The sequence below is a fragment of the Streptosporangium vulgare genome, assembly GCF_042428775.1.
In the GTDB taxonomy this organism is placed as follows: Bacteria; Actinomycetota; Actinomycetes; order Streptosporangiales; family Streptosporangiaceae; genus Streptosporangium; species Streptosporangium vulgare.
This window is the reverse complement of sequence record NZ_JBHMBS010000019.1, coordinates 115,344-170,950: the sequence shown is the minus strand read 5'-3', so window position 1 is coordinate 170,950 and position 55,607 is coordinate 115,344. Positions and strand designations below refer to the sequence as shown.

Genomic DNA, 55,607 nt, shown 5'->3' with positions numbered 1-55,607 from the left:
CGGCGCGGTCCTGCCCCCCGACCTGAACAGCAGGAGCATGCCGCCCCCCGCCAACAGGGCGATGACGACGATGATCGCGATTATGCCGAGATAGGCTTCCACAAGAGCACAGTTTTCCAGACGCCCCGGGATGCTCCGACACCCCGGTGCTCCGGTTCGGCCCGTGGTCCCTCACCGGCCGCCGCCACGCGGCCCCGCGGATCCGCGCCTCCCCTGGAGAACCACTCCCCCGAAGGCCCCCGAAGCCCCTCGAAGACCCCCGAAGCTCCCTGAAGAACCGTCTCCCCGGCTCAGACGGGCTCGTGTTCCCTCAGGCGCTGGCTGATGACCTGGGTGACGCCGTCCCCGCGCATCGACACGCCGTACAGCGCGTCGGCGATCTCCATGGTGCGCTTCTGGTGGGTGATGATGATGATCTGCGAGGTCTGCCGGAGCTCCTCGAAGAGGGTGAGCAGGCGCTGGGTGTTGGTGTCGTCCAGCGCGGCCTCGACCTCGTCCATCACGTAGAACGGCGAGGGGCGCGCCTTGAAGATGGACACGAGGAACGCCACCGCGGTCAGCGACCGCTCGCCGCCCGACAGCAGCGAGAGCCGCTTGACCTTCTTGCCCGGCGGCCGGGCCTCGACCTCGACGCCTGTGGTCAGCATGTTCTCGGGATCGGTGAGCAGCAGCCTGCCCTCGCCGCCGGGGAACACCCGCGTGAAGATCGTCTCGAACTCGCGGGCCACGTCCGCGAAGGCCGCGCCGAAGACCTGTTCGACCCGGTCGTCGACCTCCTTGACCACGAGCAGCAGGTCGCGGCGGGTCTTCTTGAGGTCCTCCAGCTGCGAGGTGAGGAACGAGTGCCGCTCCTCCAGTGCCGCGAACTCCTCCAGCGCGAGCGGGTTGACCTTGCCGAGCTGGGCCATCTGGCGGTCGGCCGCCCTGGCCCGCTTGAGCTGCTCGTCACGGTCGTAGGGAACGGGATCGCCGTCGGCCGTCGGGATCGGCTCGCCGGGGCCGTACTCGGCGATGAGGGTGTCGGCCTCGACGCCGTACTCCTCCACCGCCCGGCTCTCCAGCTGCTCCAGGCGGAGCCGCTGCTCGGTGCGGGCCACCTCGCTGCCGTGCGCCCGGTTGACCAGCTTGTCCAGCTCGCCGGAGAGCTCCCGGACGCGGATCCTGACGGCCTTGAGCGAGGCGTCGATCTGCCCGCGCGCCCGGTCGGCCTCGTCGCGCTCGCCGGCGGCGGCCCCCAGGGAGGTCTCCAGCGCGCGCAGCGCCAGCTCGGCGCCCCGGACGACCGCCTGGGCCGTCCGGGCCTGCCTGCGCCGCCACTCGCGGCGCTCGGCCGCCCTGGAACGCTCCTCGCGCTCGCGCTCGGCGGCGCGCGTCAGCTCGTCGGCCCGGCCCTCGATGCCCCTGACCCGCTCCTCCGCCGTCCGTACGGCGAGGCGGACCTCCATCTCGTCCTGCCTGGCCGTCGCGCAGATCTCGGCGAGCTCGTCGCGGAGCTCGGTGGTGGGCTCGGTCTCCAGCTCCTCGGCGCCGACGGCGGCGGCGAGCCGCTCCTCCAGCTCGGCGAGACCGGCCGCGTCACGGTCGCGCGCCTCCTCGGCGGCCCGCACGCCCCCGGCCAGGCGCTCGCACTCGTCACGGGCCGCCTTGGCCGCGGCACCCAGCTGGGCGAGCCGCCTGGCCACCGCGGCGACCTTCTGGTCGGCGTCACGCTGCCTCGCCCTGACCCGGTCCAGGGCGGCCTGTGCCGCGTTCACCCCGGCCTGCGCGTTCTGTACGCCCGTCTGCGCCTCGGCGACCCGCGCCTGGGCGGTCTCGACCGCGAGCTGCGCCTCCGCCTCGGCCTCGGCGGTCTCCTCCAGCTCCGCTCCCGCCCGCTCGGCGGCGACCCTGGCCTCCGCCAGGTCCGCGGCGGCCTCGTCGAGGGCGGCCCGCATCTGGAGCGCGGAGGTGCCGCCCGCCGAGCCCCCCTTGGCGGCGTGGGTGCCCAGAAGATCGCCGGACCGGGTGACGGCCCGCAGCTCGGGACTCTGCTCGACCGCCTTCCTCGCGGTCGCGAGATCGTCCACGACCAGCACGTTCGCGAGCAGGTGGGTGGCGGCGGCCCGCAGCTCTGCGGAGACCGTGACCAGGTCGATCGCCCACTCGGCTCCGGCGAGCGGCACCCGGCCCGGTGAGCCCGGTGAGCCCGCCGAACCAGCCTCGCCCGGCCCCGCCTCGCCCGAGGCGATGACGAGGGTGGCGTGGCCGCCGTCGTGGCCCCTGAGGAACTCGATCGCGTCGGCGGCGCTCTGCAGCGACTCCACGGCGACGGCCTCCGCGGCGGCCCCGAGCACGGCCGCCACGGCCACCTCGGCGCCGGGCCGCACGGACAGCATGGTCGCCACCGGGCCGAGCACCCCGGCCAGGTCGGCGGCGAGCAGCGCGGCGGCGCCGTCGGCGCCACCGGCCAGGCCCATCTCCAGCGCCTCGAACCTGGCCTCGAGGGCGGCCACCTGGCGCTGCGCCTGCTGGTCGGTCTTGCGGGCGGCGGTGAGGGCGGCCCTGGCGGCGCCGAGCGCGGAGCTGGGGCCCGCGACGGCCGCCTTGGCCTCCTCGACCCCTGCCCTGGCCAGCTCGACGGACTCCCTGGCCTGCTCGACCGTCTCCAGGGCGATCTCCAGCTCCTCGGCGAGGGCGGGGTCGGCGGACGGCTCGGCGCGCTCCTGGCCGTCATGCGTGGCCTGGGCCTCCTCGGCGCGCTGCTCGGCCTCCTCCAGCGAACGCCGCAGCCTGCCGATCTCCTCCTCGGCGGCCCCCGCCCGGCTGCGCGCGGCCCCGACCTGGCCCCTCAGCCTGGCCAGGCCCTCGCGGCGGTCCGCGGCCGCCCTGGCCTCCGCGGCCAGCCTGCGCTCCTCGGCGGCGAGCGCGGCCTCGGTCTCGGCCCGCCTGGCCACCGCTCCGGCGAGCGACTCCCGCTCCCCTTCGAGCAGCTCGGCCAGGACCCGCTCCTGCTCGCGGACCTCCTCGGCCTCGCGCTCGAAGTCCTCGGGGTCGCGTCCGCGCCGCTCCACGGCGGTGTCGGTGGCGTTCCGGTGCCGCTCGGCGGCGAGCCCGGCCAGGCCCCTGAGGCGCTCGCGGAGGGAGGAGAGGCGGAAGAACGTCTCCTGGGCGGCGGCGAGGCGCGGCTGGGCCTCGGCCTCGGCGGCCTCCAGCTCGGACTCGGCGACCTGGCCCTGCTCCAGCTCGACCTCCACCGCGGCGCGGCGGGTGAGCACGGCCTCCTCGTCGGCCATCTCCCGTTCCAGGGTGGTCCGCAGGGTGAGCACGTCGTCGGCGAGCAGCCGGAGCCTGGCGTCACGCAGGTCGGCCTGGATGACGGCGGCCTTGCGGGCGATCTCGGCCTGGCGGCCCAGCGGCTTGAGCTGGCGGCGCAGCTCGGTGGTGAGGTCCTGGACCCGGGTCATGTTGGCCTGCATGGCGTCGAGCTTCCGTAGCGCCTTCTCCTTGCGCTTGCGGTGCTTCAGGACGCCCGCGGCCTCCTCGATGAACGCCCTGCGCTCCTCGGGCCCCGCGTGCAGCACCTGGTCGAGCTGGCCCTGCCCGACGATGACGTGCATCTCACGGCCGATGCCGGAGTCGGACAGCAGCTCCTGGATGTCGAGCAGGCGGCAGGTGTCGCCGTTGATGGCGTACTCGCTCTGGCCCGCCCGGAACATCAGGCGGCTGATCGTCACCTCGGTGTAGTCGATCGGGAGCATGCCGTCGGTGTTGTCGATGGTCAGCGTGACCTCGGCGCGTCCCAGCGGGGCCCGCGAGGAGGTGCCGGCGAAGATGACGTCCTCCATCTTGCCGCCGCGCAGCGACTTGGCGCTGTGCTCGCCCATCACCCAGGCCAGCGCGTCGACCACGTTGGACTTGCCGGAGCCGTTGGGGCCGACGACGGCGGTGATGCCCGGTTCGAACCGGAGCGTGGTGGCGGAGGCGAAGGACTTGAACCCGCGCAGGGTAAGGGTCTTGAGATACAACGAAACCCCCCATCCACGGCGCGGCCGCGCCGGCCGGCGTGTCACGCGCCGTGTCCCGGGCGCCGGTGAACGTGTCTTGCCTCGTCAGCCCACGGTCAGCCCACGGCTTCGGTCAAGCGGGAAGACTACCGTTCTTCACCCGCGCCCGCCCGCGCACCGCCTATGGTGCCCTGCATGGACTCGGAACGCGGTGGGGGCGAGGCTCCATCACACCCATCGGGCGGCGGGGGTCTCCTCAGGCGGCGCGCCTTCCTCGTGGGGGGCGGGCTGGCCGCGCTCGGCCTCGGCGGCGCCGCCCTGGCGGCCGGGCCGGAGGGCTTCAGGAACGCGTACGCCCAGATCGTCTGCGGCGCGGTCCCCGAACCTCCGGTGACCTCGCCCGGAACGCTTCAGCGCAGCCGGGTCGACCGGCGGCGCGTGATCGTCGGGCTGCCGCCGGGGGCGGGGGACGGGCTCCCCGTGGTGGTCCTGCTGCACGGCGCCGCGGGTGACGCGCGCACGCCGTTCGACGTCTACGCGATCGACCGCTATCTGGCCGCGGGCGGCGGACGCTTCGCGCTGGCCTCCATCGACGACTGGCCCTCCGCCGACATCCCGGGCACGCTGCTGCCGTACCTGACCACGAACGGGATGGACACCGCGAAGATCGGGCTGATGGGCTGGTCCGCCGGAGGCGCCGGGGCGCTGAGGCTCGCCGCGGAGCTCGGCCCCGAACAGGTGGGGGCGGTGGTCGCGGCGTCGCCCGCGGTGAGCGCGGCCCAGGCGCCGCTGCGCGAACTCGTGGACATCCCGGTCTGGCTGGGATGCGGCGAGCGCGACGCGTGGGCCCGGCAGACCCAGACCATGCTGAAGGGCCTGAAGGCACTGGGTGCCACAGCCGAGGGAGGGATTACCGAAGGGTGCCAGGACACGGCCTACCGCCGCAGGGTCTTACCCGAGCAGCTGGCCTTCCTGGCACGACATATAGGACACACGTGACGGCTGTGACGTGCGTTTCGATATGACAAGGGACGCCCCGACGAGGCGTCCCTGGACAGTGTGTTCCGCCCCGGCCCCGTTAGGTGAGGGCCGGTTCGCGATCCTGCAGACGGTTGAACTCCTCGTCGCGGGTGCCGGCCGCGAGTTCGTCGTTCTGGGCCTGGAGCCGGGTGAGCTCTCCCTCGAGATCACGGATGCGCTGCTGGAGACGACGCATTTCCGAGACCATACGAGGGTCGGGACCGCCGACGTGGCCGAGTAGAGCCTTCGCCATAGTAAAGGGTCCTCCACGCTGAGTGACCAGACTGGTTCGCGCACTTCTTTACCGCGGGAGGGGTGCGCGTGGTTCTTTATCAAGAGTCGCACCGGTGAGGGAGACGGTCAAGTTGAACGCTCCGGATGGATGCACCAGTAGGCACTCTCGACGGTCAACTATACCTTATTTTGGGCGGTTTGGGGAAGTGGTCAGCGCTCGACAAAACCCTGGAGACCACCTTTGGTCTCGCTCCAGCGCTCGACGACCCCGTCGACCCGGCCGGGGGTGTTCCCGTCCCTGAGCAGACCGAGCAGCGTGGCGCACGCCTTCTCGGGGCCCTGCGCGACCACCTCCACCCGGCCGTCGTCCGTGTTGCGCGCCCAGCCGGCCAGGCCGAGCTCCAGCGCCCTGGCCCGCGTCCACCAGCGGAAACCCACGCCCTGCACGTGTCCCCTGACCCAGGCCGTCAGCCGTACATCCGTCACGCCACTGCCCCTCTCGGCCTGGGCTGGCAGCGGGGGCAACTGTAGGAGGAACGGTTCATGAACGACTCGCGGACGATCGGGGAGCCGCACCGGGAGCAGGGTTCGTCACGCCGACCGTAAACCGCGAGGGAACGATCGAAGTAACCGCTTTCCCCATTGACATTCACGTAAAGACTGTCGAAGGATGTGCCGCCCTCGGACAGGGCCGCGGACATCACCCCTCGGGCCGCGGCCAGCAGCTCGGCCACCTTCGGCCGGGTCAGCGTCGCGGTGGGACGGGCGCCGTGCAGCCTGGCCCGCCAGAGGGCCTCGTCGGCGTAGATGTTGCCGACGCCACTGATCAGCGACTGGTCCAGGAGGGCCCGCTTGACCTCGGTCTGGCGGGCGCGCAGCCGGTGGGCGAAGCCGTCGTCGTCGAACTGTTTCTCGAACGGGTCGGCCGCGATGTGCGCGATCGGCTCGGGCACCGCCCGGCCGCCGGCCTGCGTCATGCCGGTCACCAGCACGTGACCGAAGGTCCGCTGGTCGACGAAGCGCAGCTCGGGACCGCCGTCGGTGAAGGCGATCCGGACGCGAAGGTGTTTCTCCGGCGCCGAGTCAGGCTCCACGACCAGCAGCTGGCCGCTCATCCCGAGGTGCGCCAGGATCGCGTCGGAGCCGCCCAGGGGCAACCAGAGGTATTTGCCCCTGCGCTCGGCGGGACCGACCGTGCGGCCCTCCATGCGGGCGGAGAACTCCACGGCGCCGGGGGCGTGCCGCCTGATCGCCCTCGGGTGGAGCACCTCGGCGCGGGCGACGACCCGGCCGGAGACCCATCGCTCCAGGCCGCGGCGTACCACCTCGACCTCGGGCAGCTCGGGCATGCGTCTCTCCTCGAACGAATCGGGCGACTCGAACGACCGGCCGGCCGGTCAGCTGGCCTCGCGCCGCTCGCGGTCCTCGCGGATACGGTTCCAGGCGGCCTCGGCGGCCTGCTGCTCGGCTTCCTTCTTCGAGCGCCCGGACCCCGAACCGTACGCCTCGCCGCCGACGCGGACGACCGCGGTGAAGGACTTGGCGTGGTCGGGACCGCTCTCCTCGACATGGTATTCGGGCACGCCGAGCGACTCGGACGCGGTGAGCTCCTGCAGGGAGGTCTTCCAGTCGAGCCCGGCACCGAGCGAGGCGGAGCGGGTGATGAGCGGGTCGAAGAGCAGGTGGACGACGCGGAACGCCTCGTCCAGGCCCCTGTTCACGTAGACCGCGCCGATGAGCGCCTCAAGGGTGTCGGCGAGGATCGAGGACTTGTCGCGGCCTCCCGTGCCCTCCTCGCCCCGGCCGAGCCGCAGGAAGCGGCCCAGGCCCAGCGAGCGGGCCACGTCGGCGAGGGCGCGCATGTTGACCACCGCGGCCCTGAGCTTGGCCAGCTGCCCCTCGGGCAGGTCCGGGTGGTTGCGGTAGAGGGTGTCGGTGACCACCAGGCCCAGCACCGAGTCGCCGAGGAACTCCAGGCGCTCGTTGGTCGGCAGGCCGCCGTTCTCGTAGGCGTAGGAGCGGTGCGTCAGCGCCCGCTCCAGGATGGCGACGTCAAGGCGCACCAGGAGGAGGCGCTCCAGCTCTTCCTTGACGAACTCGACTGCGATCGGCTTGACGCTCGTACCCACGGCTTCTCCTCGCACGTTCTCTCAGCGAATGCGCGATGGCGAAGGAAGGAACGAGAGATGCCCGAAGATGTGGTGGGCGCCGGGAGGGCACGCGTTCTACCGCGAACCCCGGCGTCCACCACAGCCGCGGGCGGACCGCCATCGCAGGGGGTGCAGACGGTGACGCCGACCGGGGCCCGTGGAGGACCCGGCCGGCATCCGTCGGTCAGAATGCGATCAGGCGGAGGGCTCGATCACCTGACGGCGGTTGTAAGTGCCGCAGGTCGGACACGCCACGTGCGGACGCTTCGGCGAGCGGCACTGGGGGCAGCTCACGAGCGAAACCGCGGCGGCCTTCCACTGCGACCTGCGGGAGCGAGTATTGCTCCGCGACATCTTGCGCTTGGGGACAGCCACGTCAGCTCTCCTGATCGTTGTTATGTTCCGGAATCAGACCTTGCAACTTCGCCCAGCGGGCGTCGACCACCTCGTGGCCGTGGCCAGGCTCGGCATCCGCCAGCCTGACCCCGCACTCCACGCAGAGTCCGGTGCAGTCTTCACTGCAGACCGGGCTCAACGGCAGTGTGAGCACCACCGCGTCGCGAAACACGGGCTCGAGGTCGAGAAGCTCACCGTCGAGAAGCGAGTCACTCTCGGCAGCATCCTCTGCCGAGTAGAAGAACAGCTCCTGGAAGTCCACCTCGGTTAGTGAGATGACCGGTTCCAGGCAGCGTGCGCACTCCCCCCGCAGTGGGGCCTGCGCAGTGCCCGTGACGAGCACACCCTCCATGACCGCCTCAAGCCGGATGTCCAGCTCGACGTCGGCGTCCTTGGGGACGCCGATCATGTCGACGCCGATGTCCGCCGGTGCCGGGAGAGCGAGATTCATCCGGCGCATCGACCCCGGTCGCCGCCCCAGGTCATGGGTCGAGATCACCCATGGGGCTCGGGGGTCAAGGTGCTGAGTCATTCCGCTCTCATTAGGCATGGCGCATCATCGCCGTCGTGCAAGGCCGAAATAAGAGAATAGCAGGGCCTAGCCCCTGAGCCGTTCGACCAGGAGTTCCTGCACAAGATCAGGGACGAGCCCGGCCACGCTCCCGCCGTACTTGACGATCTCCTTGATACGGCTGGACGACAGGAAGGAGACCTCGGGGCCGGTGGCCATGAACAGGGTCTCCACCCCGGACATCCGGTAGTTGAGCTGCGCCATCTGGAGTTCGTAGTCGAAGTCGCTGACCGCGCGCAGGCCCTTCACGATGGCGGGGATCTCCTGCTGTTTGCAGTAGTCGACCAGGAGGCCGTGGAACTTGTCCACGCGGACGTTCCCGTACTCCTTGGTGACCGTCTGGAGCGTCTGGATGCGCTCCTCCACCGTGAACAGGCTCTTCTTCTCGATATTGATCAGTACGGCCACGACGACCTCGTCGTACTGCCGGGAAGCCCGGCCGATGATGTCCAGATGACCGTTCGTGACGGGATCGAACGATCCCGGACAGACAACGCGACGCAAGGCGGACCCCCTGCTCTAAGGATTCCCGGCGGCGCGACCGTACCAAACGGACGCTTCGCCGTAACGACGGACCCTCTCCTCTTCGTACCCCGGGGGCCAGACCAGATCCTTCCCCCTGCTCTCCCGCTCCACGGCGACCAGCGCGTCCTCGGCCAGCCAGCCCCGGTCGCGCAGCAGCCCGAGCACCGCCTCCACCTCCTCGGCGCCCAGCGCGTACGGCGGGTCGGCGAGGACGAGGTCGTACGGCCTTTCCGCGTCCTGGGCGGCTGGGGGGTTCCCGGCGCCTCCCGGGCCCCTGGCCAGCAGCCGCTCCACCTTGTCGGCGGCGACCTCGGCCCCCGGAAGTCCCAGCGAGGTGACGTTCTGCCTGATCGTCCGGATCGCCCTGGGGTCGGACTCCACGAGAAGCGCGTGATCCGCCCCCCGGGAGAGCGCCTCCAGCCCGAGTGCCCCGGAACCCGCGTAGAGGTCCAGCACCCGGCACCCCTCCAGCGGGCCGATCAGCGACCCCACGGTGGAGAAGATCCCCTCCCTGGCCCGGTCGCTGGTGGGGCGTGTCCCCCGTCCCGGCGGCACGGCCAGCCGCCGTCCCCCTGCGCTTCCCGCGATGACTCGGCTCACCCGGCCATCCTCTCAGTGCCGTTCCCGCCGCCGTTCACGCTCCCGCCCCGAGGGGGCCGTACACACCACCGGCGTGTCGCGACGCATCACATAACCGCAGGTCAAAAGGGTCCTGGTAGGTGATCTAGGTCAAGAGTGGGCAAGGAGTGGCGACGAAAGCGTAAGGGTCGTTCCGTCCGGTGCCGGTCCCTTGCATGATGATTCCTGCGGCCTCCAAGTGACCCAGGGGGAGGCCGACCGGCGTGATCGTGAGCCCTTCCGCACGCCGGTGCTCTCGGCACCTGACCCGGGAGTGGGCCCAAGCGGGGACGGCATTCGGGGGGAGGCCGTCCCCGCAGTTGGGCACCGGGACCGACCTCCCGTCCGAGCCTCCCCGTTCGAGCCGGCCAGGCACCGCGGGGGGACCGCAGGGCATCTCCACCGGGCACCGCGGCCGGACGTCGTGAACCGGCCTCGCCGCCGGGCGTCCCGCGACCGGTGGGCGAACCCGCGCCGCGGACACCCCGGACACCCCGTGGTCTCCGGCCGTCAGGTCTTCTCCAGGTATTCGGCGCGCTCGTCCGCGAGAAGCCTGTCGATCTCCGCGCGGAGCACGGGATGCCCCGCCAGCTCGGGGTCCGCCTCCAGCATCGCCTCGGCGTCCAGGCGCGCGGCGTGGATGACGTCCTCGTCACGGAGGAGCCTGAGCATCTTCAGCGACGATCTGCGCCCCGACTGGGCCACCCCGAGCACATCACCCTCCCTGCGCTGCTCCAGGTCGACACGGGACAGCTCGAAGCCGTCCAGGGTGGCCGCCACGGCGTCGAGCCGCGCCCTCGCCGGCGTACCGCCCGGGGAGTCGGTCACCAGCAGGCACAGGCCGGGCAGCCCGCCGCGCCCGACCCGCCCGCGAAGCTGGTGGAGCTGGGAGACGCCGAACCGGTCGGCGTCCATGATGACCATGACCGAGGAGTTGGGGACGTCGACGCCGACCTCGATGACCGTGGTCGCCACCAGCACGTCGATCTCCCCCCTGGTGAAGGCCTTCATCACCGCCTCCTTCTCCTCCGGCGGGAGCTTGCCGTGGAGCACCTCCGTGCGGAGGCCGTGCAGCGGCCCCTGCGCGAGCGTCTCGGCCACGTCGAGCACCGCCAGCGGCGGCCTGCGCTCGTCGTCGGCCTTCGACATGTCGCCCTCGTCGCCCTCCAGGTCGCCGATGCGCGGGCACACGACGTAGGCCTGGCGGCCCAGCTCGATCTCCTCGCGCAATCGCGTCCAGGCCCGGTCGAGGAAGTGCGGCTTCTCCGCGGCGGGGACCACGTGCGTGGTGATCGGGGCACGGCCCGAGGGCAGCTGGGAGAGCGTGGAGACCGTGAGGTCGCCGAAGACCGTCATGGCGACGGTGCGGGGGATGGGCGTGGCGGTCATGACGAGCACGTGCGGGCGGCCGCCCCCGGCCTTCTCGCGGAGCGCGTCACGCTGCTCGACGCCGAACCGGTGCTGCTCGTCGACCACGACCAGGCCGAGGTCGGCGAACTGGACACGCTCCTGCAGGACCGCGTGGGTGCCGACGACGATGCCCGCCGCGCCCGAGGCCGCGTCGAGCATCGCCGAGCGGCGGGCCGCGGCGCCCAGCGAGCCGGTCAGCAGGGCGACCGCGGTGCCGCCGAACATGCCGCCGGTGGCCAGGTCTCCAAGCATGGCCGAGATCGACCGGTGGTGCTGCTGGGCGAGCACCTCGGTGGGGGCGAGCAGCACGGCCTGTCCCCCGGCGTCGACCACCTGGAGCATCGCCCGCAGCGCGACGATGGTCTTGCCCGCGCCGACCTCGCCCTGGAGCAGCCGGTGCATGGGGTGGGGCAGCGCCAGGTCCGCCGCGATCTCCTCGCCCACGTCGCGCTGCCCCTCGGTGAGCTCGAACGGCAGCCGCCCGTCGAAGTCGGTGAGCAGCCCGCCGGAGGTCGCCGGCCTGGGCGTGGCGGGCCAGGAGGCCGCGGCCATCCGGCGCTGCAGCAGCACCGCCTGGAGCAGGAACGCCTCGTCGAACCTGAGCCGCTTGCGCGCCCTGGCCACGTCGGCGTGGTCGCGGGGGCGGTGGATCGCCAGCAGCGCGTCGGAGAGGCCGGGGAGCCGGTGGCGGGCGCGCAGCTCCGCGGGGAGCGGGTCGTCGAGCTCGCCCATCGTGTCGAGGACGACGCCCAGCGCCCTGCGGATGGCCCAGGGCGTCACGTCCTTGCCCGCGGGGTAGATCGGCACGAGCGCGGCGGCGAACTCCTCGGCGCCCGTCTCGCTCTCCTCGATCATCTCGAACTCGGGGTGGGAGAGCTGCCACTTGCGTTTCTCGCCCTGGCCGAAGGCGCCGACCTTCCCGGCGAACATGCCGCGCCTGCCCGGCTTCAGCCGCGTCTCGGCGATGTGGGACGTCTTCCCGAAGAACGACAGGTAGATCTTGCTGCCCCGGGCGTCGACGACCTCGACCTCCAGCCAGGTGCCGCCCTTGTTGCGCATCGGCCTGCGCATCGCCCTCGTGACCTCGCCGACCACGGTGACGTGGTCGTCGACCCGCAGGTCGTCGAGGTCGGTCAGCTCGCCCCGCTCGGCGTAGCGCCGCGGGTAGTGCCGCAGCAGGTCGCCGACGGTGCGCAGGTCGAGAACGCTCTCCAGCAGCTTGGCCGTCTTGGGGTCAAGCGCCTTCGCCAGCGGCTCGTCGAAGCTCGTCACCCCCGTTTTCTACCGTGCCCGGGCGACAGATTTCACCAGCCACGGCGTACCCGGCGCCCGGCACCGGCTCACTCCACCCCGATCAGCAGCGGGTAGCCGCCCTGGCCGCCCTCGTACCTGACCACCTCGACGTCCGGCCTGGTCCCGGCCAGATGGTCCTGTACGGCGCGGGCGAGCCCCTCGGGGGCGTCCGCGCCCTCCAGGAGGGTCACCAGCTCGCTGCTGGAGGAGACCATGCGGCGTACGACCTCCAGCGCGGTCGCCGCCAGGTCCGTGCCGATCAGCGCGGCGTCGCCGTCGACGACCCCCAGGACGTCACCGGGGGCGGTCAGGCCCGCGCTCGTCATGACCTCGCGGTCGGCCACCCACACGTGGCCGTGGCGGGTGTGCGCGGCGGCCTCGGTCATGGCGACCACGTCGTCGTCGAAGCGGCGCAGCGGGTCGTGGACGGCCAGCGCCGACAGGCCCTGCACCGAGGCCCTGGTCGGGATGACGCCGACCACCAGGCCCTCCTCCCGCGCGATCTCCGCGGCGGCGGCCGCGACCTCGCGCGTGTCGCTGTCGTTGGGCAGGACCACGACCTCTGACCCGGCCTCGCGGACGGCGGCGAGCACCGCCGCCAGCGGAGGGCTGGAGCCGGGCTCGCGCCGGACGACCACGGCTCCCGCCTCCTCGAACACCGCCGCCAGCGCGGGCCCCGCGGCCACGGCCACCACCCCCCGCCCCCGCGCCACCGGGTGGGTCCTGCCCGAGCCGACCAGGTACGTCACCCTGATCCGGTGAGGGCGGCCCCGCCTCATCGCCGCCTCGATCGCCGCGCCCGCGTCGTCCACGTGGACGTGGACGTTCCACAGGCCGTCCCCGCCCACGACCACCAGCGAGTCGCCGAGCGCGTCGAGCTCCCCGCGCAGCGCGGCGACCTCCTCCTCCCCGGCGTCCAGCAGGTACATGACCTCGTAGCCGGGTCCCTCCCCGCTCTCCCGGGCCTCCCCGGGGGGCTCCGGGACGATCCGGTGTGCCGGGGCGGGGATGTCCACCCGGCCGGTGTAGGAGTCGGTGACGACGGCGGCGAGGCTCTCCAGGATGATCGTCAGGCCCGCCCCGCCCGCGTCGACCACCCCGCCCCGGGCGAGCACGTCGAGCTGCTCCGTGGTGCGGCGGAGCGCGGAGCGCGCCTCCCCCGCCGCCCGCCTCGCGACCGAGGCGAGATCCTCCCGCCCGTCGCGCACCGCCGCGGCCACGGCCGCCAGGACGCTCAGGATCGTGCCCTCGACCGGCCTGGACACCGCGGCGCGGGCGAGCTCGGCGGCTCTGACCAGGCCCCTCCCGAGATCGGCGCCGCGTCCCTCGGCCTCCCTGAGCACCTCGGCGAGGCCGCGCAGCGCCTGGCTGACGATCACTCCCGAGTTGCCCCGGGCGCCGAGCAGCGCCCCCTGCGCGAACGCCCGCCAGGTGGCCTCGGCCCCGGCGTCGTCGGGCAGCCCGTCGAGCGCCTCGGCGGCGGAGAGCATGGTCAGGTGCAGGTTGGTGCCGGTGTCGCCGTCGGGCACGGGGAAGACGTTGAGCGCGTCGATCTCCTCGCGCGCCTTCCCCAGCGTCTCGGCGGCCAGCCGCGACCATCTGCGCACCGCGAGCGGGTCGAGAACCTGCAGCATTCCTGCCCTCCTGCTCCCCGTGCTCCCCGGCTCCTGCTCGCGCCCGCCGGACGTCCTCACCGGCCTCCGGGCACCTCCCGGTCGGCTCCCCGGTTCGCTCACCGGGGAGATCCGCCGTGACGTGTCCCGGAATGCGCTACGGTTGCCTCCGGAGATTATCCCCGTTCGGCCGTTCACGGCGGCTCGCGTTCGCGTGCAGGGCCGGACATCGGATATCCTCGTGTGGCCAGCCGGTCGTCCCGGCGTGCCCGATGACCGCCGCCAGTGCGGCGGATCGAGCCTCTCGACTGATTAAAGGAGCGAACCGTGGCTTCCGTCTGCGACGTTTGCGCTAAGAAGCCGACCTTCGGCAACAACGTCTCCCACTCGCACCGCCGCACCCGCCGCCGCTGGAACCCGAACATCCAGCCCGTGCGCGCAGTGGTGAACGGCACGCCGAAGCGGCTGAACGTGTGCACCTCCTGCATCAAGGCCGGCAAGGTCACCCGCTAGCCAGACCTCCGCGAAGCCCGCCGTCCCGGTCGATGGGGCGGCGGGCTTCGCCGTTCCCGGCGGGCCTTCGTTCCCGGCGGCCCCTCGCCCCGCCCGTTCCCTGAGGGCCCTCGCCCCTCCTTCGTCCCGCCCGTTCCCGAAAAGCCCCCTCCCCCCTTCGTCCCGTCCGGGAAAGGCGGTTCGGGAGGCCGTCCCCTTCGGGGGACCGTCGCGTCCGGGAGGCACGGCCCCGGACGCGCGGCTCAGGAGGCGCGGTTCGAAAGGCGCGGTTCAAGAAGCACGGCTCAGGAGGCGCGCAGGCGCCAGGCGTGGTCCACGGGGCCGATGCCCGCCCCCAGGGGGAAACCGTGCGCGATCGCGCCGGTGACGTACGCCTTCGCCTTCTCCACGGCGGACGGGACGTCCTCGCCGAGGGCGAGGTGGGAGGCGATCGCGGAGGCCAGGGTGCAGCCCGTGCCGTGGGTGTGCCGGTTGTCGTGGCGCTCCGCGGTGAAGCGGAACTCCCGCGTGCCGTCGGTCAGCAGGTCGACCGGGGCCCCCGGCAGGTGGCCGCCCTTGACGAGCGCCCACGCGGGCCCGAGTTCCAGGATGGCGTCCGCGGCCCGGCGCAGGTCGGGCTCGTCCTCGACCTTCACCCCGGTGAGCTGCAGGACCTCCCACAGGTTGGGGGTGACCACCGTGGCGGTGGGCAGCAGGCGCGTCTTCACCGTCTCCACCGCCTCGGGGGCGAGGAGCGCGTCGCCGTGCTTGGAGACCCCGACGGGATCGACCACGACGGGCACGTCCAGCCCCGCCAGGACCTCGGCCACCGTCTCCACCAGCACCGGTGAGGCGAGCATGCCGGTCTTGACCGCCTGGGCCCCGATGTCACCGAGCACCGAGTCGAGCTGGGCCCGTACCGCCTCCGGGGGAAGTTCCCAGTAGCCCTGCACGCCGACCGAGTTCTGCGCGGTCACCGCGGCGATCACACTCATGCCGTGCACGCCGAGGGCGAGCATGGTCTTCAGATCGGCCTGTATACCCGCCCCGCCTCCGGAGTCGGAGCCGGCGACGGTCAGCACGCGAGGGGGGGTCGAAACGGTCATGGCCCCCATCCAACCAGCCCCTCCCCGACCCGCGACGCGCTCCCCCGGCTTCCCGCCGTCCCCGGACGCCGGGTCTCCCGCCCCGCTCCCGTGGGCCGGAACGCTTTCCCTCCCGTCGACCGGAGCGGCCCCGTTCCCACCGGATCGGGACGGCCGCCTGCCCCGTTCCTCCGGATCGGAACGGCTTCGCGGCCGGTCCCCGGCCGGGACCTGACCAGGACCGGAGCGGGGCCCGAGCGGGGCCTTGAGCAGGGCTTGAGCAGGGCCTGAGCAGGGCCTGAGCGGTTCGGCCGGCTCTGTCGTGGTGATGAGGCCCCGGTCAGGCGACGGCGCACTCTCCCTGGTCGCTCTGGCAGCTCCGCGGGATCTCCGCCTCACCGCTCGCGGTGAAGGTGACGACGAGCTCCTCGTCGGCCCCCAGGCCCTCCGGTGACTCGATCAGCAGTTTGTCGCCGACCTGTTCCCAGTCGGCCCCGTTCACCGAGGTGACCTCTCCGCTGACCGGCACGCTCACCTTGAGACGCTCGACGCTCTCGCTCGCGGCGACCACGAGCTCGACGGTGTAGCTCCGCGATCTGTCCCGCACGATGTCCGCGCCGACCGTGATCGCGGCGCCCCCGGCGAGCGGGAAGGCGCTGGAGGTCGTCTCGCTGGGCACGGGATCGGGGCCGGTGCTGCTCAGGGGCTCCCCGGGGGGCGGCGTCCGGTCACCGACGACGAGAGGCTCCTGGGTGAGGCTGGGCGAGGGATCGTCGGCCGGCTCGTCGGAAGGCGACGGCTCGTCGGTGTCCACCGGCGCGCGGGTGGCCTTCCGCGTCGGGGTGGGCCGGGGCGTGGAGGTGCCCCCGCCTCCGCCGCGTGTGGAGGTGCGTTCGGGGGCCGGTGTGGATCTCGCCCTTCCGTCACCCGGCTTGGGCGTCTTGTCGCCGGCCTCCGAGGGCTCGTCCTCCGGCGGCGGTTCCTCAGAGGGCTCCTCCGAGACGGGCTCGTCGCCGGTGTCGGCCTCCGGCACCGGCTGGTTCGACGCCGCCGCGACGCAACCGGCGGGCGGGCAGTCGACGGGGCTCCCGGAGCCGGTGAGCGCCCGGACGCCGATCACGGTCCCGCCGAGCACCACGGCCACGGCGGCGACGATCAGCACCGTCTTCCTGATCCGCCCGCCGGATCGCTCCTCGTCCTCGGGCCATGGGTCGAACGTGGTGGAAGCATCGGACGAGTCGGACAGCTCGGACTTCGAGCTCCATCCCGATCCCAGGAAGCCCGTCCGGGTCTCGGTGGCCACCGACTCCTCGGGACGGAGCCGGCGCCCGATCGGCTCGTCCCTCCAACCTGGTTCCGGAGCGGACTCCGGCTCACGTTTACCCCGGTTCGGGGAAGCCTCGTCCCCGTTTCCACCGTGGCGGCCCATATGGCCCCTTTCTCGAAGGGAATCTCGACCGCCCATCTTCATACCAGTTAGATAAACGTTTGTCGCAATTTTCACAGATGTCGCAGGAAGTGGTAAGGATCACTCCCGGAAGTGGTCCCAGCCTCCGCGGTCGAGCGAAAGGCCCTTGACCTGCACACCTTCCCCCTCGATGACGTGGCCCACCACGTTCCAGCCCTCCGGGAGCCGTACGTGGACCGGGAAGGTCGCGGCGAGCGCGTGGTCGTCGCCGCCGGAGAGCACCCAGTCCAGCGGATCGACGCCGAGCAGCCGGGCGGCCTCCCGCATCGCCGGTGGGGTGGTGAACGCCTCCGGGTCGAGGACGAGCGCGACCCCGGCCGCCTCGGCCACGTGGCCGAGATCCTGGAGCAGGCCGTCGCTCACGTCGAGCATCGCCGTCGCACCGAGCCCGGCGGCCTCCGGGCCGCGCGCGTAGGGAGGGCGCGGGCAGCGGTGGGCGTCGATCAGCTCCACCGGCCCGGCCAGGCCCGCGCGAAGCAGTGCGAGCCCGGCGGCGGCGTGCCCGAGACGGCCCGCGAAGGCGACCACGTCACCGGGGCGGGCTCCCGACCGCGTGACGGGCGGCCGGCCGCCCAGGTCGCCCAGAGCGGTCACGGAGACCACGACGAGGTCGCAGCGGGTGATGTCGCCGCCCACCACGCTGGCGCCGACGAGGTCGCACTCGTCGCGGAAGCCGTCGGTGAGCTCGTCCAGCCAGCCGGTGGTGGCGTCGGCGGGCATCCCGAGACCGACCACGAGGCCGGTGGGGACGGCCCCCATCGCCATGACGTCGGAGAGGTTCTGCGCCGCGGCCTTGCGGCCGATGTCGTAGCCACTGGACCAATCGCGCCGGAAGTGCCTACCCTCAATCAACAGGTCAGTCGTCACGACGACCCGCCCGTCGGGAGCGCTCACCACCGCGGCGTCGTCCCCGGGGCCGAGCAGTACGGCCCCACCTTGCGGCAAACGTCCGGCAATACGTGCAACAACCCCGAATTCGCCGAGATCTCCGACTGTGATGACACACCTCCTGTTCATCACAGGGTACGGTGGCCCTTCGGCACTGATCCAATCGCCCGGGAGGTCGTTATGGTGCAGGCCTATATCCTCATCCAGACCGAGGTCGGCAAGGCCGCGAACGTGGCTTCGGCGATCTCCGGCATCTCGGGTGTCACGCAGGCCGAGGACGTCACCGGACCGTACGACGTGATCGTGCGCGCCGAGGCCCGCAACGTCGACGAGCTGGGGAAGCTCGTGGTGGCGCAGATCCAGGGTGTGGAGGGGATCACGCGCACGCTGACGTGTCCCATCGTGCACATCTGAGGCCACCCACGAGGCCATACGTGAGCCCGCGTGCGAGTCCGGGGCAGGACTCGCACGCGGGTCCTCGAATCCGCATCCGATCGTCTGGAACGTGACATGCCACTGCGGTTCGCCCGCCTGGCGGGGGGCGCCTGCTCCCTGCTGATCCTGGCGGGATGCGGCGGCGCCGTCCGGGTCGAGCCACCGGTCCCCGAGGGGCCCGCCGCCGCCGCGTGCCGGGTGCTCGCCGAGCGGCTCCCGGGGAAACTCGACGGCGCGGACCGTACGGAGTCCACGCCCGCCTCCCCCTACGTCGCCGTGTGGGGGGAGGCGCGCATCGCCCTGCGCTGCGGGGTGCCGCGACCGGTGACGATGTCACCGACCGACCAGGTGCCCGAGATCGACGGGGTGGCGTGGTACGCCGACCCGGCCAGGCCGACGCTGTTCACCGCGATCGGCAGGGAGGCCTACGTCGAGGTGACGATCGCGCGGGAGCACGTCCCGCAGAACGTGCTGGTCGATCTCGCGGCCCCCATCAAGAGCGCCCTGCCGCAGACCGGCTGAGCGTCCGGGCCGGGAGCACCCCGCCGCAGACCGGCTCGGCGCCCCCCTCGGGAGCGCCCTACCGCAGGCCGGGTGAGCGTCCGAGCGCGAGCTGGATCAGCCGGTCGACCAGCTCGGCGTAGGGCACCCCGGTGGCGGCCCACAGCTGCGGCGCCACCGACATCGCGGTGAAGCCCGGCATGGTGTTGATCTCGTTGACGATCAGCCGTCCGTCGGGGGTGTAGAAGAAGTCGACCCTGGACAGGCCCTCGCAGCCCAGCGCCTCGAAGGCGCGGACGGCCATCGCCCGCAGCTGCTCGACCGTCTCCTGGGGGATGTCGGCGGGCACGGACAGGGACATGTCGCTTCCGATGTACTTGGCCTCGAAGTCGAAGAACTCGTGGTCTCCGTGGACCAGCACCTCGCCGGGCAGGCTCGCCCTGGGCGCCTCGTCGCCCGGCGACTCCAGCACCGCGCACTCGATCTCGCGGCCCGTGACGGCGGCCTCGACCAGCACCTTGGGGTCGTGCTCGCGGGCGAACTCGATGGCCCGCTCCAGCTCCTCCAGGGTGGCGGCCTTGGAGATGCCCTGGCTGGACCCGGCGCGCGCGGGCTTGACGAAGACCGGCCAGCCGAGCTCCTGGACCTCCTTGAGGACCCGGCCGCGGTCGGTCCGCCAGTCGCGGTCGCGGATCGTGACGTACGGGCCGACGGGCAGGCCCGCGGCGGCGAGGACCAGCTTCATGTACGACTTGTCCATGCCGACCGAGCTGGCCAGCACTCCGGAGCCGACGTAGCGGACCCCGGCCATCTCCAGCAGTCCCTGGATCGTGCCGTCCTCGGCGAAGGGGCCGTGCATCACGGGGAAGACGACGTCGACCTGGCCGAGCTCGACGGGGATGCTGCCGGGGTCGTACGCCACCAGCGAACCGCCGCCGGACGCCAGCGCCAGCGTCGCGCCCGCCGCGTCGACGGCGGGCAGTTCACCGCTCTCGATCCCGTACCGTTGCTCCCCCGAGGCGAGCACCCATCGGCCGTCCGTGGCGATCCCGATGGGGACCACCTCGTACTTGGATCTGTCGATGGCCTCCAGCACGCTTCCCGCCCCGAGAATGGAGACGGCGTGCTCGGAATTGCGACCGCCGAAGACGACGGCGACCCTCGGTAGAGGTTCGTGCTGCTCACTCATGATGACCGAATGTACCCCCTGTTAGGGGGCAATCTGGCTGTTAGACGCGCCTATCTACCCGATGCGGGTAGTGAGTCGAGGGCCTTGGTGACGTCCATGATGAGATCCTCGGCGTCCTCCAGCCCGACGGAGAACCTCACCGCCCCCGCGTCGATCCCCGGTTCCTCACCGAGCCGCCGATGGGTGGCCGAGGCCACGTGCGCGGCCTTGGTACGGGTTCCCCCGGCGGAGGTGGCGATCGAGACGAGCTTGAGCGCGTCGGCCAGGGCCACCCCCGCGTCGTAGCCCCCGCGCGGGGTGACCGTCACGCAGGCGCCGTATCTCGTACCCTCGGGACCGGAGTCGAACAGGTGCCTGGCGAGCTGGTGGCCGGGGTGTCCCGGCAGCCCCGGGTAGTCGACCCGGCGTACGGCGGGATGCTTGGCCACGGCGGCGGCGAAGACCATCGCGGTGGAGCACATCCGGCGGACCCGCAGCGGCAGGGTCTCCAGCCCCCGGCGCAGCAGGAACGCGTCGTCGGGAGAGAGGGTGCCCCCGGTGTCGATCCTGACCTCGCGCAGCTGGGCGATCAGGTCGGGGCGGCCGACCGCCACGCCCCCGGCGCAGTCGTCGTGGCCGCCGAGGTACTTGGTCGCGGAGTGGACCACCAGGTCGGCGCCGTGTTCGAGGGGACGGCACACGATCGGGGTGGCGAAGGTGGAGTCGACCACCAGGAGCGCCCCCGCGGTGCGGGCGATCCGGTAGAGGCCCCGGATGTCGGAGACGGCCATGGTGGGGTTGGACAGCGTCTCCGCATAGATGATCTTCGTGTTGGGTTTGATCGCCGCCTGCACCCTGGACAGCTCGCCGTAGCCGACGAAGTCCGCGCCGACCCCGAACCTGGCCAGCACGTTCGTGATCAGCGAGTGGGTCCCGCCGTACAACGGCGTGGGAGCCACGATGTGCGCGCCCGCGCGCAGGAACGTCATCAGGACGGCGTTGACGGCGGCCATCCCCGAGGCGAACGCCTGCCCCGCCACGTCCTCGGGCGCCGCCGCGCCCTCCAGGGAGGCCACCGCCGCGGCGAAGGCGGCGGTGGTGGGGTTGTCGATCCGGCCGTACGCGTAGCCGGAGCTCTTCTCGTCGAACACCTCGGCATACTCGGCGGAGTCAGCGAAGCCCCACGCGGAACTGCGCCACACGGGGAGGCCGAGAGGTGGCTGCCGGGGCGTCTCGGGAGCGGGCAGGTGCACCGACCGGGTGTTCTCGCCCTTGCGCCTGCGCATCCGTCTGTTCATCGACCACGCTGTCCGTTCACAGGCCGTACCGTTCCGCCTTGGGAGTCCGCGACATCAGGAGCACCCCGGCCTCGCTGGGGGGCATCGCGTCGTGGACGACGGCCACCACCACCTCGGTGATCGGCATCTCCACGTCGTGCTTTCTGGCCAGTTCGAGCACCGACTCGCAGGATTTGACCCCCTCGGCGGTCTGTTTCGTCGCGGCGATGACCTCGTCCAGCGTCATACCTCGCCCAAGATTCTCCCCGAAAGTACGGTTCCGCGACAATGGGGACACACAGGTCGCCACCAGATCGCCCATACCCGCGAGGCCCGCGAAGGTGTGCGGGTCGGCGCCGAGCGCCGCGCCCAGCCGGGAGATCTCGGCGAGCCCGCGCGTCATCAGCATCGCCCCGACGTTGTCGCCGAGCCCCATCCCGGCCGAGATGCCGACCGCCAGGGCGATCACGTTCTTCACGGCCCCGCCGAGCTCGACCCCGATGACGTCGGGGTTGGTGTACGGGCGGAACCAGGGCGGCAGGTAGCAGGCCGCCTGCAGGCGCTCCATCGCCCGCTCGTCCGCGCAGGCGACCACGGTGGCGGCCGGCTGGCCCCGGACGATCTCACCGGCCAGGTTCGGGCCCGACACCACCGCGACCCGCTCCTGGGGCACCTCGGCGACCTCGCAGATCACCTCGCTCATCCGCTTGGTGGTGCCCAGCTCGATGCCCTTCATCAGGCTGACCAGCACCGCGTCGGGCGGCAGGTGCGGCTTCCAGCGGGTCAGGTTCTCCCTCAGGGTCTGGGAGGGCACGGCGAGCACCACGAAGTCGGCGCCGTCGAGGGCCTCGGCGGGGTCGGTGGTGGCGCGCAGCGTCTCGGGCAGCACCGCGCCCGGCAGGTAGTCGGGGTTCTCGTGCCGCCGGTCGATCGCCTCGACGATCTCCGGCTTGCGTCCCCACAGCGTCGTCCGGGTGCCCGCCCCGGCGAGGATCATGCCGAAGGTCGTCCCCCACGAACCCGTGCCGAACACGGCCGCCTTGGTCATCGGTTCTCCTCGGGCCTGGGAACCCCCGCCTCCGGGCGGGGAAGGGAACGCGGCGCGGTGCCGCGTCCGGCGGTGGCGGCGACCGGACCACCGCGGGGGTGAGCGGCGACGTCCTCTCCGCCTGGCCGGCGGAGGGGCGGGACGCCTGTGGAACTGCTGTGGAACCTCAAGGGATTTCTCCTGGCGGGCGACCGGCGGTGAATCAGGAACTCTCACGGGCGACCGTGGGAATCCCCTCCCTTCGGGGAGGGGAGGATGTCAACACCGTACGCCGAAGTCAGTTGTCGGACGGTCGCTTGAACGGCGTCTCGGGGGCCTTCTCCCCGCGGATCTCGGCCAGCTGGGCCGTGATGGCCGCCATGATGTCGGCGGTCGCCTCGCGCAGGACGTCGGCGGAGACGGGCTCTCCCTCGTGCCCCGCGTACTTCGACAGGTCGACCGGCGGCCCCGTCTGCACGTGGAAGGTCTTGCGCGGCAGCAGGCGGGGCCTCCTGGCTCCGTACGGCAGGATCTCCTGGGCTCCCCAGTGGGCGACGGGGATCACCGTCGCGCCGGTGGCCAGCGCGAGCCTCGCCGCGCCGGTCTTGCCCTCCATCGGCCAGAAGTCCGGGTCGCGGGTGCAGGTGCCCTCCGGGTAGAACATCACGCACGCCCCGGCGGCGAGCCTTCGCCGCGACTCCTCCAGCGAGCGCGCCGCGTCGGTGCTTCCCCGGTAGACCGGGATGGCCTGCAGCGCCCTCACCAGGGAGCCGACCAGCGGCACCGAGAAGAGACCCGACTTGGCGAGGATCACCGGCCAGCGGCCGTGGTTGTACAGGAAGTGCGCGACGAGAATCGGGTCCAGCCACGACAGGTGGTTGGTCACCATGATGATCCCGCCCGACCTGGGGAGACGGTCGCTGTGACGCCAGTCCTTCTTGACCAGGAGCCACGAGATCGGCTTGACGATCGCGACGGCGAAGGCCACCCAGAATCGCGAAGGCCATCCGGGGCGTCTCATGGGCTCCTCCATATGAGCGGGATGCGCCCCAAGTCTCCCGGTTGGCTCCCAGGGATGTCGAGGCGCGATGCTTAAGGCTATGTCTGCTTCGGAGAGCCCCGGCTGGACCCTCGTCGTCCCGGTCAAGACGCTGGTCGCCGCCAAGACCAGGCTGTCGGCCGCGGCGGGCCCGCACCGGGCCGCGCTGGCCGTGGCGATCGCCTGCGACACCGTCGAGGCGGCGCTGAGCTGCGCGCTCGTCGCGCGGGTGGTCGTGGTGACGGGCGACCCGGTGGCCGCGAAGGCGCTCGGCGAGGTCGGCGCGCACGTGGTCGGCGACCCGGAGGAGGGGCTGAACGCCGCCCTGCGGCACGGCGCCCGCGAGGCGGTGCGGCTGGCGCCCGAGGCACCCGTCGGCGCCCTCCAGGCCGACCTCCCCGCCCTCCGCCCGGCGGAACTGGCCCGCGTGCTGGCCGCCGCCGCGGAGTTCGGCCAGATGTTCCTGCCCGACGCCGCCGAGATCGGCACGACCTTCTACGGCGTACGGCCGGGAGTGCCGTTCACGCCGGGGTTCGGCGGCGAGTCGCGGGACCGGCACCTGCGGCGCGGCGCCAAGGAGCTCTGCGTGGAGGGGGTGGAGTCGGTCCGCCGCGACGTGGACACCCCGGACGACCTGCGCCTGGCACTGACCCTCGGCGTCGGCCCCCGCACGCTGGCGATGGCGAGAAGGATCTCGGCGTCGAGCCCGGACAGGGCGGACCTGGACGAGGTGGACCCGGGCGGGGCGGGCCTGGGCGGGGCGGGCCTGGGCGGGGGGCGAGTTCCGGAGGATCGGGACGGCGCCCGGGGGGCGGACCGCGAACGAGGCGGGGACGGCGCTCGGGGGACGGATCCCGAATGAGGCGGGCGCCGCGGGCGGGGGACGGGCGCCCGGACGGGAGTTAGGCTGGGCGGGTGCAGGCGACGGTGCGCATCTTCGACCCGGCGACCCGGTCGGGGTCGGTCTTCCTGGACGACGGGACCGAGATCCCGTTCGAGGCGGCGGCGTTCGACGCGGGGCCGCTGCGGCTGCTCAGGTCCGGCCAGCGGGTCAACATCGTCATGGACGGCGACGACGTCACCTACGTCACCCTCTCGACCTTCCCCGTTCCCGGATAGACGGCCTTCCCCGTTCGCCGGTTCCCCGCTAGACGGCCTCGCCCGTTCCCAGAGAAGTCCCTTCGGAGGTCCTCGCCGGGCCAGGGCGCCGGGAAAGCCGGACGCCCGGCCTCCCGTGGCGGGAGTCCGGGCGCCTGTGCCCGAGGCCTACTTCTTCTTGGACGCCTTCTTGCCGCCGGTGTTGACGAGTTCCTTGAAGTCGGAGCCCGGCCGGAACTTCGGCCCCCAGCTCTCGGCGACGCGAATCTCGGCCCCCGTCGAAGGGTTGCGGGCGGTGCGGGCCGGCTTGTGCACCATCTCGAAAGCACCGAACCCCGTGATCGAGACCTTGTCGCCACTCGCGACGGCGGTCTGGATGGCGTCGAGCACCGCGTTCACGGCCTCGGTGGCCGTCTTCTTGTCGCCCACCCGATCCGCGATGGCGTCGACGAGTTCCTTTTTGTTCATAAGGTTGCTCCCCCTGCTTACCGATGTCCGGGAGTGGGTCACGAGGCAGAAAACCCGTCTCACCCGATTTGTCACGGCGAGGGGTCTCATCACAGATCTCTCATCAACGATCACGATGAGAAACCCCTTGCCCGCTTGAAATTAGGGGACGGAGCCGTATGACTCAATCACCTTCCGCAATGTTTCCAGTGCTTGGCGTATCTGAAACCACGACATCAATACTGAGAAGGAACAAATCAAGACGCCCGGCGGCGTGTTCGAGGTCGCGTTTGGCCAAATCGCAGATGGCCAGAAGACGCCGGGCGAGACGTTTTCTCTCCTCGGCGGGGACGGGCAGAGACCGGACGTGGCGGTGCGCCTCGCGCAACCGCCACGCCAGCTCGTGTTCTGAACTCGTCAGACGGTCGTCGGCAGCCATGGCTGCCGACCATTCTCGTATGCCCCTATGGCGTCGGCGTTGCGCAGGGTCAGCCCGATGTCGTCCAGGCCCTCCATGAGCCGCCAGCGCGTGTAGTCGTCGATCTCGAACCCGACGACCTCGGCACCCCAGCGGACCTGGCGTTCTTCCAGGTCGACGGTGATCTCCAGGGTGGGGTCCGCCTCCACCGCGGCCTGCAGGGCGTCGACGATCTCGCCCGGCAGGACGACCGGGAGCAGACCCATCTTGGTGGAGTTATTACGGAAGATATCCCCGAAGCGGGCCGCGATCACGACGCGGAAACCGTACTGCTGCAGGGCCCAGACCGCGTGCTCGCGGGAGGAGCCGGTGCCGAAGTCAGGTCCGGCGAGCAGGATCGTGGCGCCCTCGTGGGCGGGGTTGTTCAGCACGAAGCCGGGGTCCTCGCGCCAGGCCGAGAACAGGCCCTTCTCGAAACCGGTCCGGCTGACCTGCTTGAGCCAGACGGCGGGGATGATCTGGTCGGTGTCGACGTTGCTGCGGCGCAGCGGCACGGCCCGGCCGGTGTGGGTGACGAACGCTTCCATCGCGAGGACTCCTTACAGGTCGGCGGGCGCGGTGAGTTTGCCGGTGACGGCGGTCGCGGCGGCGACCTGCGGGGACACGAGGTGCGTACGGCCGCCCTTGCCCTGGCGTCCCTCGAAGTTGCGGTTGGAGGTCGAGGCGCTGCGCTCGCCGGGGGCGAGGGTGTCGGGGTTCATGCCCAGGCACATGGAACAGCCGGCCTCACGCCATTCGGCGCCCGCCTCCTTGAAGACCTCGTGCAGCCCCTCCTGCTCGGCCTGGAGCTTGACCAGCATCGAGCCGGGCACGATCAGCGTCCGCGTGACGACCCGGCGCCCGCGCAGCACGTCGGCCGCGGCGCGCAGGTCCTCCAGGCGCCCGTTGGTGCAGGAGCCCACGAAGACCGTGTCGACCTGGACCTCGCGGAGCGGGGTGCCCGCCGTCAGGCCCATGTACTCCAGGGCGCGGGCGGCGGCGGCCGGGTCGTCGGTGTCCTCGGGACGCGGCACGGACGTCCCCAGCGGGGCACCCTGGCCGGGGTTGGTGCCCCAGGTGACGAACGGGGTCAGCGTCGTGGCGTCGATCTCCACGACGGTGTCGAAGGCGGCGTCCTCGTCGGTCACCAGCGACTTCCAGTACGCGACCGCGGCGTCCCAGTCGGCGCCGGACGGCGCGTGGGGACGGCCCTTGAGGTACTCGAAGGTGGTCTCGTCCGGAGCGATCATGCCCGCGCGGGCGCCCGCCTCGATGGACATGTTGCAGACGGTCATCCGGCCCTCCATGGAGAGCTTGCGGATGGCCTCGCCGCGGTACTCGACGATGTATCCCTGGCCGCCGCCGGTGCCGATCTTGGCGATGATCGCCAGGATCAGGTCCTTGGCCGTGACGCCGGGCGGCAGCTCGCCGGAGACCTCGATGGCCATCGTCTTGGGCCGGTAGGCGGGCAGCGTCTGGGTGGCCAGCACGTGCTCGACCTCGGAGGTGCCGATGCCGAACGCGATGCCGCCGAAGGCGCCGTGGGTGGAGGTGTGAGAATCACCACACACGATCGTCATGCCGGGCTGGGTCAGGCCGAACTGCGGGCCGATGATGTGGACCACGCCCTGCCCCGCGTCGCCCATCGGATGGAGCCGGACACCGAACTCCGCGCAGTTCTTGCGCAGCGTCTCGACCTGCACCCGCGACACCGGGTCGTCGATGGGCCCGCGTACGGTCGGGACGTTGTGGTCCTCGGTGGCGATGGTGAGCTCGGGGCGCCGGATGGGGCGGTTGGCCAGGCGCAGGCCGTCGAACGCCTGCGGGCTCGTGACCTCGTGAATGAGGTGCAGGTCGATGTAGAGCAGGTCGGGTTCTCCTTCGGCACGTCGCACGACGTGCTGCTCCCATACCTTCTCCGCGAGCGTGCGGCCCATGTCGCCTCCTTGCGATCGGCTGTCCCACTCCCACTTGCTTTCTCATATGTCGAGACGGCAGTATCGGTGTATGGACAACTCTAGCGGAGTCGGCGTACTCGACAAGGCCGTCCTCGTGCTCAATGCCCTCGAAGCGGGACCGGCGTCCCTCGCACAGCTCGTTCAGGCCACCGGCCTGGCACGGCCCACGGCCCACCGGCTGGCCGTCGCGCTGGAGCATCACCGGATCGTCTCCCGTGACACACAGGGCCGGTTCGTGCTGGGTCCGCGCCTGTCCGAGTTGTCCACGGCCGCCGGCGAGGACCGGCTACTGGCCGTCGCCTCTCCGGTCCTCACCCAGCTCAGGGACCTGACCGGGGAAAGCGCGCAACTTTACCGTCGCCAGGGTGACGAGCGGGTCTGCGTGGCCGCCGCCGAGCGCGCCAGCGGGTTGCGCGACACCGTGCCGGTCGGCTCGGCGCTGCCGATGATCGCCGGTTCCGCGGCGCAGATCCTGCTCGCCTGGGAGGAGCCCGACCGCCTGCACCGGGGCCTGCGCGGGGCCAAGTTCACCGCGGCCACGCTGGCGAGCGTGCGGCGCAGGGGCTGGGCGCACAGCGTCGGCGAGCGCGAGCAGGGTGTGGCCAGCGTCTCGGCGCCGATCAGGGGCGCGGGCGGCAAGGTGGTCGCCGCGGTGTCGGTCTCCGGCCCGATCGAGCGCCTGACCCGCACCCCCGGCCGCCTGCACGCCGCCCCCGTGGTCACCGCCGCCGAGCGGATCACCGAAACCATGCGCCGCGCCAACTGAGGACCGGCCGAGGACCGGCCGGGGCCGAACTGGGCCGACCGAGGAGTGATCAAGGGTCGGCGGAGGGCCGATGGAGGTCCGCTGGAGGGCCCGCTGACGGCGGGCGGACCCGCCACGGCGGCCGGATCGCCTGACCGGAGGGCCGCGGCGGCTGACACCGGCCGACCAGAGGACGATATGAGGAGGCGAGCACCCCTGCGGCCCCCTAGGCTGGGAAGGTGACAGATCGCATCGAGGCAGCCGCGGCTGAACTGCGTCCCCTGCTCCAAAACTTCATCCTCTGGGCGCGTGAGAACGCACCCGGCAGCGATTCCAACCTGGTCGGCTCTGTCGCACTCTGGCACCGCCTGATCGCCTCCGACGACGTCGGCCGGTGGAAGCAGTCCGACCTGCGCACGGTGCTCCTCGATCGGATGCCACAGGTCGTCGAGGACCCCGACGCGGCGGCCGACGGCATGGTGCCCGCGATCCGCGCCTACCTGACCTTCCTGTCGGAGTCCGACCGCCTGGCCAAGGGCTCCGCCTCGCTGGGCGACCTGCTCGCCGAGCTCGACCGCCTCGAGGACGACTTCGTCGACGCCATGGAGGACCTCGTCGTCGAGGAGGACGAGGACGACGAGGAGTACGACGAGGAGTCCGAGGGGCTCGGCGACTTCGAGCCGTTCGCCGACGAGCTCTCCGAGCTGCCGACGATCCGGCTCCGCCCCGACAGCGAGCTCGCCGCGGCCACCCGCGAGACGACCCTGATCGCCAAGGCCCGCGACCTCGCGGTCTGGGTCGGGACCGAGCGCCGGGTGGGCGAGACGAGCCTGCTCGACGACGCCGAGATCGTCGAGGCCCTCGCGGTCCTGAAGCTTCCGGTCCCCGAGAAGGGCGGCGCGTCGCTGGCCGACTCCGTCCCCGCCCTCTGGAACATCTGGAACCTCGCGATCGACCTCGACTTCCTCCAGCCCGAGGGGGAGGACACGGTCAGCGTCGACGCCGACACCGCGGAGTGGCCCTTCGAGGAGGACGACGACGCCCTCGACGCGTGGATGGCGGGCCTGCACTCCATCGACTACGGCGACCCCGAGCTGGAGGACGAGGAGGCGACGATCGCCCTGTCCGGGCTGACCAGGGCGCTGCTGCTCCGGGTGCTGCTCGCGACGGGCTCGAAGCCGCTGGCCGAGCTCCGCACCGAGCTGGCCGAGGCCGCCGCCGAGTACGACGACCTGGGCGCCGAGGCCTGGACCGCCGCCACCGCGCAGTACGGCGACCCGCTCAACCCCGTGCTCGACTGGCTGGCCGGATACGGCATGGTCGAGGTGGAGCACGACCAGGTGCGGCTGACGCCGCTCGGCATGGAGGGCGTGGTCCACCTCGTGGACGACGCCGACATCGAGCTGGACGCCCGGCCCGCCATCGACGCGATGACGGCCCTCGACCTGCTCTCCTTCGGCGCCGAGCTGCCCGAGGAGGAGGCGGACGCCGAGTTCGCGGCCTGGATGGAGCTGCGCGCCCCCGAGCAGGCCGCCAGGGACCTGCTGGAGGCCGCCGCCGAGGACGACGCCGACGCGCTGATCCGGGTCCAGGCGGCCAGCATGGTCGGCTCGCTCGGCGACGTGGCCGTGCCCGCGTGGCGGGAGGCCCTCGACGAGCCCTCCCTGCGCCCGTACGCGGCCACCCACCTGGCCCAGCTGGGCGTCGAGGACGCCCCCACGCCCACCCAGGCCGACACCCACTGGCTCATCCTCGACATGCTGACCATCTCCGCCGGTCTCGGCCGCCCGGAGTTCGTCAGCAGCCTCGACGACATCGGCAACGTGCCGAATCTGGTCAGCCTGCTCGAAGTGATCTGGAAGGTGCCGCACCCGCACCTCGAGGAGCTGCTGGAGGCGATCGGCAAGGCCCACCCCGACAAGCAGGTGGGCAAGGCCGCCAAGCGGGCGCTGTTCAAGGCCCGCTCGGGGCAGAACTAGCCGCCCCCGCCTCCGCGCTCCCCCTCCGCGGCCGGGTGAACCCCGGCCGCGGACCCGACGGGCGACCGGTCGCCCGTACGCCCTCGGTGAGCCCGGAGACGGAGGCCGGCCGCGACTCCGCACCACCCCGGCGGGCGCGGGGGCAGACGCGCTCATCACCCCCGGCAGGCGGCGGGGCGGGCGCGCTCGTCACCGTCCCGGCGGGCGGTGGGGTCAGACGCGCTCGTCCTGCCAGTCGGGCAGCGGCCGGTAGATCGCGATTCCCGCGCTCTCCAGTTCGTCGCGGAGCGCGAAGTAGCGCTCGCCGAACGGGTCGACACCGTTGAGCGGCATGAGCCCCCGGCGGATGGCCAGGTCGTGCGGGGCGAGGGCGGCGGCCCGCGCGAGGTGGCGCTCGGCGGCGGCCCCGCGCCCCGCGCGAAAGAGCCACGCCGCCAGCCGCGCGTGCAGCCGGGCCAGCCGCTCGTCGCCGGTGGGGGCGCGCAGCTCCCGGGAAGTCGTCCCGGCGTCGCCGTCGATCACCCACCTGCGCAGGGCCGCGACGGCCCGCTCGGAGGACAGGCCGTTCATCGACCGGAAGGTGTCGGTGGCGGTCATGGTGTCCTGGGGACGGGCGATCCGGCCCTCCTCGTCGACCCAGACGACGGTCGGCACGTTGATCACGTTGTAGAGCTCGGCGATCCGGCCGTCGGCGTCGACCACCGCCGGGTGGGTGACCTCGCCGAGCCATTCGCGGGCGGCCTCGGGGTCGCGGTCGAGGGAGACGCTGACCACGTTGAAGCCGTACCCGCCGAGTTCGGTGTGCAGGGCCTCCCAGGCGGGCAGGTCGTAGCGGCAGCCGCACCACGAGGCCCAGAAGACCAGCGCGACCTTGGTGCCGCGCAGCGCGGTCAGCGGCCCGAACTCCGGCGCCCGGCCGAGGGGGAGGTCGGCGGGCTCGCCGACGGCGATCACGCCCTCGTCCAGGTCGGCCACCACCTGCCTGCCGAGCAACCCGGCGAACGCGACCAGGTCGACGCCCTCCGCGGTCTCGGCCGCGGCGGCGCGGAAGGCGGGGACGCACGCGTCGCCGCGGCACCAGCCGTGCGGCTTGCGCTCCCAGCCGAGGACGGTCTCCCCGTGCGGCAGCACGGCTCCGGCGATCGGCTTCTCGTGTCCGTCGGCCAGCAGGGTGATCATTCCACCTCCATTAGATAGTCGCACTCTCCAATTATTGGAGAGTGCGACTATCTAGTCAAGGGCGCTCCAGAGGAAGCCATCTGGTCAAGGACGCTCCGCAGGAAAAAGAGGCCCCGCGGAAGTCCCGTAGAAAAAACCGGGAACGCGAAAAACCCCTGGAAGCAATTGCTTCCAGGGGTTCGCGATGTAGCCCCGACCGGATTCGAACCGGCGCTACCGCCTTGAGAGGGCGGCGTCCTAGGCCACTAGACGACGGAGCCTTGCGAGAGACAGTGGTAGTCCCGACCGGATTCGAACCGGCGCTACCGCCTTGAGAGGGCGGCGTCCTGGGCCACTAGACGACGGGACCCTACACACTGTCATCAGATTCGGAGGGGACCGAATCTGCGGCATCTTCCTGAGAAGATGCAGCTGGGGTACCAGGACTCGAACCTAGAACAACTGAACCAGAATCAGCCGTGTTGCCAATTACACCATACCCCACCGCGCTGGACCCCCTTGCGGGACTCGCTGGCGACTCCGAAAGAATAGCCCAGGTTGGGGGTCAAGACCAAAACGATTGCCGGCGGCCGAATCGCGGTATCACCCGGCCGCCGCCACGAAGGTCCCCTGTGTAACGCTGCTCGAGAGATCCGGCCGCATGTGAGGAGTTCCCACCTTGACCGACAACCCGTTCTTCACCCCCAGCGAGCTGCCCTACGGGCTTCCGCCGTTCGCCCTGGTCAGGGAGGAGCACTACCTTCCGGCCTTCGAGCGCGGCATGGCCGACCAGCTCCGTGAGGTGCGGGAGATCACCGAGAATCCGGAGCCCGCGACGTTCGCCAACACGATCGAGGCCCTGGAGCGCTCGGGGCGGATCCTCCACCGGACCGTGACCGTTTTCTTCAGCGTCTCGGCCTCCGACGCGACCGACGGCATCCGGGAGATCGAGACGGAGGTCTCCCCCAGGCTGACCCAGCACGCCGACTCCATCCGCCTCGACCGCTCCCTGTACGCCCGGATCAAACAGGTGGCCACCGACGACGCCGAGGAGGCGTGGCTGCTGGAGAAGTACCGCGTCGACTTCGTCAGGGCCGGGGCCGACCTGTCCGAGACCGACCAGGAGCGTCTCAGGGAGCTCAACGAGGAGCTGAGCAGGCTCGCCACGACCTTCTCCCAGAACCTGCTGACGGCCTCCACCGACTCCGCACTGGTCGTCGAGGACATCAGGCTGCTGGACGGGCTCTCCGAGAGCACGATCAAGGCGATCGAGAAGGACGGCTCGTACGTCCTGACGCTGTTCAACCACACCAACCAGCCCGCCCTGGCGGAGCTGACCGACAGGGAGACCCGCAGGAGGCTGTACGAGCTGTCCACGGGCCGGGCTCCGGAGAACTTCGAGCTGGCGGCCAGGATGGCGACGCTCCGCGCCGAGCGGGCGGCGCTGCTCGGCTACCCCAGCCACGCCGCCTACTCCGTCGCCGACCAGACGGCCAAGACCACCGACGCCGTCGAGGAGATGCTCGGCAAGCTGGTGGGCCCGGCGGTGGCCAACGCCCGCCGGGAGGCCGAGGCGCTGAGCGAGCAGGCCGGTTTCCCCATCGAGCCCTGGGACTGGTCCTTCTACGCGGAGCGGGTGCGCAAGGCCCGCTACGACTTCGACGGCGCCGACCTGCGCCCGTACTTCGAGCTGGACCGGGTGCTGCGCGACGGGGTCTTCCACGCGGCGGGCGAGCTGTACGGGGTCGTCTTCTCCGAGCGGGACGACCTGGCCGGGTACCACCCGGACGTGCGGGTCTTCGAGGTGTTCGACGCCGACGGCTCGCCGCTCGGACTGTTCCTGTTCGACCCGTACGCCCGGCCCACCAAGCGCGGCGGGGCCTGGATGAACAACCTGGTCGACCAGTCGCACCTGTTCGACGAGCGGCCCGTGGTGATGAACAACCTCAACATCACCAAGCCCGCCGAGGGGCCGACGCTGCTCACGTTCGACGAGGTCAACACCGCCTTCCACGAGTTCGGCCACGCCCTGCACGGCCTGTTCTCCGACGTGCGCTTCCCCCGGGTCTCCGGCACGGCGGTGCCGCGCGACTTCGTGGAGTACCCCTCGCAGGTCAACGAGATGTGGGCCACCTGGCCGTCGATCCTCGCCAACTTCGCCAGGCACCACGAGACCGGCGAGCCCGTGCCCGCGGAGCTCCTGGAGAAGATGAGGGCCGCCGAGAAGTTCAACCAGGGCTTCAGCACCGTCGAGTACCTCGCGGCGGCGCTGCTCGACTGGTCCTGGCACAAGCTGGCGGCGGGCGAGCCCGTCAGGAACGCCGCGGACGCCGAGGCGTTCGAGAACGCGGCCCTGGAGCGCGCGGGGATCGCCTTCGACCTGGTCCGGCCCCGCTACCGGACCAACTACTTCGCGCACATCTTCTTCAGCGGGGTGGGCGGCTACAGCGCCGGCTACTACTCCTACATCTGGAGCGAGGTGCTCGACGCCGAGAGCGTCGACTGGTTCAAGGAGAACGGCGGCCTCGGGCGCGGGAACGGCGACCACTTCCGCTCCACCCTGCTGTCGGTGGGCGGCTCGCGGGACGTGATGGACGCCTTCCGCGACTTCCGCGGGCGCGACCCGCGCATCGAGCCCCTGCTGAAGCGCCGCGGCCTGCTCACCTAACCCCCCCGGCACCCCCGGCCGGGCCCAGCCCCCCTGTCCGCGTGGTCCTTCGTCCATCGCCGGGGTGCGGGAAACCGCACCCCGGCGAGGGGCGCGGAGCCAGTGCGCGCGACGCGCCGGGCGGGCATCGTAAAAGTCATGAAACGACCACGGAACAGGATCAGTGCCGCGCTCGTCGCCGGTCTGGCGGGAGCCCTGTTACTGGGAGCCGCCGGCCCGGCCGCGGCCGGGCGGGAAGCGTACGACACGCGAGAAGCGGCCTCGGCCCCGCTGACCAGGGGGACGACGGTCCGTACCGACGCCGGGTGGGTGAGGGGCACGGAGGCCGGCGGCCACCGGCTCTTCCAGGGCATCCCGTACGCCGCGCCGCCGGTCGGGGAGCTGCGCTGGCGGTCGCCGCGGGCCGTCACCCCGTGGCCGGGGGTGCGCGACGCCACCGCGCCCGGCAGCCGGTGCGCGCAGACCGCCGACGACTGGGGGCTGCCGGCTAGCGAGGCGGAGGACTGCCTCTACCTCAACGTGACGGCGCCCGCGCGGAGCGGCGGGAACCGTCTCAAGCCGGTCGTGGTGTGGCTGCACGGCGGGGGCCTGACGAGGGGCGCGGGCAGCGACTACGACGCCCGCAGGCTGGCCGGGCGGGGCGACGTCGTGGTGGTCACGGTCAACTACCGGCTGGGGATCTTCGGGTTCTTCGGCCATCCCGGGCTGGAGGACTCCGGGGCCTTCGGGATCGAGGACCAGCAGGCGGCCCTGCGCTGGGTGCGGCGCAACGCGGCGGCGTTCGGCGGCGACCCGCGCAACGTCACCCTGGCCGGCGAGTCCGCGGGGTCGCACTCGGTGTGCGCGCAGCTCACCTCCCCCTCGGCGGCAGGGCTGTTCCACCGGGCGATCGCCCAGAGCAGCCCGTGCGGGGCGGGGAGCTTCGAGGGCACCCCGCTGACGCCGGTCCTGAAGGTGCCCCTGTGGCTGCCCAAGGCCTCCTACGAGGGCTACGGGCAGTATTTGGCCGCCGGGCTGGGGTGCGCCGACCCGGGGACCGCGCCCGCCTGCCTGCGGGGCAAGCCGGTGGCCGACCTGCTCGCCGCACCCGTCCTCCCGCTGCCGGGGTACGGCAACGCGGTGCTGCCCGAGGACCCGGCGAAGGTGCTCCAGGAGGGCCGCTTCCACCGGGTGCCGGTGCTGACGGGCATCACCCGGGACGAGGGCACCTTGTTCGCTCCGGCCCTCTCCGAGGAGCCGATGACGGCCGCGGACTACGAACTCAAGGTCAACACCGAGTTCGGCGCCGCGGGTCCCGAGGTCCTGGCCCGGTATCCGGTGGGCACCCACGACGGCCCGCCCCTCCAGGCGCTGGCGGCCATCATGAGCGACCTGGACTGGGCCTGGCAGGCGCGCGACACCGACCTGCTGCTCGCCCGGCACGTGCCGACCTACTCCTACGAGTTCACCGACCGTACGGCGCCCCCGCTCTTCCCGCTGTCGGAAGGGGTCAGGCCGCTCGCCGCGCACGGCTCCGAGTTGTCGTTCCTGTTCGGGGTCGGCTGGGAGTCCGCTCCGCTCACCCCCGCGCAGCGGCGGCTCGGGGACACGATGATCGACTACTGGTCGGGGTTCGCCGCCACCGGCGACCCGAACCGGCCGGGCCTGCCCGCCTGGAAGCGCGTGCGCCCCGCCGACGGCACGCCGTACGTGCAGGAGCTGTCCCCTGGACGGGACGGCATCAAGCCCTTCGACCGCGCCTCGGCCCACAACCTCGCCTTCTGGGACGAGCTCGCCGGGCGGGGGACGCGAGCCGGATAGGACGCGAAGGCCGGACGGGGCCCGGAGACCGGGCCCTGTCGGCGAGGTCGGTCAGGCCTGGAGCTTCGCGAGGGCGGCGCGGAGGCGCTCGATGGAGCGCTCGCGGCCGAGGACCTCGATCGACTCGAACAGCGGCAGGCCCACGGTCCGGCCGGTGACGGCCACCCGCACGGGGGCCTGGGCCTTGCCGAGCTTGAGACCCTGCTCGGCGCCGACCTCCTCCAGGGCGGTCTTCAGCGACTCAGGGTCCATGTCGACCGTCTCCAGGCGGGCGAGATAGCCGGTGAGGATCTCCACGGCGGAGTTCTTCATCGCCTTGTCCCACGACGCCTGGTCGAAGACGGGCTCGTCCAGGAAGAGGAAGTCGACGTTCGCCGTGATCTCGGACAGGACCGCGATGCGGGTCTGGGCGAGCTCGGCGACCTTGGCGAAGGTCGCGCGGTCCCAGCCGGGCTCCAGCCACGGCTCGCAGCGGGCGGCGAACTCCTCCAGGGGCAGCGCCCGGATGTACTCGCCGTTGAACGCGCGGAGCTTCTTCTCGTCGAAGAACGCCGGGGAGGGGTTGACGTCCGCCAGTTTGAACAGCGGCACCATCTCCGACCAGGGCATGATCTCCCGGTCGTCGCCGGGGCCCCAGCCGAGCAGCATCAGGTAGTTGACCATCGCCTCGGCCAGGTAGCCCTCCTCGCGGTAGGACTCCAGGGCGACCTTGTCGCGGCGCTTGGACAGCTTCTGGCGCTTCTCGTTGACGATCACCGGCACGTGTGCCCAGGTGGGCGGGGTGACGCCGAGCGCCTCCCAGAGCAGCTGCTGCTTGGGCGTGTTGGAAAGGTGCTCCTCGGCCCGGACCACGTGGCTGATCCGCATCTCGATGTCGTCGACGACGTTGGCCAGCACGAACAGCGGGGAGCCGTCGCCGCGCGCGACGACGAAGTCCTCCATCGCGTTGTCGGGGAACTCGACGGTGCCGCGGACCAGGTCCTGGACCACGGTGACGCCCTCGTCGGGCGTGCGGAAGCGGACCGCGCCCTCGGTCAGGCCCCGGTCGCGGCAGAAGCCGTCGTAGCCCTGGTGCTCGGAGCCGGTGCGCGCCTTCACGTCGTCGCGCGTGCACGTGCAGTAGTAGGCCCGGCCGTCGGCGACGAGGCCGGCCACGGCCTCGCGGTGCTGCTTCTCGTACGACGACTGGAAGTAGGGGCCCTCGAAGACCGGGCTGTCCTCGTTGATGCCGATCCAGGCGAGCGCCGAGATGATGCCCTCGGTCCATTCGGGCCGGTTGCGCGCGGCGTCGGTGTCCTCGACGCGCAACACGAACCTCCCGCCGGCCTGCTCGGCGAGGGCCCAGTTGAACAGCGCGGAGCGGGCGCCGCCGACATGGAACATGCCGGTCGGCGAGGGGGCGAAACGAACCCTAATCACGGGAGACCACCCGGTTGCTGAGAGTGCCGATTCCTTCGATGAAGACGCTGACCTCGTCGCCGACGTTGAGCGGCCCGACCCCCTCGGGGGTCCCGGTGAGGATGACGTCACCGGGGATCAGGGTCATGACCGCGCTCACGTGGGCGATCAGCGCGGGGATGTCGTACATGAGCTTGGAGGTGCGCGAGTTCTGCTTGATCTCGCCGTTCACCGACGTGACGATGCCGACGTCGCCCGGGTCGAGCTCGGTCTGGATCCAGGGGCCGAGCGGGCAGAAGGTGTCGAAGCCCTTGGCCCGGGTGAACTGGACGTCCTTCTTCTGCAGGTCCCGCGCCGTGACGTCGTTGGCGCAGGTGTAGCCGAAGATGACCTCGTGCGCCCGCTCGCGGGGCACCTCACGGCAGAGCCTGCCGATCACCACCGCCAGCTCTCCCTCGTAGTCGACCCGCTGGGAGAGCGTCGTCGGGTAGGCGATCGCCTCGCCCGAGCCGATCACCGAGGTCGACGGCTTGAGGAAGACCAGCGGCTCGTCGGGGACCTCGCCGCCCATCTCGTGGGCGTGGTCGGCGTAGTTCTTGCCGATCGCGACGACCTTGCTGGGCAGCATGGGCGCGACCAGCCTGACCTGGGAGAGCGAGTATCGCTCGCCGGTGAACTGGATCGGCCCGAACGGGTGACCGGAGATCCCGGAGATGAACTCCTCCCCCGGGCCTCCCTCGACCACCCCGAACCCGACACCGTCTCCTGTGGAGAACCTCGCTATACGCACACGACAAGGCTAGTCGCGCTCAGGGTCCCGCCGGACCGTGCCCGTGTCTCCCCGTCCCACCACCCAGGAAGCCTGCACCATATGTGACTAGAAATGTCTACAAATCCGATTTTATCGATAGCGCCATGTTTGCTCCAAGAAAAGCTATGTCCTGATTTATAAGCATATGGGGGGTATGACCGCCTGAGAGGCATCGGGGAGGCCGGAAGGCCTTTCTGTGGGGGAAGGAACGGACGTGACTGAAGCCAGCACGGTGAACAGGCCCAAGGGCGACGAGGCCACGGTGCCCAGGGCACGCACCGACAGTCCCGGAGCCCAGGGTGGCCTGGTCACCCCCAAGGGGACCACCACCATCGACAGCGGGGTCGTATCGAAGATCGCGGGCCTCGCGGCCAGGGAGATCCCTGGCGTGTACAACATGGGCGCGGGCACGGCACGCGCTCTCGGCGCGGTACGCGGCATGGTGGGCGTCGACAAGAGCGCCAACCAAGGAGTCTCGGTCGAGGTGGGCGAGCGGCAGGCCGCCGCCGATCTCGAAGTGGTCGTCGAGTACGGGATCGCCATCCCCGACCTCGCCGCCGCCATACGCCGCAACGTGATCATGGCGGTCGAGCGCATGACCGGACTTGAGGTCACCGAGGTCAACATCAAGGTCTCCGACGTCCACATGCCCGGCCAGGACAAGGACAGGCAGGAAGAGCCGTCCGAGTCGGAGCCCCGCGTCCAGTGAACGGCCCGGCAGGCGGTGCGGCGGGTCCGGACCGCGAGCCCAGGGATCCGGCCCGCGAGACCACGACTCCTCCGGCGTCGCCGGATCCGGGCCGCGGGGCATCCGCGCGGCACGGGGAGCCCGGCGGCGAGACGGCCGGGCCTCCACGGCGGGGAGAGACCGGCGGCGGGGCGACCACGCCTCCGCGGGGCGGGGGGCCCGGTCACGAGACGGCCACACCCGCACGCGGACCGGGGGAACCCGCCAGGCCCCCCGTTCCGACACCGGCGACGGCCATCCCCGCGCACCGGCCGAACGATCCGTCCCGCAGGCCGGCCGCCGTACCCCGGCAGAAGGCCGCGCCCGCGCGCGAGCCGGAGGATCCCGCCCGGAGAGCGGCGGGCCAGAGCCAGGAGGCAGCGGGCGGCCGGGGAGCCGGTGCGACGGCGAGGCCACCGGGCGAGTCCGGGGACCCGGCCCGTGGGGCGGCCACCGCGACCCGGCCGGCGCCGGATCCCGCACGGGAGGCGGCCGTCGTCACCCGCGAACCGGAGGACCCGACCCGCAGGGTGTCCGGCCTCGCGCACAGGATCGCCGATGCCGTACGGCGCTGCCCCGACGTCGTGGATCTGTCGGGCGGGCCGTTCGGGACCGTGGCGACCTACCTGCCCGGCGAGCGGCTGGCCGGTGTCGCGCTGCGCGAGGACGAGGTGGAGGTCTCGATCGTCGTCAGGATGGGGCGCCCGTTGCCGGAGATCGCCGACGGGGTGCGAGCGGCGGTCGCTCCGATGGTGGGCGACCGGCCGGTAAACGTCCATATCGGAGGTTTGAGATGAGTAATTTCCCAGTGTGGTCCGTAGTCGGCACGATCGTCGGCGTCCTTCTGGGCTTCGCGGCGGCCTTCGGCGGCCTCGGCGCGTTCCTGCTGGTGCTCGTACTGGGCGCCGTCGGATTCCTCATCGGCCGCTTCGCGGAGACCGGAGAGGTCGACCTGTCCCGGCTGGCGGCGAGACGTCGATGAACACACCTGTCGAGCACCGTCCCGCGTCCTCCGGGACGTCCGCGGATCCGGACCCCCCTGCCTCGCGGCAGGAGGGCTCCGCCCTCGCGGAGAGCGGGCGGTCCACGCGATCCGCCGTTCCCGCCCAGCCGTCACGGCAGGCCGTACCGGCCGAACAGCGCGGCAGGACCGACATATCCCGCCGGGTGGTGTCGCGTATCGCGGCCCGCGCGGCCGGAGAGGTGGCACGGGTACGGGAGGTCGGCGAGCGGAAGGCGTTGTCCTTTCGCGGCGGCACCCGCGCCACCCTCGACGGCGGGCTCACGACGCTCCAGCTGGACGTGACGGTGGAGTACCCGGCCCCGATCCGAGAGGTGGCCGAGGAGGTGAGGCACCACGTCGCCCAACGGGTGATGGCCCTCACCGGCAAGGACGTCGGCTACATCGACGTCCTCGTCACCAACGTGACCCCCGCCCACGGCGATCACGGCGATCACGGGATCTCGCGGGCCGAGGGCGCCACGACGGCCGGAGGAGACCCGGCGGGCGGCGCCGGCCGGACCGGCGCCGGGACCTCGGACCGGATCCCGGACCGGGCCACGGAGCCCGCCGGCGATCCCGCCGACAACCCCACCGAGGACATCGTCCCGCTACGTGAGGAGCGATGATGGCCAGGCAGGTACCCGATCCGGCGGAGCCGGTCCCCAGAGGGGAACCGACCGGTGAGACGACGCCCACACCCCGTCCGGAGACGGCGGAACCGGCGGCACCTCCGGCGTACGGCACGACGGAACCGGCCACACCACCGGCGTACGACGTGGCGGAACCCGCCGCACCACCGGCGTACGGCACGACGGAACCCGCCGTGACGTCGGCGTACGGCACGACGGAGCCTTCCCCGGAGCCGATATACGGCACGGTGGCGAAGGACGCCTCCGCGGATCGCGCGGCGATCAGGGCGTTCCGTCCCCGCCGGGTGCTTCCGTCGGTCATCACGGCCGTCCTGATGACCCTGATCGGCCTCCTCCTCGCGCTGGAGGTCATCTCCGCGCTGCTGGGCCGCCCGCTCCGCCTGGTGCCGTACGACCGGATCCTGTCCTGGGCGACGTCGACGCCGTGGAACGACCCCCGGGTGATGGCGGGTGCGGGCCTGGCCGGCCTGCTGGGCCTGCTGCTGGTGTTGCTCGCGATCGTTCCGGGACGGCCCACGCTCATCCCGGTGAGGACCGGGGACAAGGACCTCGCCATCGGCATGCAGCGCCGGGGCTTCACCCGGTCGCTCGCCCACGCGGCCGAGCAGGTGCAGGGGATCGAGCACGCCCGGGTGCGCCTGCGGGGGAAGGCCGTGCACGTCGCGGCCGACAGCGGCATGCGGGACACCCGCGGGCTGGCCGACGCCGTACGGGAGGCCGTGAACCTGCGGATCACCGCGCTCTCCCCCGTCTGGAAGTACCCCGTCCGCGTGTACCTGCGAGAGAAGTGAGCACCATGGACGACAAGACCGCCCGGGGCAACCGGCTGGGGTTGCTCATCGTGGGACTGGTGCTGATGATCCTCAGCGCCCTGACGATCGCACGCGGCGCGGGGGCGTTCCCGCAGGCACCGGCGCGCAGCCCTCTCGTGGACGGCTCGGTACGCCAGCCGTTCGCCACCTACGACCCGTGGCTGTGGTGGGTGATCGCGGCGGCGGGCATCGTGCTCGCGTTGTTCGGCCTGCGCTGGCTGCTGACCCAGGCACGTCGCGGGAGGCTGGGCGGCATGCGCCTGGACAGCGGCCCCGACGGGGTCACCGAGGTCGACACGGGCAGCGTCACCGACGCGGCGGCCGCCGAGGCGGGCACGCACCCCGCGATCATCAACGCCACCGCCGACATGATCGGCACGAGCGCGCACCCGGCCGTACGGATGAAGGTGGTGGTCGCCGAGGACGCGCCGATGAGCGCGGTCCGCGAGCAGCTGTGCGGGGTGGTCATCCCGCACATGCGCCAGGCCCTGGAGGCCGAGCGCGTGCCCGCCGTCGCCCGGGTGAGCCTGGAGAACGCGCCACGCCGCCCGAGGACCGTCGCCTGACCCGCGTGACGGAGCGCCGATCATAGGGTGATCAGGGAAACCAACGCTTCGAGGAGACGATGTGCCTTCGGTCGTGAAGATAAACGCGCTGACGGTGTCCGGGGAGATGCGCGAGGAGCTGGAACGCCGTTTCTCCAGCCGGGCGGGGATCGTCGAGTCCGCGGACGGGTTCGAGTGGTTCGAGCTGCTCCGCCCCGTGGACGGCACCGACCGGTACCTGGTCTACACCCGCTGGCGTTCCGAGGAGGACTTCAAGCGCTGGACCGAGAGCCAGGCGTTCCAGCGGGGCCACGCCCAGGCCGCCGCCGAGGCCGGCCAGGGCCACGGGCACGGCCAGGAACAGGGACAGGGCCCGGCCCAGGGGCAGGGGCACGGCCACGGGCAGGGGCCCGCCGCCACCGGGGCCGAGCTGTGGTCCTTCGAGGTCGTCCAGAGCACCGGTCCCGCACCGGGAGCCTGACCGGCGGCGAGAGGCCGAACTCCCGGCGGGAAGCCTTCATCGGTCCAGGGACCGGGGCTACCGGCGGGAGCCTCAGGCGTTCCAGAGAACCTGGCTCCCGGCCGGAGACCCTCAAGGGGACTCGGCCACCGGCGGGAAGTCCTCAGCGCTCAGGAGACCGGGCTACCGGCGGCGGGGAGCCTCGAGCGTGCCAGGAGGTCCGGCTCCTGCCTGGAAGCTCTCAGCGGTCCAGGGGGTTGGCGGCGATGCGCTCGGCGGCCCCCGCACGGACGAACCGTCCGGCCAGGCTGTCCGGCTTGCGTGTGGCCTGGTCGACGAAGCACGCGGTGAACTCCGGGCCGATCCCAAGCCGGGGGTAGCGCCGCAGCACCTCGGCGCGGAGCTCCGCCGGGAAGTCCTCCGGCCGCCGCCCGGAGATGTCGAGCGCGGTGGACAGTTCGAGCAGATACCCCTCCGGGTCCTCCTCGGGATCGACCTTTTCCCACATGTGGTGCACGACGATCTCCGACGCGCGCACGCGGCGCTCGACGGGCCACCCGGCCCCGGCGGCGAAGACCCACGCGACGTGGCCGCCCGCCTCCTCGAACGGCACGGTGTGGCTGTCGAACTCCTTGACCAGGCCGAAGTCGTGCATCATCGACGCGACGTACAGCAACTCGTCGTCGAAGGCGACACCGTTCATCGCTCCGTAGGCCGCCGCGAACAGGTAGGCGCGGACGGAGTGATTGAGCAGGGCGGGCGAGCAGTAGGCGGTCGCCACCTCCAGCGCGCCTCGGGCGGCCGGGGTGTCGGGGATGACGATGTCGGCGAATCTCATGCCGTCCAGCCTGCCGAAACGCGGCGGCGTCCGCGAGTGGCAGGAGAGACATCGATCGACGAAATCGCGCCACGGGCGGGAGGGGCGAGTGCTCCCCGGCGTACGGGAGGAACACGGGACGGTGAGAGCGGCGGGAACGCCGTGCGCCCTGTGACCTCTGGAGCCTCCGGGACCCCTGAGCTCCCCGCGAAAGCTGTGAACGCTGTGAGGAAACTGGGAGGCCCGCATCTAGTTGCTAACGATGTTTCAGAAGGGACCACCCCAGCTTGACCGGTTTGGTGGGATTCGGACAGCATGATCCGCCCCCCCTCGTTCGGCCCGGAAGGAACTGGCGTGCGCCGCCGCACAAAAGCACTCTCTCTCTGCATCATCCTCTTGATGACCTGCGGCGTCACCGTCGGTACCGCGGAGGCGAGGGAGGCGAAACGCACCGCCGAGTGCCAGGGCGACTGGCTGCCCGCCACGCCGACGGCGACGGACATCATGAACGGCGAGGTCGACTTCCTCGACCTCGCCCCGGTGAAGGTCGGCAAGGACGTCAACTGGCGCACCGACCCCTACCGGAACCGCTCGTGGAGCATGGTCTTCCACTCGCTGCGCTGGATGGGCCGTCTCGTCGCCGACTACGAGACGAACGGCAACGAGGCGTACCTGGCGCGGGCCGTCGAGATCGCCAAGGACTGGGTGGCCGACAACCCCCGCGGTGGCGCGAAGACCAGCCCGTACGCCTGGCAGGAGCACCCGATCGCGCTGCGCGCTCCCGCGCTGGTCTGCCTCAGCAAGCACGTCAGCGGCTCGTGGCTCTCCGGCAGCCTGGCCGAGCACGCGAAGATGCTCTCCGACCCGAGGTTGTACGAGAAGGGCCACAACCACGGCATCGACCAGGACATCGCGCTGCTCGGCATCGGCTGCCGCTACGGCCGCGACCAGTGGTCCAGCCTCGCGATCAGGCGGCTCACCGAGACCGTGAAGCTCGACGTCGACTCCCAGGGGGTGCTGCGCGAGCAGGCCCCGCGCTACGCGCTCTACGTCCACGACCGCCTGAAGGTCGCGATGGACAACATCAGGGCGTGCAAGCGCCAGGTGCCCGGCGACATCTCCCGGCGCTGGGAGTCGCTGGAGGACTTCATCGCCCACTCCACCCAGCCCGACGGGTTCATGGTCCCGATCGGCGACGGCGGCGCGGACGTGCGGCCGGTCGGCTACAGCCACCCGAAGCAGACCGTACGGGTGTTCGGCGGCGGCTACGTCTACGGGCGCACCGCCTGGGACAAGCCCGAGTCGGCGTTCTACTCCATCCGCTTCGGGCCCGGCATGAAGTACCACGGCCACGAGGACCACCTGGGCGTGACCTACTACGCCCAGGGCCGGGACGTCCTGGTCGACGCCGGCTTCGACTCGTACGAGAACAGCGGCTACCGCAACTGGACGATCTCCCCCGAGGCGCACAACACGTCGATGGTGGCCGGGGCGAGGTTCCGCGGCAAGACCGCCACCGCGCTCGGCAAATCCTCGATCGGCCAGGACCGGCAGAGCTACCGGCTGACCGACAGGGCGTACGGCGTGCCCAGGACCCGCTCGGTGCTCGTCAACCACCGCCAGGACGTGATGGCCGTGCTGGACACGGTCCCCAAGGGCTCGAAGGTCCGCAACGTCTGGCACTTCTCCCGTGACCTGTCCACCGTCTCCAGCGGCGGCGGCCAGGTCGTGGTGAAGGACAAGACGGGCTGGAAGGCGACGCTCGTCCAGGTCTCGATGCCGTCCTGCCGGCCGGTCGCCGGGCTGAAGGTGGTCCGCGGCCAGAAGGACCCGTACCAGGGCTGGGTCTCCTCCGCCTACCTGCAGAGACACCCCGCCCCCGCGGTCGTCTCCCCCGCCTCGGGCGACCCGGTGCTGACCGTGGTGGTGCCCGGCAGCGGGAAGCCGTCGCTCTCCTGCTCCGGCGGCAAGGTCAGCCTGGAGACCTCCGAGGGCCAGGTGAGCTTCCGCGTCAGCGGCGCCGACCTCTCCTGACGGGCCTCGTCAGCCGGCTCTCGCCGACGGCGCTCTCCGGCCGTTTCCCGGTGCTTTCTGGCCGGGAAACGGCCGGTGAGCCCGACGACACGGGCCGGGGCAGGTGGGTCAGGCTGTGTGGCCCGCGCGCAGCAGACCGTAGGTGACGGCCTGCTCCAGCGCCTGCCAGGAGGCCTCGATGATGTTCTCGTCGACACCGACCGTGGACCACTCCCCGGCCGCGTCGCTGGAGGTGATCAGCACGCGCGTGACGGCGTCGGTGCCGTGCGTACCCTCCAGGATGCGCACCTTGAAGTCGATCAGCTCGACCGCCGCCAGCTCGGGGTAGAGCCGCTCCAGCCCCAGCCGTACGGCCCGGTCGAGGGCGTTGACCGGGCCGTTGCCCTCACCGGTGGCGACGATCCGCTCCCCCTTGGCGTGCAGCTTCACGGTGGCCTCGCTGACGACCTCGCCGCCCCGGGCCTGCTCGACGATCACCCTCCAGGACTCGACCTGGAAGTGACGCCTGCGCTCGCCCGCGACGGTGTCGCGGAGCAGCAGCTCGAAGGAGGCGTCGGCGGCCTCGAAGGTGTAGCCCTTCGACTCCAGCTCCTTGACCCGGTTCACCAGCTCCCGCGAGGTGTCGGAGGCCAGCTCGTAGCCCAGCTCGCGGCCCTTGAGCTCCACCGAGGCGCGTCCGGCCATGTCGGAGACGAGCATGCGCATGTCGTTGCCGACCTCGGCGGGGTCGATGTGCTGGTAGAGGTTGGGATCGACCTTGATCGCGCTGGCGTGGAGCCCGGCCTTGTGCGCGAAGGCGGAGACGCCCACGTAAGGGGCGTGGGAGTTGGGGGTGACGTTGGTGACCTCGGTGATCGCGTGGGCGATCCTGGTCATGTCGGCCAGCGCCTCCGTCGGCACGAGGTCGAATCCCCGCTTGAGCTGCAGGTTGGCCACCACGGTGAACAGGTTGGCGTTGCCCGAGCGCTCGCCGTAGCCGTTGGCGCAACCCTGCACGTGGGTGGCGCCGGCCTTCACCGCGGCCAGGGAGTTGGCGACCGCGCAGCCGGTGTCGTCGTGGCAGTGGATGCCGATCCTGGCCGAGGTCCCGACGGCCGCGTGCACGACCTCGGCAAGCTCGTCGGGGAGCATGCCCCCGTTGGTGTCGCACAGCGCGATGACCGAGGCTCCCGCCTCGGCGGCGGTGCGCAGCACCTCCAGCGCGTAGTCCGGGTTGGACCTGTAGCCGTCGAAGAAGTGCTCGGCGTCGAGGAAGACCCTCTGTCCCTCCGCACGAAGGTGGGAGACCGTGTCGCGGATCATCGCGAGGTTCTCCTGGAGGGTCGTGCGGAGGGCCAGCTCCACGTGCCGGTCGTGACTCTTGGCGACAAGGGTCACGACCGGCGCGCCGGATTCGCGCAGCGCGGCCACCAACGGGTCGTCGGCCGCCTTCACACCTGCCCGGCGGGTCGCGCCGAACGCGGCGAGCTGCGCGTGCTTCAGGTCGAGCTCTGTTTGAGCGCGCCTGAAGAATTCCGTGTCCTTGGGATTGGCGCCGGGCCAGCCTCCCTCGATGAAGCCGACGCCCAGGCTGTCCAGATGACGCGCGACGGTCAGCTTGTCGGCCACCGTGAGGTTGAGCCCCTCCTGCTGGGCACCGTCACGGAGAGTCGTGTCGTACACGTGGAAGCGATCGTCGGCCATGTCGTTCTCCTTCGCGGGTTCGATGATTCGCCGCGCGCTCATCCGGCTTCTGGAAACAAAAATGACCCCTCACGGACGTGAGAGGTCTGCGCGCTGGCGGTGTCCCTTTTCAGCCAGCGCGCCTGCCGATAATGAGCAGACCGTAGAACATGATGCTTCGGAGTCTGCCATACGCCGACACCATCTGACACATCGATCTCAGGATCCGAGACCCTCGACGTGTCGGCACGGCCCGGCCACCGGCCCGGGAAGCGGCCCGGGAAGCGGCCCGGGGGCCTGTCCGGACAGGGCCCGGACAGGCCCCTGGGCGGGTCTTCGGGCACGGACCAGAACGAGCCGCGCACGAGCGGTACACGGCCCGGGCAGGACCTGAACGGCGCCCGCACAGGCCACAGACGTGACCCGAACCGAGCCCGGACAGGCCCCCGACAGGACCTGAACGGCGCCCGTACGGGCCACAGACAGGACCCGAACCGAGCCCGCACAGAGCCCGGAGGTGCCCGGACGTGCCCGGACACGCTCCGGAATCGCCCCCGCCGCCCTCCCGCACGGGCGAGAATGGGCCCTATGAAGGCGACTTATCTCGACCCAACCGTGGGGCAGTATCTGCTCGCGCACACCACCCAGCCCGACGACGTCCTCGACGCGCTCGCCCTCGAGACCCGCGAGCTGACCGGCAACAGCGCGTCGATGCAGATCTCCCCCGACCAGGGGCGCTTCCTCACCATGATCGCCCAGCTCGGCGGCGCCAGGAACGCGGTGGAGGTGGGTACCTTCACCGGATACTCCTCCATCTGCCTCGCCCGCGGGCTCGCCCCCGGCGGCGGGCTCACCTGCTTCGACGTGAGCGAGGAGTGGACGGCGATCGCCCGGAGTTACTGGGACAAGGCACGGGTCGCCGACCGCATCGAGCTGAGGATCGGCCCCGCGGCCGAGCGGCTGCGCGAGCTTCCCGAACACCCGGCCATCGACCTGGCGTTCATCGACGCCGACAAGGTCAACTATCCCGTCTACTACGAGATCCTCATGTCCCGCCTGGCCCCCGGCGGGGTGATCCTCGTCGACAACACCCTGTGGAGCGGCCACGTCGCCGACCCCAGCAGGGACGACGAGACCGTCAGGCACATCCGCGAGTTCAACGACATGGTCAGCGCCGACGAGCGGGTCACCTCGATCATGCTCCCCATCGCCGACGGCCTCACCATGATTCGAAAGCACTGACGAGAACTTTCCCGAATCGCGGACACGGAGAAATCTTTACGATTACTTTGGGTGACGTGGAAAACGCGTTGCGCTCACCCGCGCGGAGGGAAGGATGACCTCATGGCCAAGACCCTGGACCGTCGCGAGGCGAAGCCCATGTCCACCAACCACCAGGAGCTCGAACGGCACTACCAGAAGACCTGCGATCAGTGGCCCGACCGCAAGGTCGAGCTCATCAACGGCCGGATCGTGGTGAGGGAGTTGCCCACGCTCAACCACGCCAAGGTCATCCTGCAGTTGCTGATCCAGCTCATCCCGTTCGCCACGGCGCAGGGCTGGCACCCCGTATACGACGTCAAGCTCTTCCTGGGGGTTCAGAAAGACCACTATCGGCCCGATCTCCTCGTCGTGCCGAAATTTCCCCGCATGTGGGACGACGAGAACGTCTACGCCGAGGAAACGCTGCTCGTCGTGGAGGTGGTCTCCCCCAGCAGCCGCGACGACGACCATGTCACCAAGCCCGAGAACTGCGCGATCGCGGGTGTCCCGCTCTATCTGGTGATCGACGCCACCCAGAATCTCGCCCGGCTGCTCAGTCATCCCGGAGAGCGTGGATACCAGCAGCAACACCAGGTGATCCTCGGAGAGCCACTTGAGCTCCCCGCGCCCTGGGACCTCACGATCGACACCGGCAAGCTGGTCGAAGGTTAGATCCGCCCGGCAGGAGGCCCGCCCGGGTGGGCGGCCGGGTCTTCTCCGCGCGGGACCGGTGCCCCCTTCGGCCGACCGGCCCCCGCGGACCTCGCCGCGGGCCCCCGTACGGGGGCTGGTGGACACCTCGGCCGACCGGCCCCGCAGGCTCCCCCGTACGGGACCGGTGGACACCTCGGCCGACCGGTCCCCTGCGGATCTTCCTCGTACGGGACTAGCAGATCTTGTGAACCCAGCTGTGCGGGTCGGGACGGGACCCGTACTGGATGCCCACGAGTTCCTCGCGGATCTTCGAGGTGACGGGGCCCTGGGTGCCGTCGCCGATCGTCCAGGCGCGGTCGGCGCCCTTGACCGAGCCGACCGGGGTGACCACCGCGGCGGTGCCACAGGCGAAGACCTCGGTGAGCTCGCCCGTCTCGCAGCCCCGCTGCCACTCCTCGACCGACAGGCGCCCCTCCTCGGTGTGGAGGCCGAGATCGGAGGCGAAGGAGAGGATCGAGTCGCGGGTGATGCCGGGCAGGAGCGTTCCGGTGAGCGCGGGGGTGAGCAGGCGGTCACCGTAGACGAAGAACAGGTTCATCCCGCCCATCTCCTCGACGTAGCGGTGCTCGCCCGCGTCGAGCCAGACCACCTGGTCACAGCCCTGCTCGACGGCCTGGCGCTGGGCCACGAAGGCCGCCGCGTAGTTGCCGCCGCACTTGGCGAAGCCGGTGCCGCCGGGGGCCGCGCGGGTGTACTCGGTGGAGAGCCAGACCGTGACGGCCTTTCCCCCGCCGAAGTAGGCCGCCGCCGGGGAGGCGATGACCATGTACTTGTAGGTCCTGGACGGGTAGTTGACACCGAGCGCCGGCTGCGTCGCGATCATGAAGGGGCGCAGGTAGAGGCTGTGTCCCGGCGTGGTCGGGACCCACTCCCGGTCGGTCTGGACGAGCAGCTCCAGCGACTCGACGAACGTCTCCTCGGGCAGCTCGGGCATCGCCATCCGCGCCGCGGAGGTGTTGAAGCGCGCGGCGTTCGCCTCCGGCCGGAAGGTCACGATCGAGCCGTTCTCCTGGCGGTAGGCCTTGAGCCCCTCGAAGAGCTCCTGCGCGTAGTGGAAGACCGACGTCGCGGGGTCGAGGCTGAGCGGGCCGTACGGCACGAGCTTGGCGTCGTGCCAGCCCTGCCCCTCGGTGTAGTCGATCGAGATCATGTGGTCGGTGAAGACCTGACCGAACCCCGGGCTCGCCAGTACCTGCTCGCGCTCTGCCGCGGTGCGAGCGTGGTCGGAGAGCTGCACGTCGAAGCTGAGCTTCTGAGCGGTGGTCATCGCACGGATCCTTCTCTTGGTGTCTGGCTTACCCTTGGGTCCATTCTGCGTCGGACCGGGTAACGGGAAACTACTCCATCCATGCCGAAAACCGGCACTGCTGGAGAAACAAAAACGCGCCTGGCGGCTCAGGTGAGCCGCCGGGCGCGTCGGGGTCGAGGAGGGCGGCTTCCTCAGCCGGCTACTCGGGCGGTGATGTCGTCGCCGATCTCACGGGTGGTCCGGCCGACTCGGCCGGCCGGCCGCTCGACCAGGTCGTCGGCGACGGCCTGCTCGACCCTGGCGGCCTCGGCGGCCAGGCCCAGGTGGTCGAGGAGCATGGCGACCGACAGGATCGTGGCGGTCGGGTCGGCCTTGCCCTGGCCCGCGATGTCGGGGGCGCTGCCGTGGACCGGCTCGAACATGCTCGGCGCGGTGCGGTCGGGGTTGACGTTGCCGCTGGCCGCCAGGCCGATGCCACCGGCGATCGCCGCGCCGATGTCGGTGAGGATGTCGCCGAAGAGGTTGTCGGTGACGATCACGTCGAAGCGCTCGGGCTGGCTGACGAAGAACATCGAGGCCGCGTCGACGTGACAGTAGTCGGTCTGGACGTCGGGGTACTCCAGGCCGACGCGGTCGAAGGTGCGGGCCCAGAGGTCACCGGCGTAGGTGAGCACGTTGGTCTTGTGGACCAGCGTCAGCTTCCTGCGGGGGCGGCCCTGCGCCTTGTCGAAGGCGTAGCGCACGACGCGCTCGACGCCGTAGGCGGTGTTCAGCGACTCCTGGGTGGCGATCTCCTGCGGCGTGCCCCGGCGCATGACGCCACCCGCCCCGGCGTACGGGCCCTCGGTGCCCTCACGGACGACGATCATGTCGATGTCCTCGGGGCGGGCCTTGCCCAGCGGCGTCTCGACGCCGGGGAAGAGCTTGACCGGCCGGAGGTTCACGTAGTGGTCGAGCTGGAAGCGGAGCTTGAGCAGCAGGTCGCGCTCCAGGACGCCCGGGGGCACGCTGGGGTCGCCGACCGCGCCGAGCAGGATCGCGTCGTATCCGCGCAGCTCTTCGAGGACCGTGTCGGGCAGGGTCTCGCCGGTCTCGTGGTAGCGCTTGGCGCCGAGGTCGTAGGTGGTGGTCTCCACCTTCGTGCCGACCGCTTCGAGGACCTTCAGTCCCTCGGTGACGACCTCGACTCCGATTCCGTCCCCGGGGATGACCGCCAGGCGAATGTTACGCGAATCCATGCAGGCACCTTACCGGTCCGTCTCGGTGATCGAACACCGGTCTCATTCCCCGGACGCATCCGCCCGGCGAGCCGCCTGATCACTTTGTCCTTCTTTGCTAGGTATTGACCGTTTCGTGAGGTTTGGTTATGGTCCTCCCATTCACATCACTGCCTAATCCGTACGGGCCCTCCCCTTACCGGGCCCGTACGGAGCCGGGGAACCACTCTTTACGGGATCTACCTGACCCCGGGAACCCCGCTCCTCCCCCGGAGCGCCGTTCCCGGCCGTCATCAGGTGGATTCCTTGGGGCGAATCAGCGCGTTCTCGCGCCGTAGGGCGGCCTCCACGCCCGAGTCCGACAGCTCACCCGGCCGGCCTTATGGAAGGAACCATCCTGTCCGGCACAGTTCTCCCCCGCGTCCTGTCCATCTCCGCATCCATGATCGTCGCCGGCGCCGCGGTGTGCGCGACCTCACCCGCCGCCCTGGCCGCCTCTCCTCCCCCCGCCCCCGGGCCCGCCGCACTCAACGCCCCCGCGCTGAAAGAGGCCCTGAAGGCCGTGGCCGTCAAGCCCGCCTGGCAGAAAGCCGTGAAGTGGGCCATGTCCAAGCGTGGAACGCCCTACGTCTGGGGCGGCACCGGCCACGGCGGATTTGATTGCTCCGGCCTGATGCTCCGCGCCTACGGCGCCGCCGGGATCAAGCTCCCCCGCGTCACCAACGACCAGTACGCCGCCTTCTCCAAGAAGATCGCCTGGAAGGATCTCAAGCCCGGTGACCTGGTCTTCTTCAGCGGCCTCGGCCACGTAGGCATGATCACAAAGCCCGGTTACATGGTTCACGCCCCGCGGACCGGCGACGTGGTCAAGGAGGAGAAACTCGACTCCTGGCGCCGCGACTCCTTCGCAGGCGCGGTGCGCCCCGACCCGCAGGGGGTTCAGCTGGCCAGGCGGGTCGAGCTCGCGACCGAGACCGGCGGATGAGACACGCCGGCGGATCACCGCCGGGAGGCCGTGGAGACCCCGGCGGCGAGAACGGGTTCAGCGGGTGGGGGCACCACCGTTGTCCCTGCGGTCCAGAGCGGTCTGGAGCGCGTCGGTGGCCTCGTTCTCGGTCTCGTCGGGACGGTTCCAGGGATACATGTCGTACATGGCGAATCTCGTCTCGGTCGCATGCCAGCAAGGAAGATGGTCGAGACTCCGGTCGGGACTCCGACCAGGCCTGATGTCGCGGGTCCGGATCACGGACCGGCGGCGGGGGCTTGGAGCCGGCACGCGCCACGACACCGCGGCGAGTCGCCGGCCTGCCCCTGTCAGGCCTCGCCGCGGCAGGTAGGAATTACGAGAACCTGGCGCATTTCATCCAGGCTACCTGGCCGCGGAAACACCGTCTCGTCCGGTGTACACACTTCTCACATGCTGAGACGAGATGTGGCCGCCGCCCCGGTCTCCGGCCCCCCCCCCGCCCCCGGGGCCGCCGGCCACATGAGCCGTTCCGGCTAGTCGGCCAGGTCGACCGATCGGCCGCTGTCGGCGCCGATCTCCGAGCCGATCTGGTCGATCACCTCGGCCGGGATGGCGGTGTCGACGGTGAGCGCGATGAGCGCCTTGCCGCCCTTGACGTCACGGGCCACCTGCATCGAGGCGATGTTGATCGAGTGGTCGCCGAGGATGCGGCCGACCACGCCGACGATGCCGGGCCGGTCGGTGTAGGTGAAGAACGACAGGTGGTCGGTCGGCTCGATCTCCATCTGGTAGCCGTTGACCTCGACGATCTTCGTGATCTGCCTCGGCCCGGACAGGGTGCCCGAGACCGAGACCGCGCGGCCGTCGGCGAGGACGCCGCGGACCGTCACGACGTTGCGCCAGTCGGGGCTCTCGGAGCTGGTGATCAGCTCGACCGACACGCCGCGGTCCTTGGCCAGCAGCGGGGCGTTGACGTAGGTGACCGAGTCCTCGACCACGTCGGTGAAGACGCCCTTGAGCGCGGCCAGCTCCAGCACGCGGACGTCGTGGGAGGCGATCTCGCCGCGCACCTCGACGTCGAGCTTGGTGGCGACCTCGCCCGCGAGGGCGGTGAACACCCGGCCGAGCTTCTCGGCGAGCGGCAGGCCCGGCTTGACGTCCTCGGCGACGGCGCCGCCCTGGACGTTGACCGCGTCCGGCACGAACTCCCCGGCGAGCGCGAGCTTCACGCTGCGCGCGACCTGGGTGCCGGCCTTCTCCTGGGCCTCGTGGGTGGAGGCGCCCAGGTGCGGGGTGACGACGACCTGGTCGAGCTCGAAGAGCGGGCTGTCGGTGACCGGCTCCTTCGGGAACACGTCGATGCCGGCGCCGGCGACGCGGCCCTCCTTGATCGCGGAGTAGAGGGCGTTCTCGTCGATGATGCCGCCGCGGGCGACGTTGATGAGGCGGACGTTCGGCTTGACCGTGTGGAGCTCCCTGTCACCGATGAGACCGATGGTCTCCTTGGACTTGGGCAGGTGCACGGTGATGAAGTCGGCCTCGCTCAGGGCCTCCTCCAGCGAGACCAGCCGGACGCCCATCTGCGCGGCGCGGGCCGGCTGCAGGTAGGGGTCGTAGGCGATCAGCTCGACACCGAACGGCTGGAGGCGCTGCGCGACCAGCTGACCGATCTTGCCGAGGCCGAGGATCGCGACGACCTTCTCGTCGAGCTCCACACCGGTGTACTTCGAGCGCTTCCACTCGCCGCCCTTGAGCGCGGAGTGCGCCTGGGCGACGTTGCGGGCGGAGGCGAGGATGAGGGCGACGGTGTGCTCGGCGGCGCTGGTGATGTTGGAGGTCGGCGCGTTGACGACCATGACGCCGGCCTTGGTGGCGGCCTCCACGTCGACGTTGTCCAGGCCGACACCGGCTCGGGCGACGACGCGGAGCCGGGGGGCGTTGGCGATCGCCTCGGCGTCGACCTGCGTGGCGCTGCGCACGATGAGCGCGTCCACGTCGGCGAGGGCGGGCAGGAACTGGGCACGGTCGGCGCCGTCGGTGTGGCGGACTTCGAAGTCCGCGCCCAGAACCGCGAGACCGGCCTCGGAAAGTTCCTCAGCGACCAGTACGACGGGCTTGTTCACAGGCTGGATCCTTACTAGACGGTGAGGGGTGCACGGACCTCACGTAGTCTATCGGCGCTTGTGAACGCGTTCACGAGTGTCCCGCGATCCGAGACGCCCCCATGACGCCGGAGACCCTCCCAAGAGACTTCTGTGACGCGAGGGAGCTTCGCGACACAGGAGACGGTTACCCGTCTTGACAGATCTCATGCGCCTAAAATTCAAGTTGGTATTGATCCCAGGAAAACTTCGCGATTACCCTGATAAGCCGTGGTCCACTACCTATCGTTCCTCATATGAGCATCGGGAACCCCGCTCTCGGCAACGTGCTCGCGCAGCACGGCGATCCGCACCGGCTGCTTGCGGCGCTGGCCGAATGGGGACTCCTGGTCGCCGTGCGACCCGACCGCTCCGTCGTGCTCGGCACGACCCAGGCCGGTGATCGTGTCCTGCTCGGATACACCTCCGCGGACACCTACGCGCGGCACCGTGGCAGCCACTCGCTGTCGGCGTGCGACGCCGACACCATCCTCGACATCCAGCGCGTCACCGGCGTGCGGGAGATCGTGATCGACGCGGCGGGCCCGGCGGCCGCGGCCGTGCCGATCGAGGATCTCCAGCGCTACCTGCTCTCGACGCGCAGTGGCCCCACGCCCGCGTTGTCGAGCGCGGCGCCGACGGCGTACGCGACCGGGGCGATGGCCACGGTCTCGCGTCCCGCGCCCGCGCGCCCGCCGAGGACGCCGGTGCCCGCCGCGCCCTCCCAGCCGTGGATCCCGGCGCCCCGGCCGCACCTGTCGGGCCCGATGCAGATGGTGGACCCGGGATACCGCCGGTGCGACCACCCGATCCTGCCCGCGCTGCGCGCCGCGATCTCGCAGCTGCTCATGGACTACCCGCTCGTCCACCACGTGTGGATCTCCGAGGCGAGCACCTCCTCGGGCGCGCCGGGGATCATGCTGCACGTGAAGGTGCACATGTCGGCGGCCGAGGACGTGGTCAGGGACATCCATCGCGGGGTGCGCGCCCGGCTGCCGCAGCTCGCCGCGAGCGAGGCGCCGATCCTGATGGCCAGGGTCGCCGACGCGCGCAGCGAGCAGCGGATGGTCGAACTGGGCGCCCACGTGGTCTGCGCCGACGTCACCGACTGAGCGCCCAGGCGGAGGACGGGCCGGGGCGGACCGGCGCGCTCCCTCCGTGAACGTCTCTCCGGCCTCGCGTGTGCGCACGCGGGGCGGGTCCGGCATCCCGCCGGGCCCGGGCATGCCGATGGGGATGCCCGCGATCCGGCCTGATCGCCGCCGCCCGGATCTCGCGTACGCGCGCCGATACCCGGCCGTCGCCCAGGAGTGCGGGCGACGGCCGGGTACGGCCCAACGGCCGGTCAGGCCGGGCGGCGCGTGAGCACCGTCCCCGTACGCACGGCCCGGCCCCGGCGATCGAGCGGACGACCCGGTCCTGCCGGTCCTGCCCACCGGAGCTCACCGGGCCGTCACGTTCCGAGCGGTAGAGCCGTCATGGACCTGGCCGATGTCGAGCGGCCAGGTCGCCCCTGTCGACGCCTCGAACTCGGTACGCGACGGTGCCCTGGCTCAGTGGGGCCGGACGTTCCTGCCGGGTCGCCGTGGATACCGAGTATGCATACGCAGTATCCGTCAGGCAAGAGATCTGCA

General features: G+C 71.3%; 53 protein-coding genes, 3 tRNA genes and 1 riboswitch (1 of these 57 only partly in view). Of the genes, 22 read left to right on the top strand and 34 right to left on the bottom strand.

The features are described 5' to 3' along the window. Both ftsY and smc read right to left on the bottom strand, forming a co-directional pair. A protein-coding gene (ftsY, locus tag ACFFRH_RS31515; protein ID WP_344748166.1) for a signal recognition particle-docking protein FtsY crosses the window boundary here: on the bottom strand, positions 1-102 show its 5' end (the start). It extends 1,089 nt beyond the left edge of the window; 102 of the gene's 1,191 nt are visible here — the first part of the coding sequence; it begins with the start codon at positions 100-102; the stop codon falls past the left edge of the window. Between the two features lie 188 nt (positions 103-290). Next, the gene (gene smc, locus ACFFRH_RS31510; RefSeq protein ID WP_344748165.1) at positions 291-4,004 is read right to left on the bottom strand and encodes a chromosome segregation protein SMC; all 3,714 of its coding nucleotides are present in this window, start codon (positions 4,002-4,004) and stop codon (positions 291-293) included. 174 nt (positions 4,005-4,178) lie between these two features. Between smc and ACFFRH_RS31505 the strand changes: the two genes are divergently transcribed. Next, on the top strand, positions 4,179-4,982 hold the full coding sequence (locus ACFFRH_RS31505; protein ID WP_344748164.1) for an alpha/beta hydrolase-fold protein: 804 nt from the start codon (positions 4,179-4,181) through the stop codon (positions 4,980-4,982). Positions 4,983-5,061: 79 nt separating this feature from the next. Here ACFFRH_RS31505 and ACFFRH_RS31500 read toward each other — a convergent pair whose 3' ends face one another. The 10 genes from ACFFRH_RS31500 to ACFFRH_RS31455 all read right to left on the bottom strand — a co-directional run bounded on the left by ACFFRH_RS31500 (position 5,062) and on the right by ACFFRH_RS31455 (position 13,834). Further along, positions 5,062-5,256 (bottom strand): hypothetical protein, encoded by a 195-nt coding sequence (locus ACFFRH_RS31500; protein WP_344748163.1) that lies wholly within the window; start codon positions 5,254-5,256, stop codon positions 5,062-5,064. A 191-nt stretch (positions 5,257-5,447) separates the two neighbouring features. Next, the gene (locus tag ACFFRH_RS31495) at positions 5,448-5,723 is read right to left on the bottom strand and encodes an acylphosphatase (protein WP_344748162.1); all 276 of its coding nucleotides are present in this window, start codon (positions 5,721-5,723) and stop codon (positions 5,448-5,450) included. Then, positions 5,720-6,586 carry a bifunctional DNA-formamidopyrimidine glycosylase/DNA-(apurinic or apyrimidinic site) lyase gene (mutM, locus tag ACFFRH_RS31490; RefSeq protein WP_344748161.1) on the bottom strand — a complete coding sequence of 289 codons (867 nt, stop codon included), beginning with the start codon at positions 6,584-6,586 and terminating at the stop codon, positions 5,720-5,722. Before mutM ends, ACFFRH_RS31495 begins: the two co-directional genes overlap by 4 nt. A 48-nt stretch (positions 6,587-6,634) precedes the next feature. Next, a complete protein-coding gene (rnc, locus tag ACFFRH_RS31485; protein WP_329094214.1) occupies positions 6,635-7,318 on the bottom strand; it encodes a ribonuclease III in 684 nt (227 codons plus the stop codon). A gap of 264 nt (positions 7,319-7,582) precedes the next feature. After that, a complete protein-coding gene (rpmF, locus tag ACFFRH_RS31480) occupies positions 7,583-7,762 on the bottom strand; it encodes a 50S ribosomal protein L32 (RefSeq protein ID WP_012894381.1) in 180 nt (59 codons plus the stop codon). A gap of 1 nt (position 7,763) precedes the next feature. Next, on the bottom strand, positions 7,764-8,315 hold the full coding sequence (locus ACFFRH_RS31475; protein ID WP_344748160.1) for a YceD family protein: 552 nt from the start codon (positions 8,313-8,315) through the stop codon (positions 7,764-7,766). A gap of 66 nt (positions 8,316-8,381) precedes the next feature. Then, positions 8,382-8,858, bottom strand: a complete 477-nt coding sequence (gene coaD / locus ACFFRH_RS31470; RefSeq protein WP_344748159.1) for a pantetheine-phosphate adenylyltransferase — start codon at positions 8,856-8,858, stop codon at positions 8,382-8,384. 15 nt (positions 8,859-8,873) lie between these two features. After that, a complete protein-coding gene (rsmD, locus tag ACFFRH_RS31465) occupies positions 8,874-9,479 on the bottom strand; it encodes a 16S rRNA (guanine(966)-N(2))-methyltransferase RsmD (protein WP_344748158.1) in 606 nt (201 codons plus the stop codon). A gap of 528 nt (positions 9,480-10,007) precedes the next feature. Beyond that, on the bottom strand, positions 10,008-12,179 hold the full coding sequence (gene recG, locus ACFFRH_RS31460; RefSeq protein ID WP_344748156.1) for an ATP-dependent DNA helicase RecG: 2,172 nt from the start codon (positions 12,177-12,179) through the stop codon (positions 10,008-10,010). A gap of 68 nt (positions 12,180-12,247) precedes the next feature. After that, a complete protein-coding gene (locus ACFFRH_RS31455; RefSeq protein WP_344748155.1) occupies positions 12,248-13,834 on the bottom strand; it encodes a fatty acid kinase ATP-binding subunit FakA in 1,587 nt (528 codons plus the stop codon). 306 nt (positions 13,835-14,140) lie between these two features. Here ACFFRH_RS31455 and rpmB point away from each other — a divergent pair, with 306 nt between their 5' ends. Further along, a complete protein-coding gene (gene rpmB, locus ACFFRH_RS31450) occupies positions 14,141-14,326 on the top strand; it encodes a 50S ribosomal protein L28 (RefSeq protein ID WP_012894387.1) in 186 nt (61 codons plus the stop codon). A 284-nt stretch (positions 14,327-14,610) separates the two neighbouring features. Here rpmB and thiD read toward each other — a convergent pair whose 3' ends face one another. The 3 genes from thiD to ACFFRH_RS31435 form a co-directional block, all read right to left on the bottom strand. Beyond that, positions 14,611-15,420, bottom strand: a complete 810-nt coding sequence (thiD, locus tag ACFFRH_RS31445) for a bifunctional hydroxymethylpyrimidine kinase/phosphomethylpyrimidine kinase (protein WP_386161162.1) — start codon at positions 15,418-15,420, stop codon at positions 14,611-14,613. A gap of 310 nt (positions 15,421-15,730) precedes the next feature. Then, on the bottom strand, positions 15,731-16,693 hold the full coding sequence (locus ACFFRH_RS31440; RefSeq protein ID WP_344749079.1) for a hypothetical protein: 963 nt from the start codon (positions 16,691-16,693) through the stop codon (positions 15,731-15,733). Between the two features lie 225 nt (positions 16,694-16,918). After that, on the bottom strand, positions 16,919-17,875 hold the full coding sequence (locus ACFFRH_RS31435) for a thiamine-phosphate kinase (RefSeq protein WP_344749081.1): 957 nt from the start codon (positions 17,873-17,875) through the stop codon (positions 16,919-16,921). 51 nt (positions 17,876-17,926) lie between these two features. On the opposite strand from ACFFRH_RS31435, the gene ACFFRH_RS31430 reads away from it, so the two are divergent. Continuing rightward, the gene (locus ACFFRH_RS31430; protein ID WP_344749082.1) at positions 17,927-18,160 is read left to right on the top strand and encodes an Lrp/AsnC family transcriptional regulator; all 234 of its coding nucleotides are present in this window, start codon (positions 17,927-17,929) and stop codon (positions 18,158-18,160) included. Between the two features lie 96 nt (positions 18,161-18,256). Then, on the top strand, positions 18,257-18,703 hold the full coding sequence (locus tag ACFFRH_RS31425) for a DUF3515 family protein (RefSeq protein ID WP_344749084.1): 447 nt from the start codon (positions 18,257-18,259) through the stop codon (positions 18,701-18,703). A 58-nt stretch (positions 18,704-18,761) separates the two neighbouring features. Here ACFFRH_RS31425 and ACFFRH_RS31420 read toward each other — a convergent pair whose 3' ends face one another. The 4 genes from ACFFRH_RS31420 to ACFFRH_RS31405 form a co-directional block, all read right to left on the bottom strand. Continuing rightward, a complete protein-coding gene (locus ACFFRH_RS31420) occupies positions 18,762-19,871 on the bottom strand; it encodes a D-alanine--D-alanine ligase family protein (RefSeq protein ID WP_344749085.1) in 1,110 nt (369 codons plus the stop codon). Positions 19,872-19,921: 50 nt separating this feature from the next. Continuing rightward, on the bottom strand, positions 19,922-21,148 hold the full coding sequence (locus tag ACFFRH_RS31415) for a trans-sulfuration enzyme family protein (RefSeq protein WP_344749086.1): 1,227 nt from the start codon (positions 21,146-21,148) through the stop codon (positions 19,922-19,924). Positions 21,149-21,164: 16 nt separating this feature from the next. Then, positions 21,165-22,175 (bottom strand): NAD(P)H-dependent glycerol-3-phosphate dehydrogenase, encoded by a 1,011-nt coding sequence (locus ACFFRH_RS31410; protein ID WP_344749087.1) that lies wholly within the window; start codon positions 22,173-22,175, stop codon positions 21,165-21,167. A gap of 277 nt (positions 22,176-22,452) precedes the next feature. Next, complete coding sequence (locus ACFFRH_RS31405) at positions 22,453-23,175, bottom strand: lysophospholipid acyltransferase family protein (RefSeq protein ID WP_344749088.1); 723 nt, start codon at positions 23,173-23,175, stop codon at positions 22,453-22,455. A gap of 79 nt (positions 23,176-23,254) precedes the next feature. Between ACFFRH_RS31405 and cofC the strand changes: the two genes are divergently transcribed. Together cofC and ACFFRH_RS31395 are read left to right on the top strand one after the other, a co-directional pair. Continuing rightward, the gene (gene cofC / locus ACFFRH_RS31400) at positions 23,255-24,055 is read left to right on the top strand and encodes a 2-phospho-L-lactate guanylyltransferase (protein ID WP_386161161.1); all 801 of its coding nucleotides are present in this window, start codon (positions 23,255-23,257) and stop codon (positions 24,053-24,055) included. Between the two features lie 53 nt (positions 24,056-24,108). After that, a complete protein-coding gene (locus ACFFRH_RS31395) occupies positions 24,109-24,312 on the top strand; it encodes a hypothetical protein (protein WP_344749090.1) in 204 nt (67 codons plus the stop codon). A gap of 147 nt (positions 24,313-24,459) precedes the next feature. On the opposite strand, the gene ACFFRH_RS31390 is transcribed toward ACFFRH_RS31395, so the two are convergent. From ACFFRH_RS31390 to leuC, 4 genes are all read right to left on the bottom strand, one after another. Further along, positions 24,460-24,759, bottom strand: coding sequence for an HU family DNA-binding protein (locus tag ACFFRH_RS31390; RefSeq protein ID WP_344749091.1), 300 nt, complete (start codon positions 24,757-24,759; stop codon positions 24,460-24,462). 163 nt (positions 24,760-24,922) lie between these two features. Further along, positions 24,923-25,177: an SCO5555 family protein gene (locus tag ACFFRH_RS31385; RefSeq protein ID WP_344749092.1), complete on the bottom strand. Its 255-nt coding sequence runs from the start codon at positions 25,175-25,177 to the stop codon at positions 24,923-24,925. Next, positions 25,156-25,743: a 3-isopropylmalate dehydratase small subunit gene (gene leuD / locus ACFFRH_RS31380; RefSeq protein WP_344749093.1), complete on the bottom strand. Its 588-nt coding sequence runs from the start codon at positions 25,741-25,743 to the stop codon at positions 25,156-25,158. Before leuD ends, ACFFRH_RS31385 begins: the two co-directional genes overlap by 22 nt. A gap of 12 nt (positions 25,744-25,755) precedes the next feature. Further along, positions 25,756-27,132 (bottom strand): 3-isopropylmalate dehydratase large subunit, encoded by a 1,377-nt coding sequence (gene leuC, locus ACFFRH_RS31375; protein ID WP_386161160.1) that lies wholly within the window; start codon positions 27,130-27,132, stop codon positions 25,756-25,758. Between the two features lie 70 nt (positions 27,133-27,202). Between leuC and ACFFRH_RS31370 the strand changes: the two genes are divergently transcribed. Both ACFFRH_RS31370 and ACFFRH_RS31365 read left to right on the top strand, forming a co-directional pair. Further along, positions 27,203-27,919, top strand: coding sequence for an IclR family transcriptional regulator (locus tag ACFFRH_RS31370; protein WP_344749094.1), 717 nt, complete (start codon positions 27,203-27,205; stop codon positions 27,917-27,919). Positions 27,920-28,137: 218 nt separating this feature from the next. Next, entirely contained in the window at positions 28,138-29,877 is a 1,740-nt protein-coding gene (locus ACFFRH_RS31365; protein ID WP_386161159.1) for a hypothetical protein, read from the top strand. A 213-nt stretch (positions 29,878-30,090) separates the two neighbouring features. On the opposite strand, the gene ACFFRH_RS31360 is transcribed toward ACFFRH_RS31365, so the two are convergent. The 4 genes from ACFFRH_RS31360 to ACFFRH_RS31345 all read right to left on the bottom strand — a co-directional run bounded on the left by ACFFRH_RS31360 (position 30,091) and on the right by ACFFRH_RS31345 (position 31,539). Beyond that, complete coding sequence (locus ACFFRH_RS31360) at positions 30,091-31,056, bottom strand: redoxin domain-containing protein (protein WP_344749096.1); 966 nt, start codon at positions 31,054-31,056, stop codon at positions 30,091-30,093. A 187-nt stretch (positions 31,057-31,243) separates the two neighbouring features. Beyond that, a tRNA-Glu gene (locus tag ACFFRH_RS31355) sits at positions 31,244-31,316 on the bottom strand. Between the two features lie 13 nt (positions 31,317-31,329). After that, positions 31,330-31,405, bottom strand: a tRNA-Glu gene (locus ACFFRH_RS31350). 62 nt (positions 31,406-31,467) lie between these two features. Continuing rightward, positions 31,468-31,539 (bottom strand) — tRNA-Gln (locus ACFFRH_RS31345). Positions 31,540-31,714: 175 nt separating this feature from the next. Between ACFFRH_RS31345 and ACFFRH_RS31340 the strand changes: the two genes are divergently transcribed. Then, complete coding sequence (locus tag ACFFRH_RS31340) at positions 31,715-33,703, top strand: M3 family metallopeptidase (protein WP_344749097.1); 1,989 nt, start codon at positions 31,715-31,717, stop codon at positions 33,701-33,703. Between the two features lie 138 nt (positions 33,704-33,841). After that, positions 33,842-35,503, top strand: a complete 1,662-nt coding sequence (locus ACFFRH_RS31335) for a carboxylesterase/lipase family protein (RefSeq protein WP_344749099.1) — start codon at positions 33,842-33,844, stop codon at positions 35,501-35,503. A gap of 51 nt (positions 35,504-35,554) precedes the next feature. Here the strand turns inward: ACFFRH_RS31335 and gltX are convergent, their stop codons facing one another. Both gltX and ACFFRH_RS31325 read right to left on the bottom strand, forming a co-directional pair. Then, positions 35,555-36,886 (bottom strand): glutamate--tRNA ligase, encoded by a 1,332-nt coding sequence (gene gltX, locus ACFFRH_RS31330; RefSeq protein ID WP_344749105.1) that lies wholly within the window; start codon positions 36,884-36,886, stop codon positions 35,555-35,557. A gap of 28 nt (positions 36,887-36,914) precedes the next feature. Further along, complete coding sequence (locus ACFFRH_RS31325; protein ID WP_344749100.1) at positions 36,915-37,691, bottom strand: fumarylacetoacetate hydrolase family protein; 777 nt, start codon at positions 37,689-37,691, stop codon at positions 36,915-36,917. Between the two features lie 235 nt (positions 37,692-37,926). On the opposite strand from ACFFRH_RS31325, the gene ACFFRH_RS31320 reads away from it, so the two are divergent. From ACFFRH_RS31320 to ACFFRH_RS31290, 7 genes are all read left to right on the top strand, one after another. After that, positions 37,927-38,421, top strand: coding sequence for an Asp23/Gls24 family envelope stress response protein (locus ACFFRH_RS31320; RefSeq protein WP_386161158.1), 495 nt, complete (start codon positions 37,927-37,929; stop codon positions 38,419-38,421). 548 nt (positions 38,422-38,969) lie between these two features. Next, positions 38,970-39,236, top strand: coding sequence for an Asp23/Gls24 family envelope stress response protein (locus tag ACFFRH_RS31315; protein WP_344749101.1), 267 nt, complete (start codon positions 38,970-38,972; stop codon positions 39,234-39,236). Next, positions 39,233-39,421, top strand: a complete 189-nt coding sequence (locus ACFFRH_RS31310) for a hypothetical protein (RefSeq protein WP_344749107.1) — start codon at positions 39,233-39,235, stop codon at positions 39,419-39,421. Before ACFFRH_RS31315 ends, ACFFRH_RS31310 begins: the two co-directional genes overlap by 4 nt. Then, on the top strand, positions 39,418-40,068 hold the full coding sequence (locus tag ACFFRH_RS31305; RefSeq protein ID WP_344749102.1) for an Asp23/Gls24 family envelope stress response protein: 651 nt from the start codon (positions 39,418-39,420) through the stop codon (positions 40,066-40,068). Before ACFFRH_RS31310 ends, ACFFRH_RS31305 begins: the two co-directional genes overlap by 4 nt. Further along, a complete protein-coding gene (locus tag ACFFRH_RS31300) occupies positions 40,068-40,883 on the top strand; it encodes a DUF6286 domain-containing protein (protein ID WP_344749318.1) in 816 nt (271 codons plus the stop codon). Before ACFFRH_RS31305 ends, ACFFRH_RS31300 begins: the two co-directional genes overlap by 1 nt. 5 nt (positions 40,884-40,888) lie before the next feature. Further along, the gene (locus tag ACFFRH_RS31295; protein ID WP_344749317.1) at positions 40,889-41,470 is read left to right on the top strand and encodes an Asp23/Gls24 family envelope stress response protein; all 582 of its coding nucleotides are present in this window, start codon (positions 40,889-40,891) and stop codon (positions 41,468-41,470) included. Between the two features lie 61 nt (positions 41,471-41,531). Beyond that, the gene (locus ACFFRH_RS31290) at positions 41,532-41,930 is read left to right on the top strand and encodes an antibiotic biosynthesis monooxygenase family protein (protein ID WP_344749316.1); all 399 of its coding nucleotides are present in this window, start codon (positions 41,532-41,534) and stop codon (positions 41,928-41,930) included. 220 nt (positions 41,931-42,150) lie between these two features. On the opposite strand, the gene ACFFRH_RS31285 is transcribed toward ACFFRH_RS31290, so the two are convergent. Next, on the bottom strand, positions 42,151-42,747 hold the full coding sequence (locus tag ACFFRH_RS31285; RefSeq protein WP_344749315.1) for an HD domain-containing protein: 597 nt from the start codon (positions 42,745-42,747) through the stop codon (positions 42,151-42,153). Between the two features lie 378 nt (positions 42,748-43,125). Here ACFFRH_RS31285 and ACFFRH_RS31280 point away from each other — a divergent pair, with 378 nt between their 5' ends. Then, complete coding sequence (locus ACFFRH_RS31280) at positions 43,126-44,760, top strand: heparinase II/III domain-containing protein (RefSeq protein ID WP_344749314.1); 1,635 nt, start codon at positions 43,126-43,128, stop codon at positions 44,758-44,760. A 108-nt stretch (positions 44,761-44,868) separates the two neighbouring features. On the opposite strand, the gene cimA is transcribed toward ACFFRH_RS31280, so the two are convergent. Further along, positions 44,869-46,443: a citramalate synthase gene (gene cimA / locus ACFFRH_RS31275; RefSeq protein ID WP_344749313.1), complete on the bottom strand. Its 1,575-nt coding sequence runs from the start codon at positions 46,441-46,443 to the stop codon at positions 44,869-44,871. 567 nt (positions 46,444-47,010) lie between these two features. Between cimA and ACFFRH_RS31270 the strand changes: the two genes are divergently transcribed. Both ACFFRH_RS31270 and ACFFRH_RS31265 read left to right on the top strand, forming a co-directional pair. Further along, positions 47,011-47,664: an O-methyltransferase gene (locus ACFFRH_RS31270; RefSeq protein ID WP_344749312.1), complete on the top strand. Its 654-nt coding sequence runs from the start codon at positions 47,011-47,013 to the stop codon at positions 47,662-47,664. Between the two features lie 102 nt (positions 47,665-47,766). Beyond that, entirely contained in the window at positions 47,767-48,357 is a 591-nt protein-coding gene (locus ACFFRH_RS31265) for a Uma2 family endonuclease (RefSeq protein WP_344749311.1), read from the top strand. Between the two features lie 214 nt (positions 48,358-48,571). Here ACFFRH_RS31265 and ACFFRH_RS31260 read toward each other — a convergent pair whose 3' ends face one another. Together ACFFRH_RS31260 and ACFFRH_RS31255 are read right to left on the bottom strand one after the other, a co-directional pair. Further along, positions 48,572-49,666, bottom strand: a complete 1,095-nt coding sequence (locus ACFFRH_RS31260) for a branched-chain amino acid aminotransferase (protein WP_344749310.1) — start codon at positions 49,664-49,666, stop codon at positions 48,572-48,574. Positions 49,667-49,839: 173 nt separating this feature from the next. Further along, positions 49,840-50,886, bottom strand: a complete 1,047-nt coding sequence (locus tag ACFFRH_RS31255) for a 3-isopropylmalate dehydrogenase (protein WP_344749308.1) — start codon at positions 50,884-50,886, stop codon at positions 49,840-49,842. Between the two features lie 140 nt (positions 50,887-51,026). Beyond that, positions 51,027-51,260: riboswitch (cyclic di-AMP (ydaO/yuaA leader) on the top strand. Here ACFFRH_RS31255 and ACFFRH_RS31250 point away from each other — a divergent pair. Then, complete coding sequence (locus tag ACFFRH_RS31250) at positions 51,248-51,850, top strand: C40 family peptidase (RefSeq protein ID WP_344749307.1); 603 nt, start codon at positions 51,248-51,250, stop codon at positions 51,848-51,850. (Overlaps the previous riboswitch by 13 nt.) A 515-nt stretch (positions 51,851-52,365) precedes the next feature. Here ACFFRH_RS31250 and serA read toward each other — a convergent pair. Beyond that, a complete protein-coding gene (gene serA, locus ACFFRH_RS31245; RefSeq protein WP_344749306.1) occupies positions 52,366-53,955 on the bottom strand; it encodes a phosphoglycerate dehydrogenase in 1,590 nt (529 codons plus the stop codon). A gap of 275 nt (positions 53,956-54,230) precedes the next feature. On the opposite strand from serA, the gene ACFFRH_RS31240 reads away from it, so the two are divergent. Continuing rightward, entirely contained in the window at positions 54,231-55,085 is an 855-nt protein-coding gene (locus ACFFRH_RS31240) for a hypothetical protein (RefSeq protein WP_386161157.1), read from the top strand. Positions 55,086-55,607: the final 522 nt, after the last annotated feature.

What these genes read in the sequence shown, in the direction of transcription:
- leuC (WP_386161160.1), bottom strand. Translation starts at nt 27,132, where the DNA reads ATGGGCCGCACGCTCGCGGAGAAGGTATGGGAGCAGCACGTCGTGCGA.
- ACFFRH_RS31310 (WP_344749107.1), top strand. Translation starts at nt 39,233, where the DNA reads ATGAGTAATTTCCCAGTGTGGTCCGTAGTCGGCACGATCGTCGGCGTC.
- cofC (WP_386161161.1), top strand. Translation starts at nt 23,255, where the DNA reads ATGTCTGCTTCGGAGAGCCCCGGCTGGACCCTCGTCGTCCCGGTCAAG.
- ACFFRH_RS31265 (WP_344749311.1), top strand. Translation starts at nt 47,767, where the DNA reads ATGGCCAAGACCCTGGACCGTCGCGAGGCGAAGCCCATGTCCACCAAC.
- ACFFRH_RS31305 (WP_344749102.1), top strand. Translation starts at nt 39,418, where the DNA reads ATGAACACACCTGTCGAGCACCGTCCCGCGTCCTCCGGGACGTCCGCG.
- thiD (WP_386161162.1), bottom strand. Translation starts at nt 15,420, where the DNA reads ATGGGGGCCATGACCGTTTCGACCCCCCCTCGCGTGCTGACCGTCGCC.
- ACFFRH_RS31415 (WP_344749086.1), bottom strand. Translation starts at nt 21,148, where the DNA reads ATGAACAGACGGATGCGCAGGCGCAAGGGCGAGAACACCCGGTCGGTG.
- ACFFRH_RS31295 (WP_344749317.1), top strand. Translation starts at nt 40,889, where the DNA reads ATGGACGACAAGACCGCCCGGGGCAACCGGCTGGGGTTGCTCATCGTG.
- ACFFRH_RS31255 (WP_344749308.1), bottom strand. Translation starts at nt 50,886, where the DNA reads ATGGATTCGCGTAACATTCGCCTGGCGGTCATCCCCGGGGACGGAATC.
- ACFFRH_RS31250 (WP_344749307.1), top strand. Translation starts at nt 51,248, where the DNA reads ATGGAAGGAACCATCCTGTCCGGCACAGTTCTCCCCCGCGTCCTGTCC.
- ACFFRH_RS31390 (WP_344749091.1), bottom strand. Translation starts at nt 24,759, where the DNA reads ATGAACAAAAAGGAACTCGTCGACGCCATCGCGGATCGGGTGGGCGAC.
- ACFFRH_RS31360 (WP_344749096.1), bottom strand. Translation starts at nt 31,056, where the DNA reads ATGATCACCCTGCTGGCCGACGGACACGAGAAGCCGATCGCCGGAGCC.
- ACFFRH_RS31370 (WP_344749094.1), top strand. Translation starts at nt 27,203, where the DNA reads ATGGACAACTCTAGCGGAGTCGGCGTACTCGACAAGGCCGTCCTCGTG.
- ACFFRH_RS31410 (WP_344749087.1), bottom strand. Translation starts at nt 22,175, where the DNA reads ATGACCAAGGCGGCCGTGTTCGGCACGGGTTCGTGGGGGACGACCTTC.
- ACFFRH_RS31280 (WP_344749314.1), top strand. Translation starts at nt 43,126, where the DNA reads ATGACCTGCGGCGTCACCGTCGGTACCGCGGAGGCGAGGGAGGCGAAA.
- mutM (WP_344748161.1), bottom strand. Translation starts at nt 6,586, where the DNA reads ATGCCCGAGCTGCCCGAGGTCGAGGTGGTACGCCGCGGCCTGGAGCGA.
- ACFFRH_RS31285 (WP_344749315.1), bottom strand. Translation starts at nt 42,747, where the DNA reads ATGAGATTCGCCGACATCGTCATCCCCGACACCCCGGCCGCCCGAGGC.
- ACFFRH_RS31500 (WP_344748163.1), bottom strand. Translation starts at nt 5,256, where the DNA reads ATGGCGAAGGCTCTACTCGGCCACGTCGGCGGTCCCGACCCTCGTATG.
- ACFFRH_RS31505 (WP_344748164.1), top strand. Translation starts at nt 4,179, where the DNA reads ATGGACTCGGAACGCGGTGGGGGCGAGGCTCCATCACACCCATCGGGC.
- ACFFRH_RS31270 (WP_344749312.1), top strand. Translation starts at nt 47,011, where the DNA reads ATGAAGGCGACTTATCTCGACCCAACCGTGGGGCAGTATCTGCTCGCG.
- ACFFRH_RS31300 (WP_344749318.1), top strand. Translation starts at nt 40,068, where the DNA reads ATGGCCAGGCAGGTACCCGATCCGGCGGAGCCGGTCCCCAGAGGGGAA.
- ACFFRH_RS31405 (WP_344749088.1), bottom strand. Translation starts at nt 23,175, where the DNA reads ATGAGACGCCCCGGATGGCCTTCGCGATTCTGGGTGGCCTTCGCCGTC.
- ACFFRH_RS31385 (WP_344749092.1), bottom strand. Translation starts at nt 25,177, where the DNA reads ATGGCTGCCGACGACCGTCTGACGAGTTCAGAACACGAGCTGGCGTGG.
- cimA (WP_344749313.1), bottom strand. Translation starts at nt 46,443, where the DNA reads ATGGCCGACGATCGCTTCCACGTGTACGACACGACTCTCCGTGACGGT.
- gltX (WP_344749105.1), bottom strand. Translation starts at nt 36,886, where the DNA reads ATGTTCCATGTCGGCGGCGCCCGCTCCGCGCTGTTCAACTGGGCCCTC.
- ACFFRH_RS31425 (WP_344749084.1), top strand. Translation starts at nt 18,257, where the DNA reads ATGCCACTGCGGTTCGCCCGCCTGGCGGGGGGCGCCTGCTCCCTGCTG.
- ACFFRH_RS31420 (WP_344749085.1), bottom strand. Translation starts at nt 19,871, where the DNA reads ATGAGTGAGCAGCACGAACCTCTACCGAGGGTCGCCGTCGTCTTCGGC.
- ACFFRH_RS31430 (WP_344749082.1), top strand. Translation starts at nt 17,927, where the DNA reads ATGGTGCAGGCCTATATCCTCATCCAGACCGAGGTCGGCAAGGCCGCG.
- ACFFRH_RS31455 (WP_344748155.1), bottom strand. Translation starts at nt 13,834, where the DNA reads ATGCTGCAGGTTCTCGACCCGCTCGCGGTGCGCAGATGGTCGCGGCTG.
- ACFFRH_RS31260 (WP_344749310.1), bottom strand. Translation starts at nt 49,666, where the DNA reads ATGACCACCGCTCAGAAGCTCAGCTTCGACGTGCAGCTCTCCGACCAC.
- leuD (WP_344749093.1), bottom strand. Translation starts at nt 25,743, where the DNA reads ATGGAAGCGTTCGTCACCCACACCGGCCGGGCCGTGCCGCTGCGCCGC.
- ACFFRH_RS31475 (WP_344748160.1), bottom strand. Translation starts at nt 8,315, where the DNA reads ATGACTCAGCACCTTGACCCCCGAGCCCCATGGGTGATCTCGACCCAT.
- ACFFRH_RS31335 (WP_344749099.1), top strand. Translation starts at nt 33,842, where the DNA reads ATGAAACGACCACGGAACAGGATCAGTGCCGCGCTCGTCGCCGGTCTG.
- ACFFRH_RS31240 (WP_386161157.1), top strand. Translation starts at nt 54,231, where the DNA reads ATGAGCATCGGGAACCCCGCTCTCGGCAACGTGCTCGCGCAGCACGGC.
- ACFFRH_RS31435 (WP_344749081.1), bottom strand. Translation starts at nt 17,875, where the DNA reads ATGAACAGGAGGTGTGTCATCACAGTCGGAGATCTCGGCGAATTCGGG.